This window comes from Streptomyces sp. NPDC091649, assembly GCF_044756785.1.
In the GTDB taxonomy this organism is placed as follows: domain Bacteria; phylum Actinomycetota; class Actinomycetes; order Streptomycetales; family Streptomycetaceae; genus Streptomyces.
Genome location: NZ_JBIVTR010000007.1, coordinates 39344 through 96307 on the forward strand (window position 1 = coordinate 39344; position 56964 = coordinate 96307).

The 56964-nt window shown below is 71.4% G+C and carries 46 protein-coding genes, 1 pseudogene and 2 riboswitches (1 of these 49 running past the window's edge); of the genes and pseudogenes, 13 read left to right on the forward strand and 34 right to left on the reverse strand.

Going from position 1 to position 56964, the window contains the following annotated elements; translation table 11 throughout:
• Positions 1-202: 202 nt before the first annotated feature.
• The 4 genes from fxsA to ACIQMU_RS14700 all read right to left on the reverse strand — a co-directional run bounded on the left by fxsA (position 203) and on the right by ACIQMU_RS14700 (position 4386).
• Positions 203-811 (reverse strand): FxsA family membrane protein, encoded by a 609-nt coding sequence (fxsA, locus tag ACIQMU_RS14685; RefSeq protein ID WP_402688962.1) that lies wholly within the window; start codon positions 809-811, stop codon positions 203-205.
• An 89-nt stretch (positions 812-900) separates the two neighbouring features.
• Positions 901-1668, reverse strand: a complete 768-nt coding sequence (locus tag ACIQMU_RS14690; RefSeq protein WP_352243284.1) for a polyprenol monophosphomannose synthase — start codon at positions 1666-1668, stop codon at positions 901-903.
• 561 nt (positions 1669-2229) lie between these two features.
• Positions 2230-3876, reverse strand: a complete 1647-nt coding sequence (locus ACIQMU_RS14695) for an amidohydrolase (protein WP_352243283.1) — start codon at positions 3874-3876, stop codon at positions 2230-2232.
• 69 nt (positions 3877-3945) lie between these two features.
• On the reverse strand, positions 3946-4386 hold the full coding sequence (locus ACIQMU_RS14700) for an Lrp/AsnC family transcriptional regulator (RefSeq protein ID WP_010057405.1): 441 nt from the start codon (positions 4384-4386) through the stop codon (positions 3946-3948).
• A 202-nt stretch (positions 4387-4588) separates the two neighbouring features.
• Between ACIQMU_RS14700 and ACIQMU_RS14705 the strand changes: the two genes are divergently transcribed.
• Entirely contained in the window at positions 4589-4987 is a 399-nt protein-coding gene (locus tag ACIQMU_RS14705) for a hypothetical protein (protein ID WP_352243282.1), read from the forward strand.
• A gap of 410 nt (positions 4988-5397) precedes the next feature.
• On the opposite strand, the gene ACIQMU_RS14710 is transcribed toward ACIQMU_RS14705, so the two are convergent.
• Both ACIQMU_RS14710 and ACIQMU_RS14715 read right to left on the reverse strand, forming a co-directional pair.
• Positions 5398-6570: an acyl-CoA dehydrogenase family protein gene (locus ACIQMU_RS14710; RefSeq protein ID WP_402688963.1), complete on the reverse strand. Its 1173-nt coding sequence runs from the start codon at positions 6568-6570 to the stop codon at positions 5398-5400.
• Positions 6571-6857: 287 nt separating this feature from the next.
• Complete coding sequence (locus ACIQMU_RS14715) at positions 6858-7010, reverse strand: SCO1431 family membrane protein (RefSeq protein WP_352243280.1); 153 nt, start codon at positions 7008-7010, stop codon at positions 6858-6860.
• Between the two features lie 239 nt (positions 7011-7249).
• Positions 7250-7315, forward strand: a riboswitch (guanidine-III (ykkC-III) riboswitch).
• 10 nt (positions 7316-7325) lie between these two features.
• Between ACIQMU_RS14715 and ACIQMU_RS14720 the strand changes: the two genes are divergently transcribed.
• Positions 7326-7640 (forward strand): multidrug efflux SMR transporter, encoded by a 315-nt coding sequence (locus tag ACIQMU_RS14720; RefSeq protein ID WP_352243279.1) that lies wholly within the window; start codon positions 7326-7328, stop codon positions 7638-7640.
• Between the two features lie 650 nt (positions 7641-8290).
• The gene (locus ACIQMU_RS14725; protein WP_352243278.1) at positions 8291-8881 is read left to right on the forward strand and encodes a hypothetical protein; all 591 of its coding nucleotides are present in this window, start codon (positions 8291-8293) and stop codon (positions 8879-8881) included.
• A 71-nt stretch (positions 8882-8952) separates the two neighbouring features.
• Here the strand turns inward: ACIQMU_RS14725 and ACIQMU_RS14730 are convergent.
• Positions 8953-9683: pseudogene (locus tag ACIQMU_RS14730) on the reverse strand (transposase).
• A 380-nt stretch (positions 9684-10063) separates the two neighbouring features.
• Here ACIQMU_RS14730 and ACIQMU_RS14735 point away from each other — a divergent pair.
• Complete coding sequence (locus ACIQMU_RS14735; RefSeq protein WP_352243277.1) at positions 10064-11731, forward strand: hypothetical protein; 1668 nt, start codon at positions 10064-10066, stop codon at positions 11729-11731.
• A gap of 235 nt (positions 11732-11966) precedes the next feature.
• On the opposite strand, the gene ACIQMU_RS14740 is transcribed toward ACIQMU_RS14735, so the two are convergent.
• Positions 11967-13052 carry a helix-turn-helix transcriptional regulator gene (locus ACIQMU_RS14740; RefSeq protein ID WP_402688964.1) on the reverse strand — a complete coding sequence of 362 codons (1086 nt, stop codon included), beginning with the start codon at positions 13050-13052 and terminating at the stop codon, positions 11967-11969.
• Between the two features lie 115 nt (positions 13053-13167).
• On the opposite strand from ACIQMU_RS14740, the gene ACIQMU_RS14745 reads away from it, so the two are divergent.
• Positions 13168-13575, forward strand: a complete 408-nt coding sequence (locus tag ACIQMU_RS14745; protein ID WP_402688965.1) for a VOC family protein — start codon at positions 13168-13170, stop codon at positions 13573-13575.
• A gap of 235 nt (positions 13576-13810) precedes the next feature.
• Here ACIQMU_RS14745 and ACIQMU_RS14750 read toward each other — a convergent pair whose 3' ends face one another.
• From ACIQMU_RS14750 to ACIQMU_RS14760, 3 genes are all read right to left on the reverse strand, one after another.
• On the reverse strand, positions 13811-14743 hold the full coding sequence (locus tag ACIQMU_RS14750) for a carbohydrate ABC transporter permease (protein WP_352243274.1): 933 nt from the start codon (positions 14741-14743) through the stop codon (positions 13811-13813).
• Complete coding sequence (locus ACIQMU_RS14755; protein ID WP_402688966.1) at positions 14740-15717, reverse strand: carbohydrate ABC transporter permease; 978 nt, start codon at positions 15715-15717, stop codon at positions 14740-14742. Before ACIQMU_RS14755 ends, ACIQMU_RS14750 begins: the two co-directional genes overlap by 4 nt.
• A 116-nt stretch (positions 15718-15833) precedes the next feature.
• Positions 15834-17156 (reverse strand): ABC transporter substrate-binding protein, encoded by a 1323-nt coding sequence (locus tag ACIQMU_RS14760; protein ID WP_402688967.1) that lies wholly within the window; start codon positions 17154-17156, stop codon positions 15834-15836.
• A gap of 277 nt (positions 17157-17433) precedes the next feature.
• Here ACIQMU_RS14760 and ACIQMU_RS14765 point away from each other — a divergent pair, with 277 nt between their 5' ends.
• Together ACIQMU_RS14765 and ACIQMU_RS14770 are read left to right on the forward strand one after the other, a co-directional pair.
• Positions 17434-19884 carry a glycoside hydrolase family 2 protein gene (locus tag ACIQMU_RS14765; protein WP_402688968.1) on the forward strand — a complete coding sequence of 817 codons (2451 nt, stop codon included), beginning with the start codon at positions 17434-17436 and terminating at the stop codon, positions 19882-19884.
• Positions 19885-19940: 56 nt separating this feature from the next.
• Complete coding sequence (locus tag ACIQMU_RS14770; RefSeq protein ID WP_352243269.1) at positions 19941-20942, forward strand: LacI family DNA-binding transcriptional regulator; 1002 nt, start codon at positions 19941-19943, stop codon at positions 20940-20942.
• 73 nt (positions 20943-21015) lie between these two features.
• Here ACIQMU_RS14770 and ACIQMU_RS14775 read toward each other — a convergent pair whose 3' ends face one another.
• The 4 genes from ACIQMU_RS14775 to ACIQMU_RS14790 all read right to left on the reverse strand — a co-directional run bounded on the left by ACIQMU_RS14775 (position 21016) and on the right by ACIQMU_RS14790 (position 26926).
• A complete protein-coding gene (locus ACIQMU_RS14775) occupies positions 21016-21996 on the reverse strand; it encodes an acetylxylan esterase (RefSeq protein WP_402688969.1) in 981 nt (326 codons plus the stop codon).
• A 204-nt stretch (positions 21997-22200) separates the two neighbouring features.
• Positions 22201-23571, reverse strand: a complete 1371-nt coding sequence (locus ACIQMU_RS14780; protein WP_352243267.1) for a cellulase family glycosylhydrolase — start codon at positions 23569-23571, stop codon at positions 22201-22203.
• A gap of 406 nt (positions 23572-23977) precedes the next feature.
• Positions 23978-24949, reverse strand: coding sequence for an ROK family protein (locus ACIQMU_RS14785; RefSeq protein ID WP_402689024.1), 972 nt, complete (start codon positions 24947-24949; stop codon positions 23978-23980).
• Positions 24950-25561: 612 nt separating this feature from the next.
• Positions 25562-26926: a peptidase C39 family protein gene (locus ACIQMU_RS14790; RefSeq protein ID WP_352243266.1), complete on the reverse strand. Its 1365-nt coding sequence runs from the start codon at positions 26924-26926 to the stop codon at positions 25562-25564.
• Between the two features lie 180 nt (positions 26927-27106).
• Here ACIQMU_RS14790 and ACIQMU_RS14795 point away from each other — a divergent pair, with 180 nt between their 5' ends.
• Positions 27107-27736 carry a uridine kinase gene (locus ACIQMU_RS14795; protein ID WP_402688970.1) on the forward strand — a complete coding sequence of 210 codons (630 nt, stop codon included), beginning with the start codon at positions 27107-27109 and terminating at the stop codon, positions 27734-27736.
• Positions 27737-28094: 358 nt separating this feature from the next.
• Positions 28095-29999: an AAA family ATPase gene (locus ACIQMU_RS14800; RefSeq protein WP_352243264.1), complete on the forward strand. Its 1905-nt coding sequence runs from the start codon at positions 28095-28097 to the stop codon at positions 29997-29999.
• Between the two features lie 38 nt (positions 30000-30037).
• On the opposite strand, the gene ACIQMU_RS14805 is transcribed toward ACIQMU_RS14800, so the two are convergent.
• From ACIQMU_RS14805 to ribD, 10 genes are all read right to left on the reverse strand, one after another.
• Positions 30038-31144 carry a hemolysin family protein gene (locus ACIQMU_RS14805; protein WP_352243263.1) on the reverse strand — a complete coding sequence of 369 codons (1107 nt, stop codon included), beginning with the start codon at positions 31142-31144 and terminating at the stop codon, positions 30038-30040.
• On the reverse strand, positions 31141-32499 hold the full coding sequence (locus ACIQMU_RS14810) for a hemolysin family protein (RefSeq protein ID WP_352243262.1): 1359 nt from the start codon (positions 32497-32499) through the stop codon (positions 31141-31143). The genes ACIQMU_RS14805 and ACIQMU_RS14810 overlap by 4 nt, the downstream gene beginning before the upstream one ends.
• 193 nt (positions 32500-32692) lie before the next feature.
• Positions 32693-33163: a PH domain-containing protein gene (locus ACIQMU_RS14815; protein ID WP_352243261.1), complete on the reverse strand. Its 471-nt coding sequence runs from the start codon at positions 33161-33163 to the stop codon at positions 32693-32695.
• 37 nt (positions 33164-33200) lie between these two features.
• Positions 33201-34049, reverse strand: a complete 849-nt coding sequence (gene hisG, locus ACIQMU_RS14820) for an ATP phosphoribosyltransferase (protein WP_352243260.1) — start codon at positions 34047-34049, stop codon at positions 33201-33203.
• Positions 34050-34140: 91 nt separating this feature from the next.
• Entirely contained in the window at positions 34141-34413 is a 273-nt protein-coding gene (locus tag ACIQMU_RS14825; RefSeq protein ID WP_352243259.1) for a phosphoribosyl-ATP diphosphatase, read from the reverse strand.
• Between the two features lie 35 nt (positions 34414-34448).
• Positions 34449-34934, reverse strand: a complete 486-nt coding sequence (gene ribH / locus ACIQMU_RS14830) for a 6,7-dimethyl-8-ribityllumazine synthase (RefSeq protein ID WP_265602786.1) — start codon at positions 34932-34934, stop codon at positions 34449-34451.
• A gap of 49 nt (positions 34935-34983) precedes the next feature.
• Positions 34984-36279, reverse strand: coding sequence for a bifunctional 3,4-dihydroxy-2-butanone-4-phosphate synthase/GTP cyclohydrolase II (locus tag ACIQMU_RS14835; protein ID WP_352243258.1), 1296 nt, complete (start codon positions 36277-36279; stop codon positions 34984-34986).
• On the reverse strand, positions 36276-36920 hold the full coding sequence (locus ACIQMU_RS14840) for a nicotinamide mononucleotide transporter family protein (protein ID WP_352243257.1): 645 nt from the start codon (positions 36918-36920) through the stop codon (positions 36276-36278). Before ACIQMU_RS14840 ends, ACIQMU_RS14835 begins: the two co-directional genes overlap by 4 nt.
• Positions 36917-37525 (reverse strand): riboflavin synthase, encoded by a 609-nt coding sequence (locus tag ACIQMU_RS14845; protein WP_402688971.1) that lies wholly within the window; start codon positions 37523-37525, stop codon positions 36917-36919. Before ACIQMU_RS14845 ends, ACIQMU_RS14840 begins: the two co-directional genes overlap by 4 nt.
• Positions 37526-38626, reverse strand: coding sequence for a bifunctional diaminohydroxyphosphoribosylaminopyrimidine deaminase/5-amino-6-(5-phosphoribosylamino)uracil reductase RibD (gene ribD, locus ACIQMU_RS14850; protein WP_402688972.1), 1101 nt, complete (start codon positions 38624-38626; stop codon positions 37526-37528). It abuts the gene before it with no gap.
• A gap of 173 nt (positions 38627-38799) precedes the next feature.
• Positions 38800-38930: riboswitch (FMN riboswitch) on the reverse strand.
• 282 nt (positions 38931-39212) lie between these two features.
• Here ribD and ACIQMU_RS14855 point away from each other — a divergent pair.
• Positions 39213-41573 (forward strand): chitinase C-terminal domain-containing protein, encoded by a 2361-nt coding sequence (locus tag ACIQMU_RS14855; protein ID WP_402688973.1) that lies wholly within the window; start codon positions 39213-39215, stop codon positions 41571-41573.
• Positions 41574-41904: 331 nt separating this feature from the next.
• Here ACIQMU_RS14855 and ACIQMU_RS14860 read toward each other — a convergent pair whose 3' ends face one another.
• Positions 41905-43095, reverse strand: a complete 1191-nt coding sequence (locus tag ACIQMU_RS14860; RefSeq protein ID WP_402688974.1) for an ROK family protein — start codon at positions 43093-43095, stop codon at positions 41905-41907.
• A gap of 156 nt (positions 43096-43251) precedes the next feature.
• Here ACIQMU_RS14860 and ACIQMU_RS14865 point away from each other — a divergent pair, with 156 nt between their 5' ends.
• Together ACIQMU_RS14865 and ACIQMU_RS14870 are read left to right on the forward strand one after the other, a co-directional pair.
• Positions 43252-44484, forward strand: coding sequence for an MFS transporter (locus ACIQMU_RS14865; protein WP_352243252.1), 1233 nt, complete (start codon positions 43252-43254; stop codon positions 44482-44484).
• Positions 44485-44721: 237 nt separating this feature from the next.
• Complete coding sequence (locus tag ACIQMU_RS14870; protein ID WP_352243251.1) at positions 44722-46143, forward strand: solute carrier family 23 protein; 1422 nt, start codon at positions 44722-44724, stop codon at positions 46141-46143.
• Positions 46144-46268: 125 nt separating this feature from the next.
• Here the strand turns inward: ACIQMU_RS14870 and ACIQMU_RS14875 are convergent, their stop codons facing one another.
• From ACIQMU_RS14875 to ACIQMU_RS14895, 5 genes are all read right to left on the reverse strand, one after another.
• Positions 46269-47978 (reverse strand): NAD(P)/FAD-dependent oxidoreductase, encoded by a 1710-nt coding sequence (locus ACIQMU_RS14875; protein ID WP_352243250.1) that lies wholly within the window; start codon positions 47976-47978, stop codon positions 46269-46271.
• A gap of 203 nt (positions 47979-48181) precedes the next feature.
• Complete coding sequence (locus ACIQMU_RS14880; protein ID WP_352243249.1) at positions 48182-48985, reverse strand: carbon-nitrogen hydrolase family protein; 804 nt, start codon at positions 48983-48985, stop codon at positions 48182-48184.
• A gap of 183 nt (positions 48986-49168) precedes the next feature.
• Positions 49169-49627, reverse strand: a complete 459-nt coding sequence (locus ACIQMU_RS14885; RefSeq protein ID WP_007453204.1) for an Lrp/AsnC family transcriptional regulator — start codon at positions 49625-49627, stop codon at positions 49169-49171.
• A gap of 136 nt (positions 49628-49763) precedes the next feature.
• Positions 49764-51221, reverse strand: a complete 1458-nt coding sequence (locus tag ACIQMU_RS14890; RefSeq protein ID WP_352243248.1) for an aldehyde dehydrogenase family protein — start codon at positions 51219-51221, stop codon at positions 49764-49766.
• 163 nt (positions 51222-51384) lie between these two features.
• Positions 51385-52851 carry a GuaB1 family IMP dehydrogenase-related protein gene (locus tag ACIQMU_RS14895; protein WP_352243247.1) on the reverse strand — a complete coding sequence of 489 codons (1467 nt, stop codon included), beginning with the start codon at positions 52849-52851 and terminating at the stop codon, positions 51385-51387.
• 298 nt (positions 52852-53149) lie between these two features.
• Here ACIQMU_RS14895 and ACIQMU_RS14900 point away from each other — a divergent pair, with 298 nt between their 5' ends.
• Positions 53150-54226, forward strand: coding sequence for a terpene cyclase (locus tag ACIQMU_RS14900; protein WP_402688975.1), 1077 nt, complete (start codon positions 53150-53152; stop codon positions 54224-54226).
• A gap of 72 nt (positions 54227-54298) precedes the next feature.
• Here the strand turns inward: ACIQMU_RS14900 and ACIQMU_RS14905 are convergent, their stop codons facing one another.
• The 3 genes from ACIQMU_RS14905 to ACIQMU_RS14915 form a co-directional block, all read right to left on the reverse strand.
• On the reverse strand, positions 54299-55294 hold the full coding sequence (locus tag ACIQMU_RS14905; protein ID WP_352241541.1) for a sugar-binding domain-containing protein: 996 nt from the start codon (positions 55292-55294) through the stop codon (positions 54299-54301).
• A 133-nt stretch (positions 55295-55427) separates the two neighbouring features.
• Entirely contained in the window at positions 55428-56111 is a 684-nt protein-coding gene (gene rpe, locus ACIQMU_RS14910) for a ribulose-phosphate 3-epimerase (protein ID WP_352241542.1), read from the reverse strand.
• Positions 56112-56247: 136 nt separating this feature from the next.
• Positions 56248-56964 carry the final stretch of a transcription antitermination factor NusB gene (locus ACIQMU_RS14915; protein WP_352241543.1) on the reverse strand. Its footprint extends 717 nt past the window's final position, so 717 of the gene's 1434 nt are visible here — the last part of the coding sequence; its start codon lies off the right edge, out of view — the gene reads right to left on this strand; the stop codon is at positions 56248-56250.

The window sequence follows — 56964 nt, forward strand, 5'->3', positions numbered from 1 at the left end:
TGGTGACCATAGCCGGGGGGGGGGGGGGGGGGGGGGGGGGGGGGGGGCGGGCCCCGCCCCCCCCCCCCCCCCCGGGCGGGGGGGCCCCCCCCCCCCCCCGCCCCCCCCCCCCGCGGCTCTTGGTATGCCCGGCCGGCGGGTCACGGTCCGAGGCGGGCGCACCCGTGCCCGATCGACCGCGCACGGGTGCGGTCGCACCCTGTCAGGGCGTGAGCGGCGGGCGGGGTCCCCGGGGGTCGTCGTCGGGCCCGGAGGGCTGCTGGGGGCCGTCCTCGCGGATGACCTCGCCCTGGACCACCCGTCCGTCCGGCCGGTGCATCCTGGCCTGCTGGAAGGCGTCCGAGACACTGCCCGGCGCGGCGGCCCGCATCCGGCGTTCCAGCGAGCGTTCCGCGGAGCGGCTGATGAGGGTGCGTACCGGCGGCACCAGCAGGATCAGTCCTGCCGCGTCCGAGACCGGACCGGGGATCACGAGCAGCAGTCCGCCCAGCATCAGCAGTCCGTTGCCCCGGGAGCCCTTGCCGCCCGTGAGGGCGTCGGGCGGCGTGGCGGAGGCGCCGGGCTGCCCCGGCATCTGCTGGAGGGTCTCGGTCAGATTCTTGAAGGCGCGTCGGCCCGCGCTCTTGATGACCGCGCCGCCGAGCACGGCTCCGGCCACTAGGATCAGCAGGACGACGAGGCCGCCCGCGGCCGAGGCGACCAGGGTCAGGAGCCAGATCTCCAGGACCAGCCAGGCGGCCAGGGCCGGCGGCAGGAATCGGCGGACGCGTGAGCGCCGGGGACGGGTCGGGGGCGGAGTGCCGGTCGTCATGTTCCCAGTGTGCCCGTACCGGCGTGCGAGTGACGTAAGGGGGCGATCATGAGCGGCGGCGTCCGCCCGCGGCCGTCGTCGCGGGAGCGTCAGGGGGACTTGCGGCCCAGCACCTTGTTCGCGCGGGAGGTGATGCCCCAGCCGGTGACCCGCCACAGCGCCTCGACGAGGATGTCCCGGCTCATCTTCGAGTCGCCGATCTCCCGGTCGACGAAGGTGATGGGGACTTCGACCACGTGATAGCCCGCCTCGACCGCGCGGCGGGCGAGATCCACCTGGAAGCAGTAGCCCTGCGAGGCGACCTCGCCCAGGCCGAGGCCGCCCAGCGTCTCGGTGCGGAAGGCGCGGAAGCCGCCGGTGACGTCACGGACGGAGAGACCGAGGGCGAGTCGGGAGTAGAGGCTGCCGCCGCGCGAGATCACCTCACGGCTCTTGGGCCAGTTGACCACGCGGCCGCCCGGCACCCAGCGGGACCCGAGGACCAGATCGGCGCCCTTGAGCGCGGTGAGCAGCCGGGGCAGTTCCTCGGGCTGGTGGGAGCCGTCGGCGTCCATCTCGACGAGCACGCCGTAATCGTGCTCGGATCCCCAGTCGAAACCGGCGAGGTAGGCGGCTCCGAGCCCTTCCTTGCCCTTGCGGTGCAGGACGTGGACCTGGCCGTCGGCCGCGGCGATCTCGTCGGCGGCCTTGCCGGTGCCGTCGGGGCTGTTGTCGTCGGCCACCAGGATGTCGGCATCCGGGACGGCGGCGCGCACCCGGTCGACGATCGGCCTGATGTTCTCGACCTCGTTGTAGGTCGGGATGATCACCAGGACCCTGCCGAGCGGGCCGAACTGCCTCTGACCGCCGTCGTTCACTACTGCCCCTTAAAGTCCGTACACAGGGGGACACCATATCCAGCGCACCGCCGCCGCACTCCGACGCGGTCGCGCGGGCGCGCGGCGCGGCGCGGACAGATCCGTGGAACTGCGGACAGAACACAAGGTCCGCGCCCCGGCGAGGCGGACCGCGGAGCTGCGGATCGGGGCCCGGCGCCCTTCGGGCCGGCCCGGGACCCGCTGGCTGCGGGCCGACCGAAAGCCGTTGTCTACTGAACGTCCGGGCCCCACCCGGGTCGCACCCTCCGTCCGGCCGAAACCTTCCCTCGCCCCCGAGGCGCGGGCGCTGAACCTGGCTGTCAGCGGTGGTGGCCGTGCGGCACACCACCTCATGACCCAGCGGCGTTCGACGACTGCGTGGAGGTTTGACCGGTCGGACGTCCTGTGGTGGACCCGGCCGAACCTACCGGCCCGTGGGCGCTTTCTGTCAACAGCCGTGCGACCTGCGACTCCATCCGAAACGGCCTGGTCAGTGCCGAAGGGCCGCAGGTCGCGGACCAGCGGGCGAGCCATCGATCGGCGGTACGGAATGTCCCGACGTCACTCGTTCGGTCGCACGTAGACAGTCTGTCCGAAGACCACGGTCCGCAGGCAGACGGGAAGGTCGGCCCCGGGCGTCAGGTCCGGCAGGCCGGGCGTGCCGGACCGGGGGTCGGTGGACCAGCGGGCGACCCGGTCGTCCGGCGCCTGGACCAGGAGTTCGGCGGTGCGCCAGACGGCGTAGTCGGCCGGGGCGCCGGGCACCAGGAGGCCCGCGTCGTCGCGGCCGATGGCCCGCCAGCCGCCCCGGGTGTGGGCGGTGAACCCGGCGCGGACCGAGATGCGGTGCTCCGGGGTGCGGTGGTGGGCGGCGGCCCGCACGGCGCCCCAGGGGTCGAGCGGGGTGACCGGGCTGTCGGAGCCGAAGGCCAGCGGCACTCCGGCGCGCAGCAGCGCCGCGTACGGGTTGAGGGTGGCGGCCCGCTCCGTGCCGAGGCGCTCGGCGTACATCCCCTCCGGGCCGCCCCAGGCGGCGTCGAAGGCGGGCTGCACGGAGGCGGTGAGGCCCAGTTCCGCGAAGGCCGCGATCGTCTCGGGGGTAAGCATCTCGGCGTGCTCGACGCGGTGACGGGCGGCCCGGACGCGGTCGAGGCCGAGCGTCCCGGCGGCGGCCCTGATCCCGTCCACCACGGCGGTGACCGCGGCGTCGCCGATGGCGTGGAAGCCCGCCTGGAGGCCCGCCTCGGTGCACGCGGTGACGTGCGCGGCGATCCGGCCGGCGTCCAGGTGGGCGGTGCCGGTGTGCGGGTCGTCCGCGTAGGGCCGGTGCAGGCAGGCGGTGTGCGAGCCGAGGGAGCCGTCGACGAACAGGTCGCCGGCGGCGCCGACGGCGCCGAGTTCGCGGATGCGCCGGGCGTCCTTCCCGTCCGCGATCTCCTCGGCCCAGAGGCCGAAGACGCGCGGTCCCGGCCGTTCGGCGGCGAGGGCGAGGAGGGAGGTGAAGTCCTCCTCGTCGGAGATCTCGGGCCCGCCGCACTCGTGCACGCCGCCGATGCCGAGGGAGGCGGCGTGGTCGAGGGCGGCCCGCTGGGCGGCGGCCCGCTGGGCGGCCGGGAGCGCGCCGTGGGCGGCGGCCCGTACCGCGTGGTGGGCGTCGCCCGTCAGTGGCGCGTCGGGGTGGTATCCGGTCATCGCGGTGACGCCCGGAACGAGGTCCAGCAGGGCCGTCGTGACGACCGCGGAGTGCACGTCGATCCGCGGCAGGTACAGGGCCCGGCCGCCGGCCGCCTCGTCCAGCTCGGCGCGCGAGGGGTGGCGCCGCTCGGGCCAGCGGGCGGAGTCCCAGCCGTGCCCGAGGAGGACGTCCCCGGCGGCGCGGCCGTCCCCGAACTCACGGACCAGGCCGAGGGCCTCGGAGAGGGTGCGGGCGCCGGAGAGGTCGAGCCCCGTCAGGGCCAGGCCGGTGGCGGTGGTGTGCACATGGGCGTCGGTGAACGCGGGGGTGACCAGGGCACCTTCGAGGTCGACCACCTCGTCCACGCCGCTCGCGAAGGCGTCGGCCGCCCCTTCGGAACCCACCCAGGCGACATGCCCGCGTTCAACGACCATCGCGGTGGCGAACGGATCGGCGGGGCTGTGGACGTCTCCGCCGCGCAACAGCACGGTGCGGTGTTCGGGGGCGCTCTGGGGGGCGGTGCTCTGGCTCATGGGACCAGTCTCGCGCCTGCCGGCCGCCGCCCTGCCCCCGGCCCCCTCCGGCGCGGGCCGGCCCGCCGCTCAGATACGCGGGGGCCGGGCCTCGTACGGGGTGGACAGGACGACGGTGGTCCGGGTGGACACGCCGGCGAGCGTGCGGATCCGGGTGAGCAGGTGTTCCAGCTCCAGCGGTGTCGCCACCCGCACCTTGAGGATGTAGTTCTCGTCCCCCGCGACGCTGTGGCACGCCTCCAGTTCGGGCACCCCGGCGAGCCGTTCGGCGATGTCGTCCGGGGCGCTCGGGTCGAACGGCTTCACCGAGATGAACGCGGTGAGGGGCAGCCCGACGGCCTCGGGGTCCACGACCGCGGCGTAGCCGCGGATCACCCCGCGCTGCTCCAGCCGGCGGACGCGCTGATGAACCGCCGAGGTGGACAGGCCCGTGGCCTTGCCCAGGTCGGTGTAGCTCATCCGCCCGTCCTTGACGAGCAACTCAACGATCTGACGGTCCAGCTCCTCCATGCGGATCAACCTATGGCCCAGGGCGCCCCTCGGCACAGTCGCGCGGCTCACGGAACGGCACCTGCGGGCGGCATGTGACGAATACCACAGGTTTACGGGTCGGTAGCGGGCCGCCTCGCGGTTATCGGCCCTGCACGGCGGGAAGTGCTTGCTGTGGTCGAGGCCGTGACGCCTTGTCGGCCCACCCGAGGGGGGAATTCCCATGCAGAGCCTGAAGCTCACCGGACGTACCGAACCGGAGCCTGTCGATCCGGACGAGGACGGTACCGCCGACGCGTACGACATGTTCGAGATGGTCCGGGTGATCTGCCCGGACTGTGCCCAGCCCATCGCGCTGCTGGCCGACGAGGACGTCCTGCCGGAGCACGCCCGGTGCCCCACGCCGTGGAACCCCTTCGTCCTCACCGTCTGCGCCGGAACCGGCCGCGGTGTGACGGACGCCCGTCCCGCGGACGAGACGCTGGAGCTCCAGGAGCAGGAGGCCGGTCTGCTGCTGACGCTCCCCCAGGGGCTCGACTGGCGGATGCAGCCCTTCTCGCATGCCGGAGGTCCCGGATCCCGCCCGCTGCGCGTGCCGCGGATGCGACGCGAGGCCGCCTGACGTACACGCCGGACGTGCGGCGCCACGACGGCCCCGCCGCCGTGGCGCCCGCGGTTCCGTGTGCCCGGGTGCGGGCCTTCGCGAACGAGCGCGCGAATCGGCGCGAGCGTGACCCCGGCCCGCCCCGCGGCGTTGGCCCCGTATGACCACGCCGCATTCCACGCTCGGTCCGGGTCGCCGCCGCCTCGCCGCAACCGCCCCTGAAGAATCGGTTCCGCAGCCGGGTGCGCCCGCCCGGCCGCTGCCTCGCTCCACCGGGGCCTCGCCCGTGGGCTCCCCCGCGGACCCGCCGATCTACAGCGCGCTGCTCAGGCAGTGGGAGAGCGCCGGCCGCACGCTGCCGGGCCGCCGCGACCCGGAGTGGATCCAGGCCGCGGCACCGCCCGCCCGGTCCGAGGCGCGGGCACGGTTCAGCGCGTCTCGGGACCCGCGAGGTGGCGCGCGATGACCATGCGCTGGATCTGGTTGGTGCCCTCCACGATCTGGAGCACCTTCGCCTCGCGCATCAGCCGTTCGACCGGGAAGTCGAGCGTGTAGCCGTATCCGCCGAGCACCTGGACGGCGTCGGTGGTCACCCGCATGGCCGCGTCCGTGCAGAACAGCTTCGCCATGGCCGCCTGCCGGGAGAAGGGCTTCCCGGCGTCGTGCAGGCGGGCCGCCTCCAGGTACAGCGCCCGGCCGGCCTCGATCTGGGTGGCCATGTCGGCGAGCATGAACCGCAGCCCCTGGAAGTCCGCGATGGGACGGCCGAACTGCCGCCGGTCGGTGGCGTAACGGACGGCTTCGTCCAGCGCCGCCTGCGCGACCCCGATGGCACATGCGGCGATGCCGAGGCGTCCGGAGTCGAGCGCGGACAGGGCGATGGCGAAGCCCTGGCCCTCCTCGCCGATGCGCCGGTCGTCGCCGACCCGTACGCCGTCGAAGTGGAGCTGGGCCGTGGGCGAGCCCTTCATCCCCATCTTCTTCTCCGGGAGGGCGGCGCTCAGCCCCTCGGCGTCGCCGGGGACGAGGAAGGCCGTGATGCCGCGGGGGCCCTCGACGCCGGTGCGGGCGAGGACGGTGCAGAAGTCGGCGACGCCGCCGTGGGTGATCCACGCCTTGGTCCCGGTGATGACCCACTCCTCGCCGTCCCGTACGGCCTTGGTGCGCAGCGAGGCCGCGTCGGAGCCGGAGGCGGGCTCGGAGAGGCAGTAGGCACCCAGCAGGCCGCCGGACAGCATGGAGGGCAGGTGCGCGGCACGCTGCTCGTCGGTGCCGTACCCGGCGAGGGCGTGGCAGGCGAGGGAGTGGACGCTGACGCCGAGACCGACGGTGAGCCGGGCGGCGGCCAGCTCTTCCAGGACCTGGAGGTAGACCTCGTAGGGCTGGTCACCGCCGCCGTGGGCGGAGGCGTACGGGAGTCCCAGGAGTCCGGCCTCGGACAGGAGGGTGAAGACCTCGCGCGGAAAGACGCCCGCTTCCTCCTCCTCGGCCGCCCGGGGAGCGATCTCCTTCGTCGCGATGTCGCGGACGAGTGCGACGAGCTGCCGGGACTCCTCGGTGGGCAGACGGCGTTCCACCGGCTGCTGGGCACGGTCGGACATGACGGCGCTCTCCTCCCTGTCGGGCGTTGCGGCGGTCGCGCGCTCGGGGTGGGAGAGACGCCGCCGGGTGATCTCCCGGAAGTGAGCCGGGAAAAGCAGACTGCACCGCCGATCCTGCCCTCCCGGGTCACGGGTGGCACGGTCATCGGCCGTGGCGGGTCGAGTATGCCCGATCGCGTGTCTCACGTCACGGGGTAACGGGCAGGTGGGACGGCCTGGAGGGCTTACGGGCCCCGGGTGGGTCGGTCCGGACGGGTGGGGAGCGGAGCCCGTGCTGCGTCAGACCGTCACAGCAGGCCGAGCTGGGTGACGAGCATCGCGAACACCACCACGAAGGCCCAGCCGGCGATGTGCTCCATCAGCTTCGAGCCGTCCTCGGGGCCGCCGGTGCGGACGCGGCGGGCGTGGTGGGCGTTTACTGCGGCGGTGCTCGCGGTCATGGCGTCTCGCTCTTCGTGCGGCTTCGACTGGGTCCCCCGTGACCCGAACCAGGGTGCCAGGAGCGTGGGTCGCGCAGAACGAGATCCCGGTCACGGCCGGGAGCGGCACGAACGTCCACGGACCCCGCTCCCGCGATACGGCACGGAAAACGGGCAGGTGCCCGCGGTGCGGACGGGGGCGCGCTGTGGGCGACGCCACACGGCGGGATTGCCAATCCATGTCCCGTGTGAAATTTTGGATTGAGCCCGAAATGAGGCTTCCGGACGATGGGTGCCGTACCCGGTGTGCGACAAGACGGCCCGCTGGAGGCTGTCATGTCGTGGTTGATTCTTGCCCTGTCGGGCGTCCTGGAGGCCGTGTGGGCGACCGCCCTGGGCAAGTCCGAGGGCTTCAGCCGGCTCACCCCCACCCTGATCTTCGCGGCGGCCCTGGCCGCGAGCATGGGAGGACTCGCCTTCGCGATGCGGGACCTGCCCGTGGGTACCGCGTACGCGGTGTGGGTGGGAATCGGCGCCGTGCTCACCGTCCTGTACGCCATGCTCACCGGGGGTGAGCCGGTGAGTGCGCTGAAGATCGTGTTCCTGGCGTTGATCGTCGGAAGCGTGATCGGGCTCAAGGTCGCGCACTGATCCCACACCTCCCCCACCACGCCAGCGAGCGAACCCGCCCACCTCCCGGAGGTGGGCGGAGCTGTGAGGGAGATGGTGTGGACCACACTGCCGTCCCGGCGGCGCCGGCCTCCCGGAAGCCGTGGGTCCTCGCCCGGGAGGAGAATCCGTGATTTCACGGGTGACGAAACACGCTCGTGTGCGCCGGGCACGGTCGGCGGCGGCGAGAGCGGCGGGACTGCCGGTGGGCCCGGGCAGCGATCAGACCGTGCGCGGCTCCGGGCGGGTGGACAGGCGGGCGAAGCTTCTGACCGCAGGGTGATATCGGTCCTGAAACCGTCATCCAGGGGCTTTCCTCGTGCCCGCGTCCGGGGCAGTCCGTCCAACCACCCGTCACACGGGAAACAGTTCGGTCTTGCCGATCGGGTGATCGCCAGGAGACCGGACAAGGAATTCGACGCTCCGCGCCTCTCCATTCATGGAACTCCTCGTGAGGTTGAAAACCCCTGTTGATCAGAAACTCATGGGCTTCACTCATCGATGACGCAGCGGACATGTCGGCGGTGGAATCTCACCCTCTTCCGGTACGCCAACCCATCACGGCGGCTTGATGAGGGAGGTATGGAGCCCTCCCCTGAGCATCCCCACTGCTGCGTGCGAAGGTGGGGCGCATGGGCAACTCACGGGCGTATCCCGTCTTCCGTACCACTGACGCCATGGAGGCGTGGACGCAGGCACTGCGCCTGAACGATCTGCTGGAGGAGCGCGCCGACGAGGTGACGTTGATGGCCGATCTGCTGACTGTCGAGGATGCGCGGCGGTTGGCGGCGGCGGTGCCCGAGGCCGACTTCAGCTATGCCAGTCCCCGGAAGGACCCGGTGACAGGTGAGTTTCTGGACTTCGGCTCGGACATCCTTACGGCCCACCACCGCTTGCTGGAGCCTGAACTGCCTCTGTCCGTCTTGCACTACATCTCACCAGGCACCGTGGAGGACCGGTTCGTGAGGGCCGTGGGGCAGGGAACTGCCTCGATTGGCTTGCACGGTAGGTGGCCGGACGACGACGAGACGGATTCATATGGTATTGCCAAATATGATGGCGTGGAAGTTCTCTTCAACTGCGATGACGTCAACTGGTTGCAGCCATCCGACCGCCACACTGTCTTCGTTCACGTCGACAAATGGGGCGACCTTCCCCGCGCCGAGAAACTCGCCGCGCACCTCGGCGGCACCATATTGGGGGACGCCCAGCACGGCTGGTAGGAGGCGCAGTCTGGCTGACGACAGGCCCGGGTGACCAAGGAGGCAGAACCTATTGGTCAGAACTCATGGGGTTACGCGTCGATGACGTAGCGGACATGCTGGCCGCCGAAGTATCCGTGCACGACGCGAGGTTGGTGTTGCCGACGGTGGAAGAACCGCCGGGTTTCGGCGGCGGGTTCGGTCTGGTTCCTGGCCCGGTGAGTGTGCGGCAGGCTGCGTTTGAGGTCGGCGTTGACCAGCTCGTCAGGGTTCAGCTCGGGTGAGTACGAGGGCAGGAAGTGCAGCTCGATCCGATCCTTGTGGTCGGCGAGCCGGGCCCGGGTGGTCTTCGAGCGGTGGGCCGAGTGCCGGTCGACGACCAGGTGGACCTTACGGACGAAGTGCCCGACGATCCGGTCCGGGAAGCGACACATGATCTTCGCGTCGAACGACGCCCGCTTGTCCGGCCGCTGGAACGTCAGCCCCCAACGCTTGAGGTACTTGCCCACTCCCGGCTCGGCGAAGCGGACCCGGTACAGCTTGAAGATCAGCTCGCCTATCCGCGCTCGCGTCCATAGCTGACCGGAAAGCCCCAGTTCTGATGAGGTGTGGTCGAGGACGGCCTGCCGGACGGCGGCCTGCTCGGCCTGGGACAGAACTTGACGTTCACCCGCACGCCGGCCCCGCGGATGGGACAGCAGCGCGGCCCGGCCACCCGCCTGCCACCTCGCCCTCCAGTTGTCCACTGCCTGACCGACACTCTGAACAGGGCCGCAACCTCCGACCGGTCCCGGCCCTCCACCAGCGCGGACACCACCAGCAGACGCACAGCCTCCTGCGCGTCCGGCGACCAGGTCCGCGCGTCCCCCACCAAATCGCTCACACACCGTCAACGAATCTGAACACAAAGCGTTTCGGATCAATAAGGGAGCGGCTAGGGTTGTCCCGCAATTCTCGGTGGATCAGCGCACGGCATCAGATGCGGTGCGTCGCAAGGCGGAGGGACGTCTGCGTACTGGATGTATGTGGACGTTCCGACAACGCGGCGAGGTGCCGTAGCTCGCGCGCCCGCCGGGAATTGCGCGACAACCCTTAGGGTGAACGTTCCATGTTTTCGGAGAGGGGATCGGTATCGTGGGGGACGGCCGACTGGGGCTCGTGATGGTCCATGGCTTGATGTCCGGGCCGAGGACATGGGAGCCGTTGCGCGAGCTGATCACCGCGGACCGAAGTCTCGGATTTGTCGAACCGTTGCCGTTCGCGTACTCGACTGGGTTACTTTCGGTCAATCCGCTTCAGGTCTTCCCGTCGATCGACACGGTCGCGGACAGCCTCAAGGAATACCTGGCCACGGAAGCCGGCGCGTTTGACCAGCTGCTATTGGTCACCCACAGCCAGGGTGGGCTGGTGGCTCAGCGCTATCTGGCCCGTATGCTCCACGATGGCAGAGGCGAGGAACTTGTCCGAATCCAGCGCCTGGTCATGCTTGCGTGCCCCAGTAACGGCTCCGAATTGCTGCTCTCTCTGCGGCGGCGTGTACTGGGCGGGCGCCATCCGCAGGAGTCGGACCTCCGTCCGCTGAACGACCAGGTCAACATGACCCTGCGCACAGTCGTGCGTGATGTCGTGCACGCCGCCGCGGTCACCGACCGAACCTGTCCCATCCCGGTGTCGGTGTACGCGGGCGAGAGCGATGGCGTGGTGTCCCGGGCCTCGGCGCAGTCCGTCTTCCCCGACAGCTCCGCCCTGCCGGGCGACCACTTCAGCATCCTCAAGGCCGACTCGCCCCGGCATCGGACGTTCACCACTCTTCGCCGTCTCCTTCTCGCCACGCGCGGCGAACCGTACGTACCCGTGCCGGAGACCGGGCCCGCGCCGACGGAGCCCGGCCCGCCTGCCCCGGCCGTGCGAGGGCGCTCCGGCAAGCGACGGCATCGAGTGATCGCGATGGCCTCGGTCGCGGCTCTGGCCGCCCTCGCCTCGGTCCTGCGTTTCGTTCCGATGCCGTGGGAATCGAGCGCGGACGCGAAGACTCCGGGCCCGGTGCGGACCGACCCTGAAGTGCCCGACTGGTTTTCGGCCGGGGAAAGATACTTCGCCTTCGACCTGGGTGTCGAGGATGCAGCCGAATACGTGAGAGTAAGCGCAAATCAGAAGTTCACTTTCCGGTGGAACGTCTATTTCAATAATGAAGGAACCTTGGAGGACAGAGGCCGGGGGAAGAACTCGTACAAGCCCGACGACGGCGCGACGGGTGCCGCGTTGCGCTTCGGCGACATCGACCACGACGAACTGCCCGACTGTATCGTCGTCGCCGAGGACGGCGGGGTGACCGTCCGCACCTGGGCCGCAGTCGGTCCCGATGGGTCCCGTATGTGCATGGAAAGGCCCACCGAGACCGCCGACATCCCCCCGAGCGATCGTCTCGACCATGTCGAAGATCTGAAGGAGATCCAGTTCTCCGACATCAACGGGGACAGATTGGCCGACTACCTGCGCATCGAACCGGACGGGAGGGTGACCGTCTGGTACAACCTGAGCACGGGTGAGAACAGGGAGACGTACGTGAAGTGGTCCTCTCCCGAGGAGATCAGCGAGCCTGTTTCGCAAAAAGGTGAGACGCGGTTCGCCGATGTGAGCGGTGATGCACACGTCGACAAGGTTCTCATCACCCCTCGGGGTGGAATTCTGGTGTGGGAGGCCACGGAGGCCGGCGTCTTCTCCGAGAAGGCCCGTAGGGTCATGGCGGATACCGGGATCGCTCCGGAGCGGATTCTGCTCGCCGACGTCGAGGGACGCGGCCGTGCCGAATTTCTGCAGGTCGACGAGGCGGGCAGGGCTCACCGCCTGGCGCCGCAGTCGCCCTCGTAGTCGGTGCTCATGCCCCTGCGCACGGCGTGCTCGTCGACCCCGGGGGGAGCCGCCGCGGTGCACGACGAGCCTTGTGGTGGAGCTGTTTCCTTACTCGTCGACGGCTGGGCCCCCATGGGGCGGCGACCATGTCGCCGGGGTGATCGGAGGGCTCACCGCGCGGGCGGCGTGGGAGCCTTGAGCGCGTCTCCGGGCCGGAGCCAGGACAAGGGCTCGTGGTGCCGGGCAGCATCCGTCAGCCGGCGGGCGGGGTGCGCCGGGCGGCATCCATGAGCCGGCCGGCGAGGGCAGCGACGAGGTCGCGCAGCTCGTCCGGTCGCTCGACGACGAACGGGAGGTCAAGCGACGCGAGTACGCCGGGCAGCCAGTCGAGGCGCTCGGCGCGGATCTCGACCCGCGACCAGCGCCCGGCCTCCGCTCCCGTCCCCGTGTCTGCCCCGCTCTCGGTCTCTGTCCCGGTCTCTGCCCCGGTCTCGGTCTCCGTCCCTGTCCCGGTCTCCGCGTCCGTACCGCTCGCGGCCGGCGCCTCCGTCACCGTCGCTACGCTGCCCGGAAGGCGGGTGCGGATCTGTTCGGCGGTCCCCTGGACCCGCAGAGTCACCTCATGCCGGTACGGGGCGGTGGCGAGCGCCGTGAGGACGCGCTCCGCCGGGTCGTGGCCGGCGGGCGGTTCGAACGAGCCCGGCAGGACCCGGACGCCGGCGACGCGGTCCAACCGGAACGTCCGCTCCTCGCCGACCGAGAGGTCCCTCCCCGTCACGTACCACCTGCCCGAGTGCGCGACGAGCCCGTACGGGTACAGGGTGCGGTCGCTGCGCCGGCCGCCGGAGGCGGTGTACCGGATCGCGACCGGCCGGCGATGGCGTACCGCGTCGGCGATGGGGAGCAGGACGGCGGTCTCGGGACCGGCCGTCCCGCCCGCCGGGGCCGTGAAGGTCAGCGAGTCGAGCACGGAGTCCAGTCGGCGGCGAAGCCGTTCCGGCAGGACTCTCCGGATCTTGGCCGCAGCCGTCTCACCCGCCGTGCCCGCCGCCGCCGGGATCCCGGACCGCCGGCCGGTGACGAGGCCGAGCAGCACGGCCAGCGCCTCGTCGTCGGTCAGCATGAGCGGGGGCATGCGGTGGCCGGGGCCGATCCGGTAGCCGCCGTAGCGGCCGCGCACCGACTCCACGGGGATGTCGAGGTCGACGAGGTGGTCGACGTACCGGCGCACCGTGCGCTCGCCGACGCCGAGCCGGTCGGCGAGTTCGGCCACAGTGCGGGTGCCCCCCGCCTGGAGAAGCTCCAGCAGGGTGAGTACGCGGGACAGGGGACGGGACATACCGGGAAGTCTGCCGCAGATACCGGTCGGATTCTGTCCGGTATCGCTCGTAGCGTGGGGTCATCAGCAACGACCGACTGAGCGAACAAGCGCACGACCACCAGGAGCGAACCCCATGAACCTCGTCTCGATCCGCGTCATCACGGACAACGTGGCCCGCCTCGTCGACTTCTACGAGCGCGCCACCGGAGTGCGGGCTAGCCGGCCCACCGAGGACTTCGCCGAACTGCGAACCGCCTCGGGCACCCTCGCGATCGGCAGTACCCGGACCGTTCCGCTGTTCGCGCCCGGCTCCGCCGCCCCGGCCGACAACCGCAGCGTCATCATCGAGTTCCTCGTCGACGACGTGGACAGCTTGCACCGGAGGCTGACCGGGTTCGTTGCCGACTTCGTCAAGGAGCCCACGACGATGCCCTGGGGCAACCGTGCGCTCCTGGTCCGCGACCCCGACGGCAATCTCGTCAACTTCTTCACCCCGGTCACCCCGGACGCCATCGAGAAGTTCGCCGCGTACGCCCGCTGACCTGGCGATCGGCAACCCCGTGGGCCGGCCGCCACGAGCGGCCGGCCCGGCCGGGCTCCGGGCGCGGGCTGTGCTCCTCGTCCGCACTCGGTTCGGCACGACCCGTTCACCGCCGGCCGGCGGCCTCGGCACGGGCCGGCGACGAGGCCGGTGCGCGCACCGACGGGGGGAAGCGGTCGCACCGTCACCGGCAGCCGTCCGCGGCCGTCCGGGCCCGGTCGGCCGCCTCGGCGTGCTACTTCGAGGCGCCCTGGGCGAACCCGTTGTAGATCCAGCGCTGCAGGAACAGGAAGATGACCAGAGTGGGGGCGATGACGAGGATCGCGCCCGCGGAGATGTTCTCCCAGTGCGCCCCGAACGGCCCCTTGAAGCGGAACAGAGCCGTGGAAATGGTGCCGAGTTCCTCGGAGGGCATGTAGAGAAAGGGGATGTAGAAGTCGTTGTAGACGGTGATCCCCTTGATGATGACGACGGTCGCGATCGCCGGTTTGAGCAGCGGAAAGATGATCTTCCGGTAGATGGTGAAGGCGTTCGCCCCGTCCAGTCGGGCCGCTTCGTCCAGCGAGGTGGGGATTCCCCGGATGAACTGCAGGAACACGTAGATCGAGACGATGTCCGTACCCATGTAGAGCAGAATGGGCGCCCACCGGGTGTCGAACAGGCCGAAGCTGTTGACCACTTGGAAGGTCGCGACCTGGGTCGTGACGCTGGGCACGAGCGTGGCGACCAGGAACAGCCCCACCACCGCTTTCTTGGCGCGGAAGGCGAACCGGTCGATCGCGTAGGCGGTCATCGAACCGATGATCACGGTCCCGGTGATGGAGAACAGCAGGATGAAGGCGGTGTTGCCGAAGGCGGACAGCATCTTGCCGTCGGAGAACGCGGTGACGTAGTTGTCGAAGTTGAGCCAGTCGCCCGGCGGCGACAGGGCGCCCGAGTCCGCGGCCTCACTCGACGTCTTGAGCGACGTGAGGAAGACGACGGCGAGCGGCAGCAGCACCGTCAGCGACGCGGCGATGAGCGACAGGTAGGTCAGGGCGGGACCGATCCAGCGGCGTCCGCCACCCCGCGCGGGCCGGGCCGGCGTCACGCGCGCCGCCTTGCTCACGGAGCCGCCCTCGGCGGCGGTCCCGGCGGCGGTCCCGGTCTTGTTCACAGGCTTGGTCATACGAGGTCGACCTTCTCGTCGGGCACAAGGCGGCGCTGAATCCACGTGATCACCAGGATGATCAGAAGGAGGACGACGGCGGCCGCGGAGGCCAGGCCCGTCTTGTTGAACTGAAAGGCGAGCTTCACCGTCTGGATGACGAAGGTCGAGGTGCCGGTCGCGCCGCCGGTCATGATGTACGGGATCTCGAACACGGCGAGGGAGCCGGAGATCGCCAGGATGACGCTGAGGCTCAGTACCGGCTTGATGCTCGGGGCGATGATGTGCCGGAACTGCTGCCACCGGGTGGCGCCGTCGAGTTCGGCGGCCTCGTAGAGCTCGCCCGGGACGGACTGGATCGCCCCGAGGAACAGGACGAAGTTCAGCCCCGTGAAGCGCCAGACGGAAACGCCGGCCAGCGACGTGTTCGCCGATGCGGGGTCGCCCAGCCAGGCGTGGTCGGTGTCCGCGCCGAACCAGGAAAGGACGGAGTCGAGCGTGCCGCCGTCCTGGAAGAAGTAGAGGAAGACGAAGCCGATCGCGACGCCGTTCACGAGATACGGGAAGAAGAGGATTCCCTTGAAGAGGTTGCGGAAGCGCAGGTTGAAGCTGAGCACCGTCGCGAAATAGAGGGCGAGGACGATCTGGACGACGGAGGCGGCGAGGTAGTAGCCGCTGACGAGGAACACCCGGAGGAATTCGGGGCGGGTGAAGATCTGCGTGTAGTTGTCGATCCCGGTGAAGTTCCGGTCCGGACTGATGCCGTCCCAGTCGGTGAAGCTGTAATAGACCATGTTGGCCACGGGGACGTAGGTGAACGTGATCAGCAGCGCCAGCGGAACCGCCAGGAACAGCCACGGCGTGCAACGCCGGAGCGGGCTGCTGCGCCAAGAACGCTCCGCGGGGCCTCGGGGCCCATGGCGCCGCGCGGGCTCCCGGCCCGTCCCGGCTGTCACGCGGGACGCCGGGTGCGCGGTGTCGGTTGTCTCGGTCATGTCGGCCTTTCGTGTCCGGGGCTGACGGCAGGGCCCGCCTGGGCCGTGCGCCCGACCGGTGTCCCGCGCCGCTGTCGGCGCCGGCGTCCCCCGGCCGGGGCCCTTCCCGCCGCCCGTCAGGAACCGGCGGTCCTCGCCGCCTCGTCCCACCGCTTGTCCAGGTCGGCGAAGAAGTCCTTCAGGCTGCCCTCGCGGGCCCCGCGCGCCGTGTCGATCAGTTGCCGCCGGTAGTCCTGCTTGGCCAGGCCGATCTCGGCCGCGTTGTCGATGTCGTTGACCTTGCCGGTCTCGGCCTCGGAGCGCTCCACCAGCCTGACATCGTTGTCAACATAGCTCTTGAGAGTGCTGGGCATCGCGGCCGCCTTCACCGCGGAGACCGCGCCCTCCCGCTGCGCGTAGCCGGACTTCTCGGTGAACCAGTCGATCCAGGCCCGCGCGGCACCCTTGTCCTCGGAGTGCACGTTCACCGCCTGCTGGTAGTCCGATGCGAGAGTGGCACAGAACGTGCCGCCCCGCTGCGCGGGGAAGGGCATGAAGCCGATGTCGTCCGGATCGGCCCCGGCCTTCTTCGCCGCGTCCCGCATCTGCGTGACCGCCCAGGAGCCGAGCAGCATGCCGCCTATCTCGCCCTTGGCGAGCAGGTTCTTGGAGGACTCCCAGTTCGTGGTGGTCGGGTCCTTCTCGGCCAGCCCGCCGTCCACGATGTCGTACAACAGTTTGTCGATGACGTGGAGTTCGCTGCCCGGCCGCCACGGGGAGACCGGTCCGGCGAGCTTGTCGAAGGCGTTCGCATCACAGGTGACCGAGCCGACGCTGTTGGTCCAGGGGCTGCTCAGCGGCCAGCCGTCCTTGAAGTTGGTGTAGTAGGGGACCGCGTCGGTCCTGTCCTTGATCTTCTTCAGTGCGGCGGTGAACGCGTCGGGGGTGGTCGGCCACTCCTTAATCCCCGCCTTCTTCCAGACGGACTTGTTGTAGACGAAGCCGTTGGCCGTGCCGAACTGGGCGATGCCGTAGACCTTGCCGTTCACCTCCGTCTTGTCGGTGAAGCGGTACTTCGGGCCGAGCTCGGAGGCGGTGCCGAGGGGGGCGAAGAACTTCGGGTAGTCGTTCTTGGCGACCACCGCGGGGATCATCAGCACATCCCCGTAGTCCTCGGTGTTCATGCGGATCTTGATCTCGCCCTCGTAGTCGGTGAGGGCCTGGAACTTGATCTCCACACCGGGGTGGGTCTTGTTGAACTCCGCCGCGTACTCGTCCATCGTCCCGTCCTGGACGAGGTCGGTGCGGTGCGTCAGGACCTTGATGTCACCCGAGACGTCCCCCGGGTCCGCGGGGGCTGTCGCGGTCTCGGTGGAGGGTGCTCCCGCGCCACTGCACCCGGCCACGGTCGCCATCGTGACGGCGAGAAACGTGCCCATGAGCGTTTTCGTCTTCCCCATGCCCAGCTCCTTCGAGGTTGCGGCTCAGGTCTTCGGGTGGGATGTCCGGCACTATGTCAGTCGGCAGTGAACCGGTAAAGCTCTGATTTCCAGCACGATGCCCAATCGTTACTAAACACTGCCGTCCTGCTGGTAGCAGCGGAAAAATCCTGGACAAATCGCCACTCTCAGGAGACTGAATCGAGCTTTACCGGTTCATGGACAGCGCGGCAGTCCCGCGTTAGGTTGTCGGCGTCGTACACCCACCTGGCTTGAGCCAGGCGATAGGAGCCGCACCATGAAGGACGTCACTCAGCTGACCGCCGGCTGGAGCCTGCGCCATGAGGAGGCGCTGCTTCCGGCCCGGGTTCCCGGCTGCGTCCACACCGACCTGCTGGCTGCCCAGCTCATCCCCGACCCGTTCATCGGCCGCGACGAGACGGAGGTCGCGTGGGTCGGCCGGCGCGCCTGGTCGTACGTCACCGACCTCTCCCCCGACGCCGTCAGCCCGCACGCCAGTGGCCACGAACGCGCGGACCTGGTCTTCGACGGGCTGGACACCGCCGCCGAGGTCTCTCTCGCGGGCGACGTCATCGGCCGTACGCGCAACATGCACCGCGGCTACCGGTTCGACGTGACAGGGCGCGCCGGGACGCTGGAGGTCCGCTTCGCCTCCGCCTACGACGAGGCCGCCGCGGTCCGGGCGAGGACCGGTGAGCGGCCCAACGTGTACCCGGAGCCCTTCCAGTACATCCGCAAGATGGCCGCCGGCTTCGGCTGGGACTGGGGTCCGACCGTGGTGACCGCGGGCATATGGCGTCCGGTCCGCCTGGAGCACTGGTCCACCGCGCGGATCGCTCAGGTGCGCCCCCTGGTCACGGTCGGTGCGGACGGGACGGGCCACGTGGAGATCCACCTGCGGGTGGAGCGCACCGAACGCGGCACCGGCAAGCGGCTCCTGGCCCGCGCCGAGGTGGCGGGCGCGCGGGCCGAGGCGGCTTTCGACGGCCAGGACGCCGTACTGCGCCTGGAGGTCACCGAACCCGAGCTGTGGTGGCCCCGGGGCTACGGCGAGCAGCCCCGCTACGACCTCCACCTGGCGCTGCTCGATGAGGACGGGAGCGCGGGCGAAGGTGAGGGCCGGGCCGGCGCCCTGGACACGTGGCACCGCCGGATCGGCTTCCGTTCGGTCGAGCTGGACCGCTCGCCGGACGAACACGGCACCGGCTGCACGTTCGTCGTGAACGGCGTACGGATCTTCGCGCGGGGCGTGAACTGGATCCCGGACGACGTCCTGCCGAGCCGTGTCACCCCCGAGCGGTACCGCGTCCGCCTGACCCAGGCCGCCGAGGCCAACATCGACCTCGTCCGCGTCTGGGGCGGCGGCATCTACGAGGACGACGCCTTCTACGACGTCTGTGACGAACTGGGGCTGATGGTCTGGCAGGACTTCCTCTTCGCCTGCGCGGCCTACCCCGAGGAACAGCCGCTGCGCGGGGAGGTCGAGGCCGAGGCTCGTGACAACGTTGTCCGCCTGATGCCGCACCCGAGTCTGGTCCTGTGGAACGGCAACAACGAGAACCTCTGGGGCTTCAGGGACTGGGAGTGGGAGGAGCCGCTCGCGGGTGACTCGTGGGGCGAGGGCTACTACCTCGGGCTGCTGCCGCGGATCGTCGCCGAGCTCGACCCCACCCGTCCGTACACCGCCGGCAGCCCCTGGTCGGGTTCCTGGGACCACCACCCCAACGACCCCGCCCACGGCACCCACCACTCCTGGGAGGTGTGGAACCGGCTGGACTACGCCGCATACCGCACCGGCGTTCCCCGCTTCGTCGCCGAGTTCGGCTGGCAGGCTCCTCCGGCGATGGCGACCCTGCGCCGGGCGCTGCCCGGCGAGGACCTCGCGCCGGACTCGCCCGGCATGCTGCACCACCAGAAGGCCGACGACGGCAACGGCAAGCTCAACCGGGGCGTCGCCCGCCATTTCCCGCTGCCCGAGGGCGACTTCGACCGCTGGCACTACCTCACCCAGGTAGTACAGGCGCGCGCGGTCGCGTCCGGCATCGAGCACTGGCGGGCGAACTGGCCGGTCTGCGCGGGGACCGTCGTCTGGCAGCTCAACGACTGCTGGCCGGTCAGCTCGTGGGCCGCGATCGACGGCGACGGACGGCTGAAGCCGCTCTACCACGAGCTGCGCCGGGTGTACGCGGACCGGCTGCTGACCCTCCAGCCGGGTGCCGGGCGGCCCACCCTCGCCGTCGTCAACCAGTCCGCCGACCCGTGGCGCACGGCCGTCACGCTCCGGCTCATGGAGGCGGACGGCGCCGTGGTGCGCGAGTCTGTGGTCGATGCCGTGGCCGGACCGCGGTCGGTGCTGCGGCTGGAGGTCGACGGTGGGCTGGCGCCGGCCGCGCACTCCCCGAAGGAGTTCCTGGTGGCCGACGCGGACGGTCTGCGCGCGGTGTACTTCCCGGTAGCCGACAAGGAGTTCGACTACCCGCGGCCACGGTTCGACGTCCGCGTCGAGCCGGCGCCCGGGCCGGGCGATAGAGTCGATGTCGTGGTGACGGCACAGACTCTGGTGAGGGATCTTCTCCTGCAGGCCGACCGGCTGGGCCCGGACGCGCGCGCGGACCGCGGTCTGCTGACGCTGCTTCCCGGCGAGCGGGCCCGGATCCGGGTCAGCGACTGCGCCCGGGCGGACGTCGACTCCGTACGGGCCGCGCTGTTCAGTGTGGAAGCGATGTGAAGCCGTCACCGGGCCGAAACTCCGGGCCTGCTTCCGGCCGCGTCACGATCAACGAGGTGGCGGTCCGGGCGGGGGTGTCCAAGGGCGCGGTCTCGATGGCGTTCAACAACCGCCCCGGAGTGTCCGCCGCCACCAGGGAGCGCATCTTCGCGGCCGCCACCGAGCTGGGCTGGGCACCGCACCAGTCCGCCCGCAGCCTCTCCAGCCAACGCGTCGACATCGTGGGGCTGGCGATCTGCCGGCCGGCCAGGCTGCTCGGCCTGGAGCCCTTCTACATGGAATTCATCTCCGGCATCGAGAGCGTGCTGGCCGAGCGGTCGTGCTCACTGCTGCTGCGTCTGGTGCGTGACCTCGACGAGGAGATCGCCCTGTACCAGAACTGGTGGCGCGGCAAGATGATCGGCGGCGCGATCCTGGTGGACTTCCACCGGGAGGACCCCAGGGTTCCGGCGCTGGGCGCCATCGGGTTGCCGGCCGTCGCGGTGGGGCATCCCTCGCTGACGGGTTCGTTCCCGTCGGTGTGGACCGACGACGCGACGGCCGCCGCCGAGGCGGTCCGCTACCTGGCCGCGCTCGGCCATCGCCGCATCGCGCGGGTGGGCGGCCCGGCGGGCCTGGGCCACAGCGGCATCCGGGCCGCCGCGTTCGAGTCGACCCTGCGTGAGCTGGGGCTGGAGGGGCACCGTCAGGTGTCGACCGGTTTCGCCGGTGAGGAGGGCGCCCGGGCGACCCGGGGGCTGCTGCTGTCGGCCGACCGGCCGACGGCGATCGTGTACGACAACGACATCATGGCCGTGGCGGGTGCGGCGGTGGCGACCGAGATGGGGATCGGCGTGCCGGACGATCTGTCCCTGCTGGCCTGGGACGACTCGCAGTTGTGCCGTCTGACGCACCCGACGCTTTCGGCGATGAGCCACGACGTGCACCACTTCGGCGAAGAGGTCGCCCGCACCCTGTTCGCCGTGATCGCCGGCTCGCACAGCGGGCCGCTCCAGGTGCCGACACCGTCACTGACGCCGCGCGGTTCCACCGGCCCGCCGCCCCCCGGGCGGGCGTGATCGCACCGGCTCGGGGCCGTACCTCCTCCGCGGGGGTACGGCCCTTCGCCTCTCGTCCTGGCGAGGCCGGTCGCTACCGGGCCGCCGGGGCCAGGCCACGCTCGCGCAGCCAGCGCAGGTGGGACGGGACGGTGGCGCCCTGGCCGCCCGCGTGGTCGGCGAAGGGCCAGACCGTTATGTCCTTGTCGGCCGCGTAGCGGTGGTAGGCCGCGTACACGGTGGGCGGCGGACAGACCGGGTCCATCAAGCCCACACTGAACAGCGCCGGGGCCTGCGCACGCCGCGCGAAGTGCGCTCCGTCGAAATAGCCGAGCGTGGCGAAGGCCCGTTCGGGAGCGTCCCGGGTGTGGTGGCGCAGGTAGTCGACGAGTTCGGTGTACGGGCCGTCGGTGGCGGTCTCGGCCCCGCGCCGGAAGTGGCAGAGGAACGGTACGTCGGGCAGGGCCGCCGCGATGTCCGGGCCCGCCAGGCCCGCCACCGCGAGTGCGAGGCCGCCGCCCTGGCTGGCGCCCTGGACGGTGATGCGGTCGGCATCGACGTGCGGCAGGCGGCGTGCGGCGTCCACGGCGCGCGCGCAGTCGACGATGAGGCGGCGGTAGTAGTGCTCGCGCGGGTCGTGGATGCCCCGGGTCAGGAACCCGCTGACCCACTGCGGGCGGGTGCTCTCGTCGTGGTCCGGTGTTTCGTGTCCCTGGCCGCGGCTGTCGACGACGAGGTGGGCGTATCCGGCCGACGCGTAGCAGAGGTGGTCGGTGGGCAGGCCCCGGCCGTCGCTGTAGCCGAGGTAGGTGATCACCGCGGGCAGGGGTCCGTCCGCCTCGGACGGGACGATGAGCCAGGCGGCCACAGGCTGGCCGCGCCAGCCGGGGAACCGCAGGTCGTGCACGTCGACGGTGGACAGCAGGGTGTCGCGGACGGGTCTGAGGCGCGGGTCGCCCCCCGCCTCGCGGGACAGCGTGAGGCTCTCGTCCCAGAAGGCGTCGAAGTCGTCGGGCTCCGGTATCTCCTCGCGGAGCGAGTCGGCTCGGCCGGGGGGCTGGTCGGTGTACGGCATGGGGGCGGATCTTCCTTCGTGGTTCCGTGCGGTGCCACGCGCGTGGCAGCCCGCGGCGTACGTGGTGCTGCGGCCTCCCTCCGGCCCGTACTCGGGGCGCAGGGAGGCCGCCGGTCGGCGCCTGGTTGTCCGCGTGGGATGCGTGCGGTGCGTGCGGTGCGTGGGATGGGTGCGGTGCGTGCGGTGGGAGTCAGCGCGGTGGGGTCAGTTCCGGGTGCAGGCGGTGCCGTTGAGGGCGAACTCGGCCGGAACGCCGTTCGGGCCGGTCGAGGCGCCGTTGAGTCCGAAGCTCACCGCGCCTCCGGCCGGGATGGTCTCGGTCCACGGCTCGTCGGTGGCCCGCAGTCGCCGACCGTCCTGGACGACCTTCGCGTTCCAGGAGTGGTGGAGCGTCTGACTGCCCGGGAAGGCGAAGTCGAGCTGCCAGCCCTTGATCTCCTCGGTCCCGGTGTTGCGGACGGTGACGTCGGCGTTGAACCGGTCGCCCCAGTCGCTGAGCCGGTAGGTGACCGCGCAGGAGCCGGCGGGATCGCCGGTGCCGTCGCCGAAGACGCTTGCTTCGCGAGCGGTCCGTTGGATGCCGTCGGGTCCGTTGAAGAGGCGTTCGCCCCAGGAGGTCAGCCGGCCCGCGTCGAAGTCGGTGGCCATGTCGAGGTACTCGACGCCGCCGCCGTTGCCGCTCCAGGACCACCCCAGGTAGCCGAGGCCGAGCTCCTCGGTGGTGGCGAGAATGGCGTCCTCGTCGGGGTTTCCGTCCGAGTGGTCATGTCCGAACTCACCCACGGCGATAGGAAGGCCACGGTTCACGAACCGGTTCAGATAGTCCCGGACGGTGGACGCCTCCGCGAAGACGCCGTACATGTGGATCGAGAAGATCGTGTTCTTGTCGGGATCGGCGGCGAATACGTCCGGGGCGTTGTCGCGCATGATGTGGGTCCAGTCCTGGCCCCAGTTCGGCGCGTCCGCCATGAAGGTGTGCGTGAATCCGGCGGCACGCATACGGCCGATCGCCTGCGACGTGTCATCCGTCCAGGCGGCGTGGCCGGAGTTTCCGTGCGGCTCGTTTCCGATGTTCAGGATGAGGTATTCCTCCTCCCCCTTGACCGCGTCCTGGATGTCGATCCAGTAGTCGACCGCGGCGGACAGCGGCGCCGCGCCCGCCTGTTCGCCGTAGCCGGTGGTGTCGTGGGCTTCGAGGACGCAGATCAGCCGGTTCTTCTTGCACTCGGCGACGACGCCCTTCACGTCCGCCGTGTCGTTCTTGGTCCAGCGGTCGCCGGTGCTGAGGACAACCCGCACCGCGTTGGCGCCCAGGGCCTTGATGTCGGAAAGCGCCTGGTCGGTCCTGTCCGGGTACCAGGTGTGGGCGTGGTTCACGCCCCTGAGGACGAAGTCCTCGCCGTTGGCGTCCAGCAGTCGGCCGTCGCTGACGCGGAAACCCGCCGCCCGGTCCGTCGCCCGGCTGACCGCGCGGTCCGTCCTGTGGTCCTCCGCCTGCGCGGTGGCCGGTACGGCGAGTGTCGCCGCGGCCACGACCGGCAGCAATCCGGCCGTTATGGCCAGCTTTCTCTTCATTCCCTGCTCCTCACTCGGGGCATGCACGCGGAAAGAGCTTGCCGTTGGCGTACGGCGATTTCGTCGAAGGTGATGATGGTGCTGCCGCGTCGCGCGGTCGCCATTTCCGTTGTCGCGTCATTGTGTGAATGACCTGGCCGCGGGAAGGGGTCAATTCCTCGGCCATCGCGACGCACGGTGCATCTTGAGCCATATGACGAGTCATCACCGGGCAGCCGAGAATGAGGTTAAGAGGTCGGTCATCGCCAGACAACACTTGGAGCCGAACCGATTAAGTTAAGTTGTCGTTTTAGCTTCACCGGTGCTGCCGGAAGGTCCCGACAGGCGTCCGCGCCCCTGGAGGATGACCGTCTTCGCGGCACGTGCGGTGCGGGGCGGCCGGGCCCGTGGGCCCTCCCCGCATCCCTCAGATCCGGGGCGCGGGGACGCGCGGCAGGGCGCACCCGGCCGATGAGAGCCCCGCCCCCGCGGCGGCCGCGCCGATCAGTCCGGAATCCAGGGCGAGGCCGGCCGGGACGATCGGAACGTCCCGGGCGAAGTCGAGTACCGCGTACTCGTCCATACGGCGGCGCAACGGCCCGAAGAGGGTCTCCCCGGCCTGCGAGACCCCGCCGCCGATCACCACCAGGTCGAGTTCGACGAGCGCGATGGTCGCGGCGACGGCGGCGGCCAGCGCCTTCCCGGCCCGGTCGTACGCGGCCAGGGCGCGCTCGTCCCCGCAGCGTGCCGCCCGGTCGACCGCGGCCGCGGTCGGCGCCTCGCCGTCCAGGGGGGTCCAGCCCGAGGCGAGCGCGTGGGCGGCGATCGCGGTGCCGCTGGCGAAGCCCTCCACACAGCCGCGCGCGCCGCACGGACAGAGCGGGCCGTTCTGGTCCACACAGACGTGGCCGATATGCCCCGCGTTCCCGGACCTCCCGGCGTGCAGCCGGCCGTCCAGGATCAGTCCGCCGCCCACGCCGGTGGACACGACCATGCAGAGCGCGTTGTCGACCCCCCTGGCGGCGCCCGTCCAGTGTTCGGCCGCGGTCATCGCGACCGCGTCGCCCACCAGCACCGGGGCCACTCCGGCGGGCATCCGGGGGTGCGCGCGCACCTGTTCCACCAGCGGATAGCCGCGCCAGCCGGGGATGTTGACCGGGCTGACGGTTCCGGCGACGGTGTCGACCGGGCCCGCGCTCCCGATCCCCACGCAGGTGAGCGCGAACCAGGCCGGATGCCGCGACAGGTCGTCGAGGACGGCGGTCACGGCCGCCATCAGCCCGTCAGCGGACGCGCCGGACGGTGTGGCCCGTTGGGCGCGGGTCACCAGGCGGCCGTCCGCGTCGACGAGTGCTCCAGCGATTTTCGTTCCTCCGATGTCGAGCGCGCCGTACACCATCGCCTTCAGCCCTTCCGCCGTTCCGCCCCCACGGATCCGTGGTTTCGCAGTCACTCTGCACAGCACTGACAACGTTGTCCAGTAAACTGGTTCAGTTCAGCCGGGGTTTAGCAGATTCGTGGGAGAGTCAGCTGAACTGCCCTGTACAAGCGCGGTAAAGCGTTCTACTAACTGGTGCATGGACGGCTTCCCCGTACCGCCACACGGTTGCGTCGCGGGCCGCGGCGTCGCGGGCCGCGGCGTCGCGCGCCGAGACGCAGCGCACCTGATCTGGACCGATCCGCTGCTGAACGGCCACTGTCCCGAGCACGAGGCGTCTTCGGTGCGGATCTCCTGCCTCCAGGGCCGTCTGGAGGCCGTCGCCCCGGGCGATCGCGCGGGGCGTGGACGTACGGGGTTACTACGCCCGGCCCCGCTGCCGGACGGCTTCGCGTGGGCCCGCGGACACGCCCGGCGCTGCGGAATCGTCCACGTCGACCACGCGGCGCACGCCCGGGGCGGGCTACCGCTGGTACCAGGACCTGATCGGCTCCCGGAGCCACACCTGACCAGCGCCCGGCACCGCCCGCTCCTGGGTCGCCGCCGTCGGGACGACCGATGGGCCGCCCATGCTCACGACAGGCCGAGCGACCGCAGCACGCGGCGCTGGCTCGGCGTCGGCCGGACCGGCCAGTAGACGTAGCAGACCCCGCCCGTACCGCCCCTGACCCGGCCGTTCGCGTCGTAGCGCTTGGTCCGGAGCCAGATGTTCTCCCATTCGCGCCGCCGGTAGACCCGGCGTACCGCGTCGTTGTCGGGTGACGCGGGGTCGTTGGCGATGACGTCGCCCCCGGGAGTGAAGCCGATGACCGTCATCAGGTGGCCGGCCGTCCCGTATCCGGCGCCGGTCAGTTCCTCCTCCAGGAAGGACTGGGAGGTGATGACGGGGATGCCGGCGCCGATCAGCCGTTCCACGTCGGTGAGCGAGCCGAGCCGGGTGACGACCGCGTTCATGTCGCGGTACGTGGCGGCGTAGGCGGCGTTGAACGGCCAGTTGCCGCAGCCCTCGTACTGGTAGTCGTAGGTGTTGCGGGCGGCGTGGCAGACCTGGGGATCGGGCAGGCCCGGCTTGACCCAGGCGAGGTCCTCGGCGGTGGGGCGGCGGCCCCAGTACTCGACGATCATCTGCGAGGAGGTGGGGCTGCACCACGCCTCGCCGCCGTTGTCGTACTCGGGGTACCGCCCGATGTGGATGTTCTGCGAGTAGCGGGGGACGGGCAGTTCGCGGGCGAGCAGCGGTGTGCTCGCGGGCACGGTGAAGCGGTCGGGCACGTCGGATGCCATCGCGCCGACCCGCCAGACGGTCGGGGTGAGGCGGCTGCCCGGGGTGCGGTACAGCGTGAGCCGCAGCCGGTAGGAGACCAGGCGCACGCCGCTCGCCGGGTCGTCCACCGAGAAGGTGTCGGTCCACACGGAGCTGTGCGGATCGCCCTGGCCGTCGACGGACGTACGGCGGACGTCGCCGTCGCCCGCCGCCCAGCGGCCCATCACGAACCAGGGGGTCGCGGTGCCGTCCGCGTACGTGCCGCTCAGCTCGACCTGGATCCAGGTGCCGGCCGGGGTACGGGCGTTCCAGGAGGCGATCACCTCGGTGGCGGGGACGGCGGAGCGGTGGACGGGGGAGGTCCAGGTGGCGTACTCCCAGGCGGCCGTCCTGCCGGTGTGGGGGTCGGTGTAGTCGCTGCGGCCGGCCGGGGCGGCGATCACCACGCCGGGCCGGGGCCCCGGTGCCACCCGGGTCCCGTCGCCCGTGCCGCAGCGCCAGTCGGTGTACGTGTGCCAGAAGCGGTTGTCCACGAGGACCCCCGGGGCGGAGGGGCCCGCGGGCCGGGACGGGGCGGCGGACACGGCGGAGGCCGCGGTGCCGGCACTCGCCGCGCTCGCCGCCGCGGCGAGTGCGGCGGTCAGAACGGTTCTGCGCGAAGTGGGACTCGTCATGGTCGTGACCCCCGGTCGGATGCGAAAGCGGTATGCGGTGCGGTGCGCCAACTATCCCGGGTCACGGGAGGATCGGGCCAGCGGTTCGGCAGCCGCCACCGGACCAATATGGGTCTGGACCACTGGCGTGACCTGCGACGGCCCCCGGGGGCTTCCCGTGCCGGAACGTACCCTGATGCCATGGACGACCTGGCCCGCCACGCCGATGACCTCTTCGCCCTGCCCCCTTCCTGCGGGCCGGTCCGGCTCGTCGCGGTCGACGGGTACGCCGGTTCGGGCAAGAGCACCTTCGCGGCCCGCCTCGCGGCGGCGCTGGGCGGTGCGCCGGTCCTCCATCTGGACGATCTCGCCACGCACGAGGAGCTGTTCGGCTGGACGGGGCGGCTGCTGGAGCAGGTGATCCTGCCGCTCTCGCGCGGCGAGCACGGCCGCTATGCGCCGTACGACTGGACGGAGCGCCGCTTCGGCCCGGAGCGGGCCCTGGAGCCGGCGCCGGTGGTGCTGGTGGAAGGGGTGGGCTCGGGGCGCCGGGAGGTACGTCCGTGGCTGGCGGCGCTGTGCTGGATGGAGTTGGACCGGGCGACGTCCTGGGAGCGGGGCCGACGCCGGGACGGACCCGGGCTCACCGGGTTCTGGGACGGATGGACACGCGCCGAGGAACGGCATTTCGCCGGAGATCCCTCACGGCCGTACGCCGACGCACTGGTACGCCAGTCACCGGCGGGCTACGCGTGGCTGCCGGGGCCCCGTTCGACAGCGGGACCGAACCGCGTCGTCACGCACGGTAGCCGGAACGACCCGCCATACTGAGCAGTCGGAATTCACCTCAGAAGTGCCTCAACTCTGCTTGACCGGGGGGCCTTACTGGTCTTACGTTCTCATTGTGCGGCTTTTCGGAGCCCCCGCAGACGCGAAGCCCCCGGTTGTTCCCCCGTGATCGGGGGCTTCGCTCTGTGCTCCCACCACCGCTCCGGCGACCACGCAGAGCGATTCACTCACCCTCGGTCACCACCCCGGCATCGGCCAACGAGCGGCCCCCCTCCCCCGGACGCGGGTACGATGCACCTCGGTGTGGTCAATTCCCTTCCTCCGCGCCGTGATTCAGCACGCTCCGGTGGGCATGCTGTGCGGGCGGGACATCCTGGGGGCACGGTTTGTGGGGGACCTGATGGACATCGGCACACAGGGCGCTGGAGCCCCTGCCGACCTCGCCTGGCTGCGTGGCATGGACGCCTACACGATGGGCGCCTACCCCCAGGCGGAGGAGGAGTTCAGAGCCGCGGTGCGGTTCGATCCCGGCATGGCGGACGGCTGGCTCGGCCTCCACGCGCTGCGCATCGACACCACCACGGCCCTGTTGCGCATGCACCGGCACCGCGACCGCTTCGGTGAACAGCGCGCCCGCCACCGGCGCACGCTCAACTCCTGGTACTGGCTGGGCTGGTGGGTGCAGCCGGTGCTGGAGAGCCGGCGCGATCTGCTGCTGGCGCACGCCTCGCACTGGCTGGACGGACGCCATGTGCCGGAGCTGGACCGGGCGTTGGCCGGGCTGCCACCGGTGGACGCGGATCCCCAGGTGCGGTTCCTGCACGCCTGCCGCGCGTATCTGGTCAAGGACTGGGAGCAGTTGGTGCGCTGCACCGAGCAGCTCGTCGACGATCCGGTGCTGGGCATCGAGGCAGGGCTGTTCGGCGGGATGGCGCGCGTGAGGCTGGAGATGTTCGGGCAGGCGGAGCCGTTGCTCTCGGCCGCGCTGATGCGCTGTCGCAGCGAGCAGCCGCAGCGCAAGGAGCTGCGGTACTGGCTGGCGCGGGCCCACGAGGGCACCGGGCGCAGCGCGGCCGCCCTGCCGTTGTACCGGGCGGTGCACCGGGTCGACCCGGCCTTCATGGACACCTCCGCCCGGCTCGCCGCGCTCGTGGAGGGCGACGGGTACGACGAGTCGGCGGACCTGGCCGCCGTGGCCCTGACCGGTTTCGGTCCGGGGGGCCCGGGGACGGAGGCGCAGCCGGAGGGCGACGCGCTGCTCGGCACCGATCTGGTGGACGGCCGTGACTCCTGGCCGCTGGGCGACCCCGGCCCGCTCGGCGACGCGGCCCCCGTCCCGCCCGCTCCGGTGGAGGGCGTACGCCGGTCGACGGCACGCAAGCCGCCGCCCTTCCCGGCCGGGCCCAGCGACCCCGCCCTGCTGGCGGAGGCGCTGGCGCAGCTGGAGCGCATGGTGGGCCTGGAGCCGGTGAAACGGCAGGTCAAGGCGCTTTCCGCGCAGTTGAACATGGCGCGGCTGCGGGCCGAGCGGGGCCTCCCCGTCCAGCCGCCGAAGCGCCACTTCGTCTTCTCCGGCCCCTCCGGCACCGGCAAGACCACCGTGGCGCGCATCCTGGGCCGGGTGTTCTACGCCCTCGGGCTGCTCGGCGGCGATCACCTGATCGAGGCCCAACGGTCGGACCTGGTCGGGGAGTTCCTGGGCCAGACCGCGGTGAAGGCCAATGAGCTGATCGACTCCGCGCTCGGCGGCGTGCTGTTCGTCGACGAGGCGTACAGCCTGGCCAACTCCGGTTACAGCAAGGGCGACGCGTACGGCGACGAGGCGCTCCAGGTGCTCCTCAAGCGGGCCGAGGACAACCGGGACCACCTCGTCGTCATCCTCGCGGGCTATCCGGAGGGCATGGACCGGCTGCTCGCCACCAATCCGGGGCTGTCCTCCCGTTTCACCAGCCGGGTCGACTTCCCCAGCTACCGGCCGCTCGAACTCACCGCGATCGGGGGCGTCCTGGCCGCCGAGAACGACGACGTGTGGGACGAGGAGGCGGTGGACGAGCTGCGCTCCATCAGCGGCCATGTGGTGGACCAGGGCTGGATCGACGAGCTGGGCAACGGCCGTTTCCTGCGGACGCTGTACGAGAAGAGCTGCGCCTACCGTGATCTGCGGCTCTCCGGCTGTCCGGGCGAGCTGAGCCGGGAGGACCTGTCGACGCTGCGGCTCCCGGACCTGATGCAGGCGTACGGAGAGGTGCTGTCGGGGCGCGGGCCGGTGGGCCGGGGCAGGCAGGAGCCGCCCGGCGCGGCATGAGGCCGCGCCGGGCCGCCGGCTCCCGGCGCGGCCTCACGTCAGCGCACGAGGGCCTGCGGCACCGGGAGACCCGGCGTCCTCGGCACGTCCACGGTGTGGCGGGGCACCGAAACCGTTCGGTGAGCCGGGTCGCGCACCTCCCCCACCAGCGTCTCCAGTACGTCCTCCATGGCGACCAGGCCGAGAATCCGGCCCGATGCGTCCGCGACCTGCGCCAGGTGCGTCGCGGCGCGGCGCATCACGGTCAGGGCGTCGTCGAGCGGGAGTTCGGCCCGCACGGTCGCCATCGGGCGCCAGATCCGCCGCGGGACGGCACGGTCCGGGTCCTCCAGGTCCAGGACGTCCTTGACGTGCAGGTAGCCCATGAAGGGGCCGCCGCCGTCCGCGCAGACCGGGAAGCGGGAGAAGCCGGTGCGCACCGTCAGCTCCTCGATGCGGCGCGGGGTCACCGACGGATCGACGGTGACCAGCGAGGCCCGCTCCAGCAGGACGCCGGCGACGGGCCTGCTGCCCAGTCCCAGGGCGTCCTCCAGGCGCGTCGCCTCCTCCGGTCCGAGGAGGCCGGCCTGTCCGGAGTCCTCCACGAGCCGGTTGAGCTGCTCGCTGGTGAAGACGGCCTCCACCTCGTCCTTCGGCTCGACGCCGAACAGCCGCAGCACCAGACCGGCACAGGCGCCCAGCGCCGCGGTGACCGGTCGGCAGAGCCGGGCGAAGGCGACCAGGCCGGGGCTCAGCCAGAGCGCGGTCCGTTCGGGTGCCGCCATCGCGAGGTTCTTCGGGACCATCTCGCCGATGACCAGGTGCAGCACGACCACGGACAGGAGCGCGAGGGCGAAGCCGAGGGGGTGGACGAGCCCGTCGGGGAGGTGTGCCGCGTGGAAGACCGGCTCCAGGAGACGGGCGACGGTCGGCTCGGCGACGGCTCCGAGGGTGAGGGAGCAGACGGTGATGCCGAACTGGGCGGCGGCCATCATCTGCGGCAGGTTCTCCAAACCGTGCAGGACGGTGCGGGCCCGGCCGGAGCCCCGCGCGGCCAGCGGTTCGATCTGGCTGCGACGTACGGAGACGAGGGCGAACTCGGCGCCGACGAAGAAGCCGTTCGCCAGGACGAGGAGAGCGGCGAGGAGGAGTTGGAGCAGGCTCATCGCGCGGCCTCCAGCAGGCCCCGTGCGGACGGGTCCGGCAGCGGGTCGGGCGCCCGGGTGAAACGGACCCGTTCGGCGCGGTAGTGGCCGACCTCGCGGACGGAGATCCGCCAGCCGGGCAGTTCGGCCCGGTCGCCGGGGGCCGGGATGCGGCCCAGCAGGCCGGCGACGAGGCCGGCGACGGTCTCGTAGGGCCCCTCGGGAACGTCCAGGCCGCTCCGGAGCAGGGTGTGGACCCGGCAGCTGCCCTCGGCGTCCCACACCGGGCGGCCGTCCTCGCCGATGGCGGCGGTCAGCTCGGGGCGGCCTGCGCCCTCGGCGTCGTGCTCGTCGCGGACCTCGCCGACGAGTTCCTCGATGATGTCCTCCAGGGTGACGACGCCGGCGGTGCCGCCGTACTCGTCGACGACCACGGCTATCGGCTGTTCGTGGCGCAGCCGCCGCAGCAGCGGTTCCACGGGCAGGGTCTCCGGCACCAGGAGCGGGGGGACGGCGATCCGCCCCGCCGGGGTGCGCAGGCGCTCGGGGGCGGGGACGGCGAGGGCGTCCTTGAGGTGGACCATGCCGATGACCTCGTCGATGCGGTCCCGGTAGACCGGGAAGCGGGAGAGGCCGGTGGCGCGGGTGAGGTTGAGGACGTCCTCGGCCGTCGCGGAGGAGTGCAGCGCGCTGACCTTCACCCGGGGGGTCATGACGTGCTGGGCGGTGAGGCCGGCCAGCGAGAGGGTCCGGACGAAGAGGTCGGCGGTGTCCTGTTCCAGGGCTCCGGCCTCGGCGGAGTGCCGGGCCAGGGAGACCAGCTCGCCCGGGGTGCGGGCGGAGGCCAGTTCGTCGGTGGGCTCGACGCCCAGGAGCCGCACCAGCCGGTTGGCCAGGGCGTTGAGGCAGGTGATCACGGGCCGCAGGAGGGCGGCGAAGCGGGATTGCGGTCCGGCGACGAAGCGGGCCACCTGGAGCGGCCGGGAGACCGCCCAGTTCTTGGGCACGAGTTCGCCGACGACCATCTGCACGGCCGAGGCCAGCAGCATCCCGACGACGACGCCGACGCCCGGGACGGCCCCCGCGGGCAGTCCGGTGGCGGTGAGAGGCCCGGCGAGCAGCTGCGCGAGGGCCGGTTCGGCGAGCATGCCGACCACCAGGGAGGTGATGGTGATGCCGAGCTGGGTGCCGGAGAGCTGGAAGGAGAGTTCGCGCAGGGCTTCGACGACGGTACGGGCCCGTCGGTCGCCCCCGGCGGCGGCGCGCTCCGCGTCGGGCCTCTCCACGGTGACGAGCCCGAATTCGGCTGCCACGAAGAATCCGTTGGCGAGGATGAGGAGGAAGGCCGCGCCGAGGAGCAGCAGGGGGGTGGTCATGAGGCCGCCGCCTCCGGAAAAGGGGCGGCGCAGGTACTACCGGACGATCCGTCCATTGCTGGAGGGAGTCACTCCTTGGGTCGCAGGAAGAACCCCGCGGGCCCGGGGTGGGGCCGTTGTACGGGCGGGGCGGGGCGCGCGGGGCGCCGCCGCCCACCAGAGTAGACAACAAGGCCCCGCGCCGTGCGGGGGCTCAGCCGCCGCTCGGGGTGTCGTCGCCTCCGGCGCCGCGCGACTCGGCGAGGGAACGCAGGGCGCGGGCGTCGCGGATGGCCTGCTGCTTGGCGAGGCCGGGCTGGATGCCGAGGGCGGGCAGGCTAGTGCCGTCGCTGAGGTCGAGGAAGACCCAGGGGTCGCCGGAGCGCAGATTGACGCGGAGGATCTCCTCCCACGCCAGCCTGCGGGTCCGGGTGAGGTTGACGACGGTGACCCCGGTGTCGTCGGCGGCGACCTTGGGCCTGCTGAGCAGGGCCAGGACGCCGAAGAAGAGCGCCGCGACGAAGACGAAGGTGACCCGGTCGCCCGGGGTGAGCCGCTCCAGCATCAGCGCGATGACCGTGATGACGAGGAACATCGCCAGGCCCGTGCTCAGCAGGACCACCCGGGTGAGGGTGGGCCGGAAGGTTACCGGCAGGGCGGGGAGTTCGGGCCTGGGCGCGGACATCGGGTCTTCTCTCGGGGAGTGCGGGCGGCCTGGGCCGTCAGAGGCGGCAGGCGTGGATGGCCGTGGTGAGGATGGCGCGGGCGCCGAGCTCGTACAGGTCGTCCATGATCCGCTGCGCCTCCTTGGCGGCGACCATGGAGCGGACGGCGACCCAGCCCTCGTGGTGCAGCGGGGAGATGGTCGGCGACTCCAGGCCGGGAGTGAGGGCGACGGCGCGCTCCAGGTGCTCGACGCGGCAGTCGTAGTCCATCATCACGTAGGACCGGGCGACCAGGACGCCCTGGAGACGGCGGAGGAACTGCTGCACCTTGGGGTCGTCGGCGGGGGCGCCGTTGCGGCGGATGACGACGGCCTCGGAGGTCATGATCGGCTCGCCGATCACTTCGAGTCCGGCGTTGCGCAGGCTGGTGCCGGTCTCCACCACGTCGGCGATGACCTGGGCGACGCCCAGCTCGATGGCGGTCTCCACGGCGCCGTCGAGGTGGACGACGGACGCCTTGACGCCCGCCTCGGCGAGGTGGGCGGCGACGATGCCCTCGTAGGAGGTGGCGATCGTCATGCCGTCGAAGTCCTGCGGGCCCGCCGCGGTGCCGGGCTTGGTGGCGTAGCGGAAGGTGGAGCGGGCGAAGCCGAGCTGGAGGATCTCCTCGGCGTCGGCCTCGGAGTCCAGCAGCAGGTCGCGGCCGGTGATGCCGATGTCGAGCTTGCCGGAGCTGACGTAGATCGCGATGTCCCGGGGGCGGAGGTAGAAGAACTCGACCTCGTTCGAGGGGTCGACCAGGACCAGTTCCTTGGACTCCTTGCGCTGCTGGTAGCCGGCCTCATGGAGCATCGCCATCGCAGGCCCGGAGAGTGAACCCTTGTTGGGGACGGCGATGCGCAGCATGAGGTCGGCTTCCTTCGTGCGGAGGGAGTGTGCGGGCTGTTTCGCGGCGGGTGTGCCGGGGCCGGTCGCGGAGACCGGTGCGGGGGCCTGCTCAGAGATGGGCGTAGACGTCGTCGAGCGAGATGCCGCGGGCGACCATCATCACCTGGACGTGGTACAGCAGCTGGGAGATCTCCTCGGCGGCGGCTTCCTTGCCCTCGTACTCGGCGGCCATCCAGACCTCGGCGGCCTCTTCGACGACCTTCTTGCCGATGGCATGCACGCCCTTGCCCACCAGTTCGGCGGTGCGCGAGGTGGAGGGGTCGCCTTCGGCGGCCTTGAGCTGGAGCTCGGCGAAGAGCTCTTCGAAGGTTTTGTCAGCCATGATGGTCCTCAGAATACGGGGTCGCGCAAGGGCGCTCAGCGCCAGGGTTCATTGACGGTCCGCAGGGTGGCCGCGGTGGCCACGGCGGCGGTGACCGCTTCGTGCCCCTTGTCCTCGTTGGACCCTTCGAGGCCGGCGCGGTCGAGCGCCTGCTCCTCGGTGTCGCAGGTCAGTACGCCGAAGCCGACGGGAACACCGGTGTCGACGGTGACCTGGGTGAGGCCGAGGGTGACGCCCTGGGAGACGTACTCGAAGTGGGGGGTGCCGCCGCGGATGACCACGCCGAGGGCGACGATCGCGTCGTAGCCGCGTCCGGCGAGGACCTTGGCGACGACGGGCAGCTCGAAGCTTCCCGGGACGCGCAGCAGGGTCGGCTCGTCGATGCCCAGCTCGTGCAGGGCGCGCAGGGCGCCGTCGACGAGTCCGTCCATGACCTTCTCGTGCCACTGGGCCGCGATCACGGCCACGCGCAGGTCGCCGCAGTTGCGTACGGACAGTTCGGGTGCACCCTTGCCGCTCATGTCTCTCCTGTTGTTCGTGTCGCTCGTCGCGTCGGTGTGTTGGTGGTGGCTACTGGTTGGCGCAGGTCGAGGCGGCGCCGTCGAGCCAGGGCAGGTCGTGGCCCATGCGGTCGCGCTTGGTGCGCAGGTAGCGCAGGTTGTGTTCGCCCGCCTGGACGGGCATGGGCTCCCGGCCGGTGACGGCGATGCCGTGGCGGACGACGGCCGCGGTCTTCTCGGGGTTGTTGGTCATCAGCCGCAGGCTGCGCACGCCGAGGTCCGTGAGGATCTGGGCGCCGGCCGCGTAGTCGCGGGCGTCGGCGGGCAGGCCGAGCTCCAGGTTGGCGTCGAGGGTGTCGACGCCGCGCTCCTGGAGTTCGTACGCGCGCAGCTTGGAGAGCAGGCCGATGCCGCGTCCCTCGTGGCCGCGGAGGTAGACGACGACGCCCCGGCCCGCTTCGGTGACGCGCCGCATGGAGGCGTGCAGCTGGGGGCCGCAGTCGCAGCGCTGGGACTGGAAGATGTCGCCGGTCAGGCACTCGGAGTGGATGCGGACGAGGACGTCCTCGCCGTCCGCGATGTCGCCGTGGACCAGGGCGACGTGCTCGACGCCGTCGACGCTGGAGCGGTAGCCGTACGCGGTGAAGTCGCCGAACGTGGTGGGCAGCCGGGTCTCCGCCTCGCGGTGGACGGTGGGCTCGCTGCTGCGGCGGTAGGCGATCAGGTCCTCGATGGAGATGATCGTCAGGCCGTGCTTGCGGGCGAAGGGGACCAGCTCCGGCAGCCGCAGCATGACGCCGTCCTCGCCCGCGATCTCGACGATGGCCCCGGCGGGGCGGAGCCCGGCGAGCCGGGCGAGGTCGACGGCGGCCTCGGTATGGCCGTCGCGGACGAGAACGCCGCCGGAGCGGGCGCGCAGCGGGAAGACGTGGCCGGGGCGGACGAAGTCGCCGGGGCCGGCGACGCCGCCCGCGAGCATCCGCAGGGTGGCGGCGCGGTCGGCGGCGGAGATGCCGGTGGTGACGCCGTGCGCGGCGGAGGCGTCGACGGAGACGGTGAACGCGGTCCGCATCGACTCGGTGTTGTGCTCGACCATCTGAGGGAGCTCCAGGCGGTCCAGCTCGTCGCTCTCCATGGGCGCGCAGATCAGACCGCGGCACTCGCTCATCATGAAGGCGACGATCTCGGGGGTGGCCTTCTCGGCGGCGATGACGAGGTCGCCCTCGTTCTCGCGGTCCTCGTCGTCCACGACGACGACGGGCCGGCCGGCGGCGATGTCGCGGACGGCCTGCTCGACCGGGTCCAGGGAGAGGTCCTGGGCGAGCGGGTCGTGGCCGGGGTGCAACCAGGTGGGCTGGGCAGTCATGCCGTGGCTCCTTCCAGAGCGGGTGTCCGCGTACGCAGCCACCAGTCGCGCATCCCCCACAGGACGAGGGCGCCGTAAATGACGTAGACGAAGCCGGAGAAGGCGAATCCGTTGGCGAAGTTCAGCGGGACGCCGACGAGGTCGACCAGCAGCCAGGCGAACCAGAACTCGACCATGCCGCGCGCCTGGGCGTACATCGCGACGACGGTGCCGACGAAGATGTACGCGTCCGGCCACGGGTCCCAGGACAGCGACGGGAAGGCCGTGAACAGGCCGCCGACGGCGAGGGTCCCCAGAGCGGCGGCGCCGATCAGCACGCCGCGCTCGCGCCAGGTGGCGAAGCGGACGGCTATGGAACCGTCCTGGGCCTGCCGCCTGCCGCGGTTCCAGGACCACCAGCCCCACAGGGCGACGACGATCACGACCAGTTGCTTGCCCGCGCTGCCGGAGAGGTGCGCGGAGGCGAAGGCGACGAGCAGGATCACGCCGGACAGGAGCTGGGCGGGCCAGGTCCAGATCGAGCGCCGCCAGCCGAGGGCCAGGGCGATCAGGCCGACGAGGTTGCCGATCATGTCCGACCACTTGATGTGCTGGCCGAACACGGTGAAGGCTTCGGAGTTGAGCCAGTTCGCGAGGTTCATCGCCGGTCCTGTCCGGCCCGGTCGCCGAGCAGCCGCTCGACGTACTTGGCGAGGACGTCCACCTCCAGGTTGACCGGGTCGCCGGGCTGTTTGCGGCCGAGCGTGGTCAGGGCGAGGGTGGTGGGGATGAGGCTGATGGTGAAGTGATCGGTCCCGGCGTCGACGACGGTGAGGCTCACGCCGTCGACGGTGATGGAGCCCTTCTCCACCACGTAACGGGTCAGCTCGGGCGGCAGGGAGACCTTGACGATCTCCCAGTGCTCGGAGGGGGTGCGCTCCACGATGGTGCCGGTGCCGTCCACGTGGCCCTGGACGATGTGCCCGCCGAGCCGGCCGCCGAGCGCCATCGGGCGCTCCAGGTTGACCCCGGAGCCGGTGGTGAGCGCGCCGAGGCTGGAGCGCTTCAGCGTCTCGGCCATCACGTCGGCGGTGAACTCGCCGTCGCCGGTGTCCACGACGGTGAGGCAGACGCCGTTCACCGCGATGGAGTCGCCGTGCCGGGCCCCCTCGGTGACGACGGGGCCGCGCAGCCGGAAGCGGGAGGCGTCCTCCAGCTGCTCCACGGCGGTGACCTCACCCAGTTCTTCGACGATTCCGGTGAACACTCAGTTTCCCTTCCGAGCAGGAGCGGGGACGGCGGTGACGCGCAGGTCGGGGCCGATCGGCACGGTCTCGGTCACATCGAGGCGCAACGCCCCGGAGATGGTGGAGATTCCGGCGTCGGCGAGGGCGGCGGGGCCCGCGCCGAGCAGCACCGGGGCGAGATAGCCGACGACCTTGTCGACCGTCCCGGCGGCGACGAACGCGCCGGCGAGGGTAGGTCCGCCTTCGAGGAGTACGGAGCGGACGCCGCGGGTGTGCAGGGCCGCGAGGAGGGCGTGGAGGTCCAGGCCGGGTCCGGCGGCGGCGCGGGGCAGGCGCAGCACCGCGGCTCCGGGGAGGTGGCCGACCGGGGCGTCCTCGGCGACGGCGACCAGGGTGGGCGCCGTGTCGTCCAGGACCCGGGCGCCGGGCTTCACGGCGGTGGCGTTCGTGTCGACGACGACCCGCAGCGGCTGGGTGGCGCCGTCGATGCCGCGTACGCCCAGCTGGGGGTCGTCGGTGCGGGCGGTGCCGGAGCCGACGATCACCGCGTCGGCCTCGGCGCGCAGCCGGTGGACGTCGGCGCGGGCCTCGGGCGAGGTGATCCAGCGGCTGGTCGCGTCGGCGGCGGCGATCCGGCCGTCGAGGGTGGCGGCGTACTTCCACAGGACGTACGGCCGCCCGAGGCGCACCGAGGTCAGCCAGGCGGCGTTGCCCGCCTCCGCCTCGTCGGCGAGGAGGCCCTGCTCGACCCGGACCCCGGCGCGGCGCAGGGTGTCGCCGCCGCCGGCGGCACCCGGGTCCGGGTCGCCGACCGCGTACACGACGCGGCTGATCCCGGCGGTCAGGAGCGCCTGGGCGCAGGGGCCGGTGCGGCCGGTGTGGTCGCAGGGTTCGAGGGTGACGTAGGCGGTGCCGCCGCGGGCCCGGCCGCCGGCCGCGCGCAGGGCGTGGACCTCGGCGTGCGGCTCTCCGGCGCGCTGGTGGAAGCCTTCGCCGACCGGGGCTCCGGCGGCGTCGGTGATCACACAGCCGACGACCGGGTTGGGGCTGGTGGAGCCGAGACCGCGCGCCGCGAGCGTGATCGCTCGGCGCATGGCGGTGATGTCGGCTGCGGTGTCCACCGGGTCCTCCTGCCTCTTCGGGCACGGACTCCGGGGCCTGTCGATGACGACAGATAGAGCGGCTCATCAGGGAAAACGCCGGAATCCCGAGGACGGGAACGCCAGGAACGCACGGTGTCCCGGGAGATTCCCGGCCATGCGTCCGCCGACGGCGGCGTACCGATGACAACCCGCCGCGCACTGCCTCCCATCCGGACTTTAACCGTCGGTCCAGGAATCTCACCTGGTCAACCGGCCGCTGGCTGCGGACGGGTCGCGGACTGTAACCGCCGGTTCGGAATTGCACCGACCCCGGAGTGCGCTGCTACTGGTACGGAACCAGTCTGCCACGTGGGCCGCACGGCCATGCGGGTGAGCGCTGTGGGCTGGGTCACAGAACGGGTGGCGCGTTCCGGGCGGCGAGAAATCGACAGGAATGTTGACCGCTAAAGGTCCATACCTATTGACGCACTGGTCTAGTCCTCTTAATCTCTGCGTCACCTCCGAGGTTTCGGTCCGCCGGTGTGCGCACACCAGGACCCCGACACGACCCACCCCCTTTTTTTGCCAGTTGTGTTCTGCCGACCTCCCCAGGAGGAACGACCACATGCTGTCCCCCACCCGAGCGAGAGCCACCCTGCTCGCCGCCGGCGCCGCCGTCGCCGGACTGCTGATGAGCTCACTCGCCGCAGGCCCCTCGGCCGCCGCCGACCAGACCTCCTGTCGCCCCGACGGGCTCTACCGGACCCCCGGTGTCGACGTCCCCTACTGCTCCGTCTACGACGCCGACGGGCGCGAGAAGATGGGCGCCGACCACAAGCGCCGCGTCATCGGCTACTTCACCAACTGGCGTACCGGCAAGGACGGCAAGGACGCCTACCTCGTCCCGGACATCCCCTGGGACAAGGTCACGCACCTCAACTACGCCTTCGCGCACGTCGACGGTTCCAACAAGCTCTCGGTCGGCCCCGACAGCGCCGACAACGCCTCCACCGGCATGACCTGGCCCGGTGTCGCGGGCGCGGAGATGGACCCGGCGCTGCCCTACAAGGGGCACTTCAACCTGCTGACCAAGTACAAGAAGAAGCACCCGGACGTGAAGACCCTGGTCTCCGTGGGCGGCTGGGCCGAGACGGGCGGCTACTTCGGCCCCGACGGCGAGCGCGTCGACTCGGGCGGCTTCTACTCGATGGCGACCAACGCCGACGGATCGGTCAACCAGGCGGGCATCGACACCTTCGCCGACTCGGCCGTCGACTTCATCAAGAAGTACGGCTTCAACGGGGTCGACATCGACTACGAGTACGCGACGTCGATGAAGGACGCGGGCAACCCGCTGGACCACACGCTGTCCAACGGCCGCCGCGCAGGACTGGTCAAGGGCTACGACGCCCTGATGAAGACACTGCGCGAGAAGCTCGACCGCGCGGGCGCCGCCGACGGCAAGCACTACCTGCTGACCGTCGCCGCCCCCTCCTCCGGCTACCTGCTGCGGGGCATGGAGACGTACCAGATGCAGAAGTACCTGGACTACGTCAACATCATGTCCTACGACCTGCACGGCGCCTGGAACGAGTACGTCGGCCCGAACGCCTCCCTGTTCGACGACGGCAAGGACGCCGAACTGGCGCAGGCGAGCGTGTACTCCACCTCGCAGTACGGCGGCACCGGCTACCTCAACACCGACTGGGCCTACCACTACTTCCGCGGCTCGATGCCGGCCGGCCGGATCAACATCGGCCTGCCGTACTACACCCGCGGCTTCAAGAACGTCCAGGGCGGCACCGACGGCCTGTGGGGCAGGGCGGCCACGACCGACTGCCCGGCGGGCGCGGGTCTGACCAAGTGCGGTGACGGCGCGGTCGGCATCGACAACCTGTGGCACGACAAGGACACCGACGGCAAGGAATCACCGGCCGGCTCCAACCCCATGTGGCACGCGAAGAACCTGGAGAAGGGCATCGTCGGCGACTACGTCACCGACTACGGCTTCCCCGCGGACACCCGTCTCACCGGAACGTACGCCCGTAAGTACGACTCCACGCTGGTCGCCCCGTGGCTGTGGAACGCACAGAAGAAGGTGTTCCTCTCCACCGAGGACGAGCAGTCGGTGAAGGCCAAGGCCGACTACGTCGTGGACAAGGGCATCGGCGGCACGATGATCTGGGAGCTGGCGGGCGACTACGGGTGGAACGCGGCGAAGGGCCAGTACGAGACCGGCTCCACGCTGACCACCGCGATGTACGACGCCTTCAAGTCGGCCACCCCGTACGGCGCGAAGCGCTCCACGATCGACCTGCCCACCCAGGCCGTGAACATCGACGTCTCCTTCGGGCAGTTCCCGCTGGGCGACTCCAACTACCCGATCAGCCCCAAGCTGAAGATCACCAACCGTACCGAGGCCACGCTGCCCGGCGGTACGGAGTTCCAGTTCGACTACTCCACCTCCGCCCCGGCCAACGCCAAGGACCAGTCCGGGTTCGGCACCACGATCATCCGCAGCGACCACACGGCGGCCAACAACATCGGCGGGCTCAAGGGCGACTACAACCGCGTCTCGCTGAAGCTCCCGGCCTGGCAGACGCTCGCCCCGGGCGCCTCGGTGGAGCTGGACTTCGTCTACTACCTGCCCACCTCCACCCCGTCGAACTGGACCGTGACCTTCGGCGGGAAGTCCTACTCCCTCGCCGGCGACCTGGCCCGCGGCACCACCGTGGTGGAGCCCGGCACCGGAACCGACCCGACGCCGACGCCGGACCCGACCGGCCCGACGCCGACCCCGACCCCGACTCCGACGGAGCCGGGCAGCAGCTGCTCGGCTCCGGCCTGGAACGCGACCACCGAGTACGGCGGCGGCTCCACCGTCAGCCACGACGGCCACCAGTGGAAGGCGTCGTGGTGGACGAAGGGCGAGACGCCCGGATCCACCGGCCAGTGGGGCGTCTGGAAGGACCTCGGCGCCTGCTGACCCCGCTCCACCCACGTCCCGGCGGCGGGCGGACCTTCCCGTTCGCCGCCGGGTCAACCGCGACGGCCACCGGCCCCGGCGTCCACCGCCGGGGCCGGTGGCCGTCGCACGAGACGGGGGCCGTGGGGGGGGTGGCCGCTGCCCGGGGCCGTGGCCCTGGCCGGGAGGCGAAAACCCGTGGCGATGGCCGGGACGCGGGGCCGGTGGCCGGAAGGCGGGGGCCGTGGCCGTGGCCGGAAGGCTGACCGGCCGTGGCCGGAAGGCGGGGCCCGTGGCCGGGCCCGCCCTCGGCCGACCAGCCCCGGCCGGCCCCCGGCCGGCCCTCGGCCGGTCAGCCCTCCGGGGCGAACAACGCGTCCTGCGCCGCGTCCCGGGCTGTGATCAGCGCCCCGCGCAGCACGGCCCCGTCGCCCAGCGAACCGGCGCGGACCTCGGTGCGCAGGGGGGACATCGCCGCCAGCCGCTGCTCGACCCGGGCGGCGAGCGCCGCTCCGCCCGCATGGCCGACGGCCCCCGCGAGAAGGACGCAGCCGGGGTCGAGCACCGAGACCACGGCGGCGGCTCCGAGGGCCAGGCGGTCCGCCAGCTCCTTCAGGAACGGCTCGCCGGCCTCCCCCGCCTCCAGCGCGGTCCGCACCGCGTCCACGGCCGCCGCCTCCTCCCGTCCGTCGGCCACCGCGCCGAGGTCCAAGCGTCCGTGGCCGGCGGCGAGTTCGCACAGGGCGGCGGAGCCCGCCAGGGAGTGGAAACCGCCGTCGCAGTTGACCGCCGAGGGCAGCCCGCTCGCCCCGGGGACGGGGAGGAAACCGATCTCCCCCGCGCCTCCCGAAGCGCCCTGACGCAGCGCTCCGTCCAGCATCACGGCGGCGCCGATCCCCTGGCCGAGCCAGAACAGCACGAAGGTCTCCCGGTCGCGGGCGGCGCCCTCCCGGTGTTCCGCGACGGCCGCGAGGTTGGTCTCGTTCTCCACCAGGACGGTGGCGGGCAGCCGCCGCTGGAGCTCCCGGACCAGGCCCCGGTGCCAGGCCGGCAGGCCGGTGCTGTCGCGCAGCTCGCCGGTGACGGGGTCGATGAGACCCGGCGCTCCGACCCCGACGCTGTGCAGCGGTACGGATCCGGCGGCGCGGGCGGTGCGCTCCAGGAGGGCGACGGCCCGCTCGACGGCGGGTCCGGTGCCGGTGTCGCCGCCGATGGGCAGGGAGCCCTCGGCGAGGGTGGCCCCCAGCAGGTCGGTGACGACCACGCTGACGCTTCCCAGGCGCACGTCGAGCGCCGCGAGATGGGCCCGGTCGGCGACGATCCCGTACAGCCGGGCGTTGGGTCCGCGGCGGACGGCCCCCGACTCGCCCACGACCTGGATCAGCCCGGCTCCCTGGAGCCGCTCGACGAGGTCGGCGACGGTGGGGCGGGAGAGTCCGGTCAGCTTCTTGAGCTGGGTGGCCGTCAGCGGGCCATCCTGCTGGAGCAGCCGCAGGGCGAGCCGGTCGTTGATGGCCCGAGCCGTGCTCGGTGATGCGGGCATACGGGAATCCTTCCAGATCGCCGCCCCGGCGTTTCCCGGGCCGCGAGAAAGAACTATTTATCAGGCAGGGTTCCTGATAGTTTACGCCCCGCATCGTCGCACGGAGGCGCCGGGACAGTCGGCATCCGGGAATTCCCAGGGGAGGGACACGACGGCATGACGAACGACTCGACCGTCACGGTCTACAGCACGGAGCAGGTACGGCGGGCGCGGATCGCCATCGCCGCGGTCTTCGCCGTCCACGGGGCGGTGACCGGCAGCTTCGCCACCCGGGTGCCGTGGATCCAGGATCACGCGGGGGTGAGTGCGGGCCAGCTCGGCCTGGCGCTCGCCTTCCCGGCGATCGGCGCGTCGGTCGCGATGCCGCTCGCCGGCCGGATCAGCCACCGGTTCGGCGCGCGGACCGCCCTGCGGGGGCTGCTGGCGCTGTGGACCCTGGCGCTGATCCTGCCCGCGCTCGCACCGAACCTGCTCACCCTCTGCGCGGCACTGTTCGCCTACGGGGCGACGGCGGGGATGTCCGACGTGGCCATGAACGCGCTCGGCGTCGAGGTGGAGAACCGCCTCGACAAGTCGATCATGTCGGGCCTGCACGGGATGTGGAGCGTGGGCACGCTGGTAGGTTCGGCGGCGGGCACGGTCGCCGCCCACACCGCGACCGACGCCCGCCTCCACCACGTCATCGCGGCCGTGGTGCTCACGGCGCTGGGGCTGATCGCCTGCCGGGGCGTCCTCGACCTCCAGAGCCGGCCGGACGAGGAGCCGCCGCCGCGTTTCACCCTGCCGCCGAAGTCGGCCCTGGTCATCGGGGCGATCGGTTTCTGCGCGGTGTTCGCCGAGGGGGCGAGCCTGGACTGGTCGGCGGTCTACCTCCGGGACGTCCTGGACAGCTCGGACGGCCTCGCGGCGGCGTCCACCACGGCGTTCGCCCTGACGATGGCGGTGGCCCGGATAGCCGGGGACCGGATCGTCGACCGGTTCGGCGCGGTCCGCACGGTGCGCTCCGGCGGACTGCTGGCCACCGCGGGCGGGCTGCTGGTCGTGTTCTCGCCCACCCCGGCCGCCGCGATGTGCGGCTTCGGGCTGCTGGGCCTCGGTGTGGCGGTCGTGGTCCCGCTCGCCTTCGCCGCGGCGGGGCGCAGTGGACCGAACCCGAGCCAGGCCATCGCGGGCGTCGCCACCATCACGTACACCTCGGGGCTGATCGCCCCCTCCGCGATCGGCTCGCTGGCCGAGGCGACCTCGCTGGTGGTGTCGTTCGGCGTGGTGACGGTGCTGGCCTTCGGCCTGGTGCTGGGCGCCGGGGTGCTGCGGTCGGCCGACCGCAAGGTCACCGGCTCGACGGTCGGGGGCGGCGCGGCGGCGAAGAGCTCCTCCACCGGAGGCTGACCCGGGCCCGGGGCGGGCCCTGGTCCGGGGCCTTCCGCCCCGCACGGCGGCCCCGGGCGCACGCGCGGACGGTGGAGGGAGCGCGGTACACGGCGGGGAGGCGGGCCGCGGCGGGCGACCTCCGCGCACCCACCGCCCGCCGTCCCACTACCATGGCGCTGATCTTTTCCGCAGGTGAACACCGAACACCGGGTCGCAGACCGGCCGGCACACCGAGCAGACCTTCAGGGAGCAACCATGAGCCTCGGCGTGCGCTGGACCTTGCACGGTGACGGGAAGACACCGGCGCCCGGGGCGGTGGTCCGCCCCGACGAGCGGCTCTCCTGGCCCCGTACGTTCGGACTCGGCGCCCAGCACGTGGTCGCGATGTTCGGGGCGTCGTTCGTCGCGCCGGTCCTGATGGGCCTCGACCCGAATCTCGCGATCATGATGTCCGGCGTCGCGACCGCGATCTTCCTGCTGGCGACCAAGGGCCGGGTTCCCAGCTACCTGGGCTGCTCGCTGTCCTTCGTCGGCGTCGCGGCCACGATCCGGGCGAGCGGCGGGGACGTCGCCACCATCACGGGCGCGGTGTTCGCGGTCGCGGTGGCCCTGTTCCTCGTGGGCCTCGCCGTGCAGCGGTTCGGCGCCCGGATCATCCACGCGGCGATGCCGCCGGTGGTGACGGGCGCGGTGGTGATGCTGATCGGCTTCAACCTGGCGCCGGTGACCGCGTCGACGTACTGGCCGCAGGACCAGTGGACGGCCCTGGCGGTGATGCTGTTCACCGGCCTGGCCGTGGTGTGCCTGCGCGGCTTCCTCTCACGGATCGCGATCTTCCTGGGGCTGGTCTTCGGGTACGTGCTGTCCTGGGTCCTGGACCTCGTGTTCGGGAAGATCCACTCCCCGCTGGGCGGTGGCGCCGCCACCGACCACTGGCGCCTCGACCTGTCCGCCGTCGGTTCCGCTGACTGGATCGGGCTGCCGTCCTTCCACGCGCCGAGCTTCGAGTGGTCCGCGATCCTGGTGGCCCTGCCCGTGGTGATCGCGCTGGTGGCGGAGAACGCCGGGCATGTGAAGGCCGTGGGCGAGATGACCGGCGACTCGCTGGACGACAAGCTCGGCACCGCCATCGCGGCGGACGGCGCCGCGTCGATGCTCTCCACCGCCGTGGGCGGGCCGCCCAACACCACGTACTCCGAGAACATCGGCGTGATGGCCGCCACCCGCGTCTACTCCACCGCGGCGTACTGGGCGGCGGCCTGCTTCGCCCTCCTCTTCGGCCTGTGTCCCAAGTTCGGCGCGGTCGTCGCCGCGATCCCGGGCGGGGTGCTCGGCGGCATCACCGTGATCCTCTACGGGATGATCGGTCTGCTCGGAGCCCAGATCTGGCTCAACGGCCGGGTGGACCTGCGCAATCCGCTCAACCTGGTCCCGGCCGCCGCGGGCATCATCATCGGCGTCGGCGGGGTCAGCCTGAAGATCACCGACAACTTCGAGCTGGGCGGCATCGCGCTCGGCACGATCGTCGTGATCACCGGCTACCACGTGCTGCGGGCCTTCGCCCCGGCCCACCTCAAGACGCAGGAACCGCTGCTGGACTCCGGCACTTCCACGTACGACGAGGACTCGGACGAAGAGGGCGCGGACGGAGAGGGCGCGGGGCCCGGGAAGCACTGATCCCGCCGCGGGGGCGCGGCCGGCGGCACGGCGGACAGTCCGGCGGGGCGGTCTCCGCTCCCCCGGCCGCCGCGCTCTGCCCGCTCTCCCCCCGGCCGCCACGCCCTGCCGTCCGGTCCCCCGGCTCAGTCCTCCGGAAGCTCGACCGGGGCGATCTCGTCGAAGACGTCGCCGGGACCGGGGTTCGTCGCGTCGGTCGAGCCGCCGAACTGGTGCATGACGCCCCACACCGCGTTCAGCGCGGTCTGCACCGCGCCCTCGGCCCAGCCGGCCGTCCAGGAGATGTCGTCGCCCGCCAGGAACAGGCCCCGCTTGTCGGCGGGCAGCCGGTCCTGCATGAAGTGGGTGAACAGCCGCCGCTGGTAGCGGTAGTGGCCGGGCAGGTTCGCCTTGAACGCGCCCATGAACCAGGGCTCGTTCTCCCAGGAGACGGTGACCGGGTTGCCGATGATGTGGCTCCGGATGTCGACGTTCGGGTAGATCTCCCCGAGCGACTTGAGCATGACCTCCATGCGCTCCTGCGGGGAGAGCGGCAGCCACTTCAGGCTGTCGTCGCACCAGGTGTAGGAGAGGCAGATGACGGCGGGCCTGTCCGGCCCGTCGTCCAGGAGGTACGTCCCCCGGGTCATCCGGTCGGTCAGCGTCATCGACAGAGTGTCGCGGCCGGTGGGGTTGCCCTGGCCGTCGACGGCCTCGTCCAGCCAGAACGGCCGGTCGACCGGGACGAACAGCTTGGACGACTCCATGTAGTGGGTGCGCTCCATCGCCGTCCAGTGGTCGATCGGGAAGAGCGCGTCATCGCAGTCGACCTTGGAGAGCAGCAGCCAGGACTGCCCGGTGAAGACGGCGGCCGGGAAGGTGCGGATGTCCCCGGTGGCGTCGGTGACCGTGATGCGGTTGCCCGCGGTGCGGGTCAGCCGGGTGACGGCGGGGCGGGGCTCGCCCTCGTGCAGGGACGCCAGCGAGGTGCCGAGCGGCCAGTGGACGATCTTCTGCGGCTCCCGGTCCCACAGGCGCAGCGGGAGCTGCTGGCTGCCTCCGACGATGCCGCGGTGGTGGTCGTCGGCCTCGGTGTAGACGACGCGCAGGATCTCCAGGATGGAGTTGGGGAAGTCGGTGTCCCAGCCGCCGGTGCCGAAGCCGACCTGGCCGAAGATCTCGCGGTGCCGGAAGGACTTGAAGGCGTCGGAGTCGCAGAGGAAACCGTAGAAGGTCTGGTTGTCGAGCCGCTCCACGAGCTGCGCCCAGATCTCCCGGATGCGCGGGACGTCACGCTCGCGCAGCGCCCGGTTCATGTCGGAGAAGTCGGCGCCCTCCTCCAGACACGCGTTCCACGCCTCGGCCACGTCGCGGTAGACCTGCGGCAGGTCGTCGATGGTCTCGGCGTAGTGGGACTCGCCCTTGAGGTCCACGACGGTCGAGGGCGTGGCCGGGGAGAGCGGGTTGGGGAAGGGCCGGGTCTCCAGGCCCACCAGGTCGATGTAGTGCTGGAGCGCCGTGGAGGAGGGCGGGAAGCGCATCGCGCCCATCTCGGCGGTGAGCGAGGGGTCGCAGCCGTCGAAGCCGACGGTGCGCAGCCGGCCGCCGATCCGGTCGGCCTCGTAGACGACGGGCTTGAGGCCCATCTTCATCAGCTCGTAGGCGGTGATGATCCCCGACAGCCCGCCGCCGATGACGGCGACCTCCCGGCCGTGCTCGGTCGCCGGTATCTGCCCGAGGCCCGCGGGGTGGGCGAGGAAGTCGTCGTACGCGTACGGGAAGTCCGGCCCGAACATGGTGATCGGCGGGGCTGCCGCGTCGGTGTGCTGGACGGCGTTGGGCACCGTGGACGTCATGGGGTGAGGACTCCTTGCGCGGTACGGAGGAAGAGGCGGGGCGGGCTCGGGCCGGGGGTGTCCGACCATTCCGTGTGGATCAGCGGGCGTCGTCCGGTGCGGTGCGTCGCAAGGCGTCGGAGCGTCCTCATCGCGGAGCGATGCGGGCGTCACGGCAACGCCGCGAGGTGCCGCGCCGGACGACGCCCGCCCACGCGGAATGGTCAGACACTCCCCAGGGAGCCGTACATACCGGGGCGACGGTCGTGCAGATAGGGGTTGGCGGCGCGCGAGGCGGCCAGGAACTCCGGGTCCACCTCGCCGACGACGAGTTCCTCGCCGCGTCCGGCGCGGGTGCGCACGGTGCCGTCGGGGCCGGCCAGGCAGCTGAGTCCGACGAACTCGAACTCGCCTTCCGGGCCCGTGCGGTTGACGTACGCCACGTACAGCTGGTTCTCGAAGGCCCGTACGGGGACGACGGATTCGGCGACGTACTGGAAGGGGTGCATCTGCGCGGTGGGCACCAGCAGCAGGTCGGTGCCGGCCAGGGCGTGCGCCCGGACGTTCTCCGGGAACTCGACGTCGTAGCAGATCAGCAGGCCGATCCGGAGGCCGTCGAGGTCGGCCTGGACGACGGGCAGGTCGCCGGGGGTGAACCACTCCCGCTCGAAGCAGCCGAAGAGGTGGGTCTTGCGGTAGTTCGCCAGCCGGGCGCCGTCGGGGCCGATGAGCTGGGACGCGTTGAAGATCCGCTCCCCGTCGCGCTCCGGGTAGCCGTAGAGGACGGCGAGGCCGTGGCGTACGGCGATCTCGGCGACGGCCTCGGCGCCGGGGCCGTCGGCGGGCTCGGCCAGTTCGGGGACGGCGTCGCCGATGGCGTATCCGGTGAGGAACAGCTCGGACGAGACCAGCAGCCGGGCTCCCGCGCCGGCGGCCCGTGCGGCGGCCTCGTCCAGCGTCTTCAGGTTCTCGGCGACGGCGCCGGGACGTCCGGAACTCTGGAGCAGGGCGGTGCGCAACGACGGCATGGCTGACCTCGGACGGTGCGGGCGGGGTGGGGAGACGTATTGACGCTACGCGGCCCGGATCGGGCCGGACAAGGCGCGAGCGTTGCGCATCAACCGTCGATTCGTTGCGCGGGGAGGGCCACGCCCGGCGAATCGTTGCGTGGAGCGTCACCGCAGGTCAGCGGGGTGATGTGCGCCACTGTTCTAGGCTGGCGGGCCCTCCGCCGAATACCGCCGCAGCAGCGGCGAAAGCACCAGGACGGACTTGGTCCGCTCGACGTACGGCTCCCCCGCGATCCGCTCCAGCACCTGCTCGAAGTGGCGCATGTCGGCGGCGAAGACCTGCACCACGGCGTCCGCCTCTCCGGTCACCGTGGAGGCCGAGGCGATCTCCGGATAGCGGGCGAGGCCCTGCTTGATGGCGTCCGGGGAGGTGTTGCGGCTGCAGTAGATCTCGATGAACCCCTCGGTCTCCCAGCCGAGTGCCGCCGGGTCGACCCGCACGGTGAAGCCGGTGATCGCGCCTTCGGCCCGCAGCCGGTCGACCCGGCGTTTGACGGCGGGTGCGGAGAGGCCGACGATCGCGCCGATGTCGGCGTAGGAGCGCCGGGCGTCTTCGGCGAGGGCGTGGACGATGCGTTCGTCGAGGTCGTTCAGGCGCACGTCGGGCGGTTCACTTCTCTGCGGTGGGTCGGCTTGCGGGAGGCGGCGCGTACCGCCTCCCGCAGTAGACCATGAGCCGCCGTCGCGGGCGTGCTCGGCGCAGGGGGCCGCCCGGCCGGGACCGGGCGGGAGGCCCTCAGAAGGGGAACTGCGAGCGGCCGTGCTGGATGGAGATCCACTTGTGGGTGGTGAACGCCTCGATCATCGAGTCACCGTTCAGCCGGCCGAGGCCGGAGCTCTTCTCGCCGCCGAAGGGGACGATCGGCTCGTCGTGGACGGTGCCGTCGTTGATGTGGATCATGCCGGTGTGGATGCGCTGCCCGACCCGCACCCCGCGCTCGATATTGCCGGTGTGGACGGCGCCGCTGAGTCCGTACGGGGTGTCGTTGGCGATGCGGACGGCCTCGTCCTCGCCGTCGAAGGGCACCAGCAGGGCGACGGGGCCGAAGATCTCCTGCTGCAGGACGGGCGAGTCGGCGGCGAGACCGGTCAGCACCGAGGGGCTGACCAGGTTGCCGTCGGCGCGGCCGTGCAGGAGGGCCGTCGCCCCGGCGGCGACGGTCTGGTCGACGAGCTTGGAGATGGACTCGGCCTGCGAGGAGTTGATCAGCGGGCCGATCTGGGTCGCCGGGTCGGCGGGGTCGCCGACGGTGAGGGAGGCGACCTTGGCGACGAACTTCTCGGTGAACTCGGCCTCGACGGCGCGGTCGACCAGGATGCGGTTGGCGGCCATGCAGACCTGGCCCTGGTGGACGTACCGGCTGAAGACCGCCGCGTCGACGGCGTAGTCCACGTCCGCGTCGTCGAGCACGATCAAGGCGCTGTTGCCGCCGAGTTCGAGGACGGCGCGCTTGAGGTTCCGGGCGCAGACGGTGGCGACGTGGCGGCCGACCTTGTCGGAGCCGGTGAAGGAGATGACCTGCGGGACGGGGTGCTCCAGCAGGGTGTCGCCGATCTCCGCGATGTCGGTGATCACGACGTTCAGCAGTCCGGCGGGCAGCCCGGCGTCCTCGAAGATCTTGGCCAGCAGGGTGCCGCCGCAGACCGGGGTGTTCTGGTGCGGTTTGAGGACGACGGCGTTGCCGAGGGCCAGCGCGGGGGCGACGGACTTGAGGGAGAGCAGGAAGGGGAAGTTGAACGGGCTGATCACACCGACGACCCCGACGGGCACGCGGTAGACGCGGTTCTCCTTGCCCTCGGTCGGCGAGGGCAGGATCTGTCCGGCGGGGCGCAGGGCCAGCTGGATCGCCTCGCGGAGGAACTCCTTGGCCAGGTGCAGTTCGAAGGCCGCCTTCAGCCGGGTGCCGCCGAGCTCGGCGACGATCGCCTCACTGATCTCCGGCTCGCGCTCCTCGACGAGGTGCAGCGCCTTCTCCAGGACGGCCCGCCTGCTGTACGGGTTGGTGTCCGCCCACGCCTGCTGGGCGCGCTCGGCGGCGCGGTACGCCTGGTCGACCTCCTCGGCGGTGGCGACCGGGATCGAGGCGAGCTTCTCGCCGTCGAACGGGTTGAAGTCGATGATGTCCCAGGACCCCTTCCCCGGCCTCCACTCGCCGTCGATGTACTGGTGGGCCAGGTCAGTGAAGAAGGACATGAGATCCCTTACCGCAGAGAGGCAGGCAGCTGAGTGCGCTTCATATTACTTACATTGCAACAGAGTTGAAGCGCGCCCCCGGCCACCTTCCGGGACCGGAAACGACCCCGCCCTCTCCCGTGCTCGGGGCCGGGGAGGGCGGGGTCGTCCGGGTGTGCGGGGGTCAGTTCCAGCTGGCGTGCAGCGGCTTGCCCTCGGCGTATCCGGCGGCGCTCTGGACGCCGACGACCGCCTTCTCGGTGAACTCCGCCAGGGAGCCGGCACCGGCGTAGGTGCAGGCCGAGCGGACTCCGGCGATGATCGAGTCGATGAGGTCCTCGACGCCCGGGCGGGTCGGGTCGAGGAACATCCGCGAGGTGGAGATCCCCTCCTCGAAGAGCGCCTTGCGGGCGCGGTCGTACGCGGACTCCTCCGAGGTGCGGTTCTTGACGGCACGGGCCGAGGCCATCCCGAAGGACTCCTTGTAGAAGCGGCCGTCGGCGGACTGCTGGAGGTCGCCGGGCGACTCGTACGTGCCCGCGAACCAGGAGCCGATCATCACGTTGGACGCGCCGGCCGCGAGCGCCATCGCGACGTCGCGCGGGTGCCGGACGCCGCCGTCCGCCCAGACGTGCTTGCCGTGCTTCTTCGCCTCGGCGGCGCACTCCAGGACCGCGGAGAACTGCGGGCGGCCGACGCCGGTCATCATGCGGGTGGTGCACATGGCGCCCGGTCCCACGCCGACCTTGATGATGTCCGCGCCGGCCTCGATCAGGTCGCGCACGCCTTCGGCGGCGACGATGTTGCCCGCGACGATGGGCACCCGCGGGTCGAGCGCGCGCACGGCCCGGACCGCGCTGATCATGGATTCCTGGTGGCCGTGGGCCGTGTCCACGACGAGGACGTCGGCGCCCGCGTCCAGGAGCTGCCTGGCCTTGCCGGCCACGTCGCCGTTGATGCCGACCGCCGCCGCGATGCGCAGCTTGCCTTCGGCGTCGGTCGCGGGCGTGTAGAGCGTGGCGCGCAGGGCGGCCTTGCGGGTCAGGAGGCCGACGAGGCGTCCTTCCGCGTCGACGGCGGGGGCGAGCTTGCGGTTGGCGCCGTCGAGCTTGTTGAAGGCGTCGCGCGGGTCGATGTCCGCGTCGAGCAGCACCAGGTCCTTGGACATGACCTCGGAGAGCTGGGTGAAGCGGTCGACACCCGTGAGGTCGTGGTCGGTGACGACGCCCACGGGACGGCGGTCGGCGTCGACGACGACGCCCGCGCCGTGGGCGCGCTTGGGCAGCAGCGACAGCGCGTCGGCGACGGTCTGGCCGGGGGCCAGCTCGATCGGGGTGTCGAGGACGAGGTGGCGGGTCTTGACCCAGGAGATGACGTCGGTGACGACCTCGATCGGAATGTCCTGGGGGATGACGACGAGGCCGCCGCGGCGGGCGACGGTTTCGGCCATCCGGCGGCCCGCGATCGCGGTCATGTTGGCGACCACGAGCGGGATGGTGGTACCGGACCCGTCGGGCGACGAGAGGTCCACGCCCTGCCGGGAGCCGACCGCGGAGCGGCCCGGGACCATGAAGACGTCGTCGTACGTGAGGTCGTACGGGACCGCGGGGGACTCTGTGTAGCGACCGGTGCCCGGCTCAAGAAAACGCATAACACTCATTTTTTCATACGAAACGGTGCAGGACGTTTCCACGAAGACACAGCAAAAGACCCCCGCGTTCGTATCTTCCTCCGAAGAGGCGGCCGGGGGCTCCGGGGCAAGTGGAACCTGCCTTACCCACGGACCCTACCCGACCGGGATTCGCATCATTCTTGATCACCATCCCTGGACCGGGTGACAAGGGGTCGGGTAGCTTCAAAGCCGCAGGTCTCGGGGTGTCCGAAACGCCGATCCGGCTCATCGGCAACCCTGGGCACACCGTTTGACCGGAGAGGATCCAGATCCGCCCGTGGACAGCGAACTGCCGGACATCTACTGCCCGTTCCCCCAGCGGACCAACCCGCATGTGGGACACACCCGGGGGCATCTGGACGCCTGGACCAGACGGACGGGGCTGGTCCACCGCGAGTCCGCGAGGCAGCGATTCGAACAAGCCGATTTCGGGGCGTTCGTCGGCATGGTCTACCCGACGGCCGACGAGGAGCACCTCGATCTGGTGGCCGACTGGTTCGTCTGGCTCTTCCTCGTCGACGACCAACTGGACGACGGACACCTCGGCCGGTCTCCCGACCGGGTGAGAAACGTCGTCGACCGGATGCGCGCGGTGGTCGACGGCTCCGCCCCCGAGCCCTTGCCGGGCGAAGAGGTCCCGGCCGCCGTCACCGCCCTGGCCGACCTGTGGAAACGTACGACACCGAACGCGGCCCCGCACTGGCGGACCCGGTTCGCCTGGCACCTGGTCACCTACCTCACGACCGCCACGACCTGGGAGGCGGGAAACCGCGCCCGGAACACGGTGCCCTCGGAGGACACGTACATCGCCAAGCGGCGGCACACCGGGGCCATCCACGTCTGCATGGACCTCATAGAGATCGTGGCGGGGATCGAGGCCCCGGAGTCGCTCCACAACGACCCCCGCTTCATCACCGCCCTGGAAGCCGCCTGCAACCACGTGTGCTGGGCCAACGACGTGTACTCCTTCGAGAAGGAGCAGGTGCTCGGCGAGATCCACAACCTCGTCCACCTGGTCCGCCACCACCGGGGCTTCGGGGAGCAGCAGGCGCTGGACCACGTCGCGGAGCGCCTCGCGATGGAGACCGAGCGGTTCCTCACCGCGGAGGACGAGCTGCTGGAGCTGTATCCGGAGCTGTCCGGGCTGCTGGTGCCCTACCTCGACGGGATGCGGAGCTGGATGCGCGGGAACCTGGACTGGTCACGCCGGACGCCGCGCTACAACCCCGCCGACGTGGGCCAGTACGAGGAGCCCGAGGAGTATCTGGAGGAGACCGTGCTGGGTGTCCCGCCCGCGCGTGCGGAGGCCGCCGTGCCCGGCCCGTGCGCGGCCAAGGCGCCACCGGCCGGCTGAACGGGGCCGGGACGGGCCGGGGGGCCGTGCACCGTATGCGGTGCACGGCCCCCCGGTCCGTCCCGGCCGACGTCATTCCCCGTCGGGGTCGGCCCGGTCCAGCGCCGGGTGGACGCCCGCGGCGGACTCGGTGAGCAGATAGTCGGCCGCGGCGGTGTCCGTCACCAGGCTGGTGACCAGGCCGGAGCGCAGCACCGCGCCGATCGCCGCCGCCTTGCGCTGGCCGCCCGCGATCGCGACCACCTCGGGGATGCGGCGCAGCCGGTCCGCCTCCACGGTGATGCAGCGCTCCCCCAGATCACGGCCGACCCGGCGGCCGTCGGAGTCGAAGAGGTGCGCGGACATCTCGGCGGCGACGCCGAGCGAGGCGTAGTGGGCGCGCTCGGCGTCCGAGAGCATGTCGTGGACCGTGGAGATGCCCGGCTCCCAGGAGCCGATGGAGACGGCCGCGACCGTCACCTTGTCGAAGTACTCGAAGGCGCGGGCGATGCCGGTCTGGTCCCGCAGTGCGGCGGCCGTCGCGGGGTCGGGCAGCAGCATGGGCGCGTAGATGGGGTGCGCCTCGCCGCCGGAGACCTGGGCGGCCCGGCGGACCGCCTCCACCGAGCCGCGCTCGGCGGTGCCAGCGTCGTACACGCCGGTCAGCTGGACGACCGTGCACGGCGGGAGCCGGTCCAGGGCGGCCGCCATGTGGATGGTGGAGCGGCCCCAGGCCAGGCCGAGCACATCGCCCTCGGCCACCAGCTCGCCGAGGAGGTCGGCCGCGACCTCGCCGAGGTTCTCCGGGTCGGGGGCGTCCTCCTGCTCCTCGGCCGGGGACTCGACGACCACCGCGTGCCGCAGCCCGTAGCGGGCGCGCAGGGCGTCGGAGCGTTCGGCGTCCAGCTCGGCCGGCACCCGGATCTCGATGCGTACGAGATCGCGTTCGAGGGCGGTCTCCAGGACCCGGGCCACCTTGAAGCGGCTCACGCCGAACTCCTCGGCGATCTGGATCTTGGACTTGCCCTCCAGGTAGAACCGGCGGGCCATGGCCGCCGCCTGCACCAGCTCCGCAGGTCCCATCCGCATGGCTGACCGACCCGCCGAGATGCCAGACACCGCGATCTCCTCACTGCTGTTCACACGCCCGATACGCCGTTCATCCTGTCAGATACGGCGATCCTTGATCAGCCCTGTCGGGCCACGTTCATCTGTCCTTGGTTCAGTGGTCGCACGCCCAGGGAGCCCCGGCCGTGACCGCGTCCGCCTGCGCCCGCAGATCCCGCACCGCCGCCGCCGGGTCCGCCGCGCCGTAGACGGCGGACCCGGCCACGAAGACGTCCGCTCCCGCCTCGGCGCACCGTTCGATGGTGGCGGCCGAGACCCCGCCGTCGACCTGGAGCCACAGTTCGAGGCCGTGCTTGCTGATCAGCTCCCGGGTGCGGCGGATCTTCGGCAGCATGATGTCCAGGAAGGACTGGCCTCCGAAGCCCGGCTCGACCGTCATGATCAGCAGCATGTCCAGCTCGGGGAGCAGGTCCTCGTACGGCTCGACGGGCGTCGCGGGCTTGAGCGCCATCGAGGCGCGCGCCCCCTTCGCCCGGATCTCCCGCGCCAGGCGCACCGGAGCGGCCGCGGCCTCCGCGTGGAAGGTGACCGACCCGGCGCCCGCCTCCACGTACTGCGGGGCCCAGCGGTCCGCGTCCTCGATCATGAGGTGGCAGTCCAGCGGGATGTCCGTGGCCTTGCTGAGCGCCTCGACGACCGGCACGCCGAGAGTCAGGTTCGGCACGAAGTGGTTGTCCATGACATCGACGTGGAGCCAGTCCGCGCCTTCGACGGCCTTCGCCTCCTCGGCGAGACGTGCGAAATCCGCGGACAGGATGCTGGGGTTGATCTGCGCCATGACCCCAGCCTGCCACGTCTCCCGCCGGTTCCCCGCCCCGATGCGCCCCGAAGCCTCACACGATCATCACAGTTCGCGCATTCTGGGCATTTTGCCAGCGCTTTGCTGTTCTCTCGCTGTTCGCGGGGCCGGATTCTCAGCCGGTCCGGCGCAGCAGCGCCAGGTACATCGCGTCCGTACCGTGCAGATGCGGCCAGAGCTGGACGTCGGGTCCCTCGCCGAGAGCGGGCACCCCGGGCATCAGCGGGCGGGCGTCGACCCACTCCGCCTCCACCGGCTCCCCGCCCCGGCCCTTGAGGACGTCCTCGACCACCACCCGGGTCTCCGCGAGATGCGGCGAGCAGGTCGCGTAGCCGACCACGCCGCCGACCCGTACGGCCTTCAACGCCTCGCGGAGCAGGCCGCGCTGGAGCGGGGCGAAGCCCTCCAGGTCCTCGGCGCGACGCCGCCAGCGGGACTCCGGGCGGCGCCGCAGCGCACCCAGGCCGGAGCACGGCACGTCCATCAGGATGCGGTCGAACGTGCCGGGCAGCCACGGCGGGCGGGTGCCGTCCGTCGTGATCACCTGGTACGGGCCGGGGTTGCCGGCGAGCGCCCGCTCGACCAGCCGGGCGCGGTGCGGCTGCTTCTCCGCGGCGAGCAGGGTGGCGCCCCGCCCGGCCGCGAGGGCGGCCAGCAGGGCGGCCTTGCCCCCGGGTCCGGCGCAGCCGTCCAGCCAGCGGGTGTCGCGGCCCTCCACGGGTGCGGCGGCCAGCGCGGCGGCGACGAGCTGGCTGCCCTCGTCCTGGACGCCCGCCCGGCCCTCCTGGACGGCCTCCAGCGCGCCGGGCTCGCCCCCCTCGGCCATCCGGAC

Bases quoted from the DNA above. Each gene is read 5' to 3' on its own strand.
- fxsA (WP_402688962.1), bottom strand. From the start codon at position 811: ATGACGACCGGCACTCCGCCCCCGACCCGTCCCCGGCGCTCACGCGTC.
- ACIQMU_RS14695 (WP_352243283.1), bottom strand. From the start codon at position 3,876: ATGAGCCAGAGCACCGCCCCCCAGAGCGCCCCCGAACACCGCACCGTG.
- ACIQMU_RS14700 (WP_010057405.1), bottom strand. From the start codon at position 4,386: ATGGAGGAGCTGGACCGTCAGATCGTTGAGTTGCTCGTCAAGGACGGG.
- ACIQMU_RS14705 (WP_352243282.1), top strand. From the start codon at position 4,589: ATGCAGAGCCTGAAGCTCACCGGACGTACCGAACCGGAGCCTGTCGAT.
- ACIQMU_RS14710 (WP_402688963.1), bottom strand. From the start codon at position 6,570: ATGTCCGACCGTGCCCAGCAGCCGGTGGAACGCCGTCTGCCCACCGAG.
- ACIQMU_RS14715 (WP_352243280.1), bottom strand. From the start codon at position 7,010: ATGACCGCGAGCACCGCCGCAGTAAACGCCCACCACGCCCGCCGCGTC.
- ACIQMU_RS14720 (WP_352243279.1), top strand. From the start codon at position 7,326: ATGTCGTGGTTGATTCTTGCCCTGTCGGGCGTCCTGGAGGCCGTGTGG.
- ACIQMU_RS14725 (WP_352243278.1), top strand. From the start codon at position 8,291: ATGGGCAACTCACGGGCGTATCCCGTCTTCCGTACCACTGACGCCATG.
- ACIQMU_RS14740 (WP_402688964.1), bottom strand. From the start codon at position 13,052: ATGTCCCGTCCCCTGTCCCGCGTACTCACCCTGCTGGAGCTTCTCCAG.
- ACIQMU_RS14745 (WP_402688965.1), top strand. From the start codon at position 13,168: ATGAACCTCGTCTCGATCCGCGTCATCACGGACAACGTGGCCCGCCTC.
- ACIQMU_RS14750 (WP_352243274.1), bottom strand. From the start codon at position 14,743: ATGACCAAGCCTGTGAACAAGACCGGGACCGCCGCCGGGACCGCCGCC.
- ACIQMU_RS14755 (WP_402688966.1), bottom strand. From the start codon at position 15,717: ATGACCGAGACAACCGACACCGCGCACCCGGCGTCCCGCGTGACAGCC.
- ACIQMU_RS14760 (WP_402688967.1), bottom strand. From the start codon at position 17,156: ATGGGGAAGACGAAAACGCTCATGGGCACGTTTCTCGCCGTCACGATG.
- ACIQMU_RS14765 (WP_402688968.1), top strand. From the start codon at position 17,434: ATGAAGGACGTCACTCAGCTGACCGCCGGCTGGAGCCTGCGCCATGAG.
- ACIQMU_RS14775 (WP_402688969.1), bottom strand. From the start codon at position 21,996: ATGCCGTACACCGACCAGCCCCCCGGCCGAGCCGACTCGCTCCGCGAG.
- ACIQMU_RS14780 (WP_352243267.1), bottom strand. From the start codon at position 23,571: ATGAAGAGAAAGCTGGCCATAACGGCCGGATTGCTGCCGGTCGTGGCC.
- ACIQMU_RS14785 (WP_402689024.1), bottom strand. From the start codon at position 24,949: ATGGTGTACGGCGCGCTCGACATCGGAGGAACGAAAATCGCTGGAGCA.
- ACIQMU_RS14790 (WP_352243266.1), bottom strand. From the start codon at position 26,926: ATGACGAGTCCCACTTCGCGCAGAACCGTTCTGACCGCCGCACTCGCC.
- ACIQMU_RS14795 (WP_402688970.1), top strand. From the start codon at position 27,107: ATGGACGACCTGGCCCGCCACGCCGATGACCTCTTCGCCCTGCCCCCT.
- ACIQMU_RS14800 (WP_352243264.1), top strand. From the start codon at position 28,095: ATGGACATCGGCACACAGGGCGCTGGAGCCCCTGCCGACCTCGCCTGG.
- ACIQMU_RS14805 (WP_352243263.1), bottom strand. From the start codon at position 31,144: ATGAGCCTGCTCCAACTCCTCCTCGCCGCTCTCCTCGTCCTGGCGAAC.
- ACIQMU_RS14810 (WP_352243262.1), bottom strand. From the start codon at position 32,499: ATGACCACCCCCCTGCTGCTCCTCGGCGCGGCCTTCCTCCTCATCCTC.
- ACIQMU_RS14815 (WP_352243261.1), bottom strand. From the start codon at position 33,163: ATGTCCGCGCCCAGGCCCGAACTCCCCGCCCTGCCGGTAACCTTCCGG.
- hisG (WP_352243260.1), bottom strand. From the start codon at position 34,049: ATGCTGCGCATCGCCGTCCCCAACAAGGGTTCACTCTCCGGGCCTGCG.
- ACIQMU_RS14825 (WP_352243259.1), bottom strand. From the start codon at position 34,413: ATGGCTGACAAAACCTTCGAAGAGCTCTTCGCCGAGCTCCAGCTCAAG.
- ribH (WP_265602786.1), bottom strand. From the start codon at position 34,934: ATGAGCGGCAAGGGTGCACCCGAACTGTCCGTACGCAACTGCGGCGAC.
- ACIQMU_RS14835 (WP_352243258.1), bottom strand. From the start codon at position 36,279: ATGACTGCCCAGCCCACCTGGTTGCACCCCGGCCACGACCCGCTCGCC.
- ACIQMU_RS14840 (WP_352243257.1), bottom strand. From the start codon at position 36,920: ATGAACCTCGCGAACTGGCTCAACTCCGAAGCCTTCACCGTGTTCGGC.
- ACIQMU_RS14855 (WP_402688973.1), top strand. From the start codon at position 39,213: ATGCTGTCCCCCACCCGAGCGAGAGCCACCCTGCTCGCCGCCGGCGCC.
- ACIQMU_RS14860 (WP_402688974.1), bottom strand. From the start codon at position 43,095: ATGCCCGCATCACCGAGCACGGCTCGGGCCATCAACGACCGGCTCGCC.
- ACIQMU_RS14865 (WP_352243252.1), top strand. From the start codon at position 43,252: ATGACGAACGACTCGACCGTCACGGTCTACAGCACGGAGCAGGTACGG.
- ACIQMU_RS14870 (WP_352243251.1), top strand. From the start codon at position 44,722: ATGAGCCTCGGCGTGCGCTGGACCTTGCACGGTGACGGGAAGACACCG.
- ACIQMU_RS14875 (WP_352243250.1), bottom strand. From the start codon at position 47,978: ATGACGTCCACGGTGCCCAACGCCGTCCAGCACACCGACGCGGCAGCC.
- ACIQMU_RS14880 (WP_352243249.1), bottom strand. From the start codon at position 48,985: ATGCCGTCGTTGCGCACCGCCCTGCTCCAGAGTTCCGGACGTCCCGGC.
- ACIQMU_RS14890 (WP_352243248.1), bottom strand. From the start codon at position 51,221: ATGTCCTTCTTCACTGACCTGGCCCACCAGTACATCGACGGCGAGTGG.
- ACIQMU_RS14895 (WP_352243247.1), bottom strand. From the start codon at position 52,851: ATGCGTTTTCTTGAGCCGGGCACCGGTCGCTACACAGAGTCCCCCGCG.
- ACIQMU_RS14905 (WP_352241541.1), bottom strand. From the start codon at position 55,294: ATGCGGATGGGACCTGCGGAGCTGGTGCAGGCGGCGGCCATGGCCCGC.
- rpe (WP_352241542.1), bottom strand. From the start codon at position 56,111: ATGGCGCAGATCAACCCCAGCATCCTGTCCGCGGATTTCGCACGTCTC.